Origin of the sequence: Azospirillum brasilense (assembly GCF_008365405.1) — a bacterium.
Classification (GTDB): Bacteria; Pseudomonadota; Alphaproteobacteria; order Azospirillales; family Azospirillaceae; genus Azospirillum; species Azospirillum brasilense_D.
The window spans coordinates 1-55,611 of record NZ_QOKV01000006.1; the positions used below are offsets into that span (position 1 = coordinate 1).

The 55,611-nt window shown below is 68.3% G+C and carries 55 protein-coding genes; 36 read left to right on the plus strand and 19 right to left on the minus strand.

The window, feature by feature from the left end; all coding sequences use genetic code 11:
• The first annotated feature begins 429 nt into the window (after positions 1-429).
• The 6 genes from DS837_RS11665 to DS837_RS11690 all read left to right on the plus strand — a co-directional run bounded on the left by DS837_RS11665 (position 430) and on the right by DS837_RS11690 (position 6,717).
• Complete coding sequence (locus DS837_RS11665) at positions 430-900, plus strand: GNAT family N-acetyltransferase (RefSeq protein ID WP_149164910.1); 471 nt, start codon at positions 430-432, stop codon at positions 898-900.
• Positions 901-1,036: 136 nt separating this feature from the next.
• Complete coding sequence (locus tag DS837_RS11670; protein ID WP_149164911.1) at positions 1,037-2,638, plus strand: ABC transporter substrate-binding protein; 1,602 nt, start codon at positions 1,037-1,039, stop codon at positions 2,636-2,638.
• A gap of 131 nt (positions 2,639-2,769) precedes the next feature.
• The gene (locus tag DS837_RS11675) at positions 2,770-3,780 is read left to right on the plus strand and encodes an ABC transporter permease subunit (RefSeq protein ID WP_149164912.1); all 1,011 of its coding nucleotides are present in this window, start codon (positions 2,770-2,772) and stop codon (positions 3,778-3,780) included.
• An 8-nt stretch (positions 3,781-3,788) separates the two neighbouring features.
• Positions 3,789-4,715, plus strand: a complete 927-nt coding sequence (locus DS837_RS11680) for an ABC transporter permease subunit (RefSeq protein ID WP_149164913.1) — start codon at positions 3,789-3,791, stop codon at positions 4,713-4,715.
• 8 nt (positions 4,716-4,723) lie between these two features.
• On the plus strand, positions 4,724-5,713 hold the full coding sequence (locus tag DS837_RS11685; protein WP_149164914.1) for an ABC transporter ATP-binding protein: 990 nt from the start codon (positions 4,724-4,726) through the stop codon (positions 5,711-5,713).
• Positions 5,713-6,717, plus strand: a complete 1,005-nt coding sequence (locus DS837_RS11690; protein WP_149164915.1) for a peptide ABC transporter ATP-binding protein — start codon at positions 5,713-5,715, stop codon at positions 6,715-6,717. The genes DS837_RS11685 and DS837_RS11690 overlap by 1 nt, the downstream gene beginning before the upstream one ends.
• 24 nt (positions 6,718-6,741) lie before the next feature.
• On the opposite strand, the gene DS837_RS11695 is transcribed toward DS837_RS11690, so the two are convergent.
• Positions 6,742-7,035 carry a DUF3072 domain-containing protein gene (locus DS837_RS11695; protein ID WP_149164916.1) on the minus strand — a complete coding sequence of 98 codons (294 nt, stop codon included), beginning with the start codon at positions 7,033-7,035 and terminating at the stop codon, positions 6,742-6,744.
• Positions 7,036-7,214: 179 nt separating this feature from the next.
• Here DS837_RS11695 and DS837_RS11700 point away from each other — a divergent pair, with 179 nt between their 5' ends.
• The 6 genes from DS837_RS11700 to DS837_RS11725 all read left to right on the plus strand — a co-directional run bounded on the left by DS837_RS11700 (position 7,215) and on the right by DS837_RS11725 (position 11,161).
• Positions 7,215-7,625 carry a bacteriohemerythrin gene (locus DS837_RS11700; RefSeq protein WP_149164917.1) on the plus strand — a complete coding sequence of 137 codons (411 nt, stop codon included), beginning with the start codon at positions 7,215-7,217 and terminating at the stop codon, positions 7,623-7,625.
• A 420-nt stretch (positions 7,626-8,045) separates the two neighbouring features.
• A complete protein-coding gene (locus DS837_RS11705) occupies positions 8,046-8,711 on the plus strand; it encodes a MotA/TolQ/ExbB proton channel family protein (RefSeq protein ID WP_149164918.1) in 666 nt (221 codons plus the stop codon).
• Positions 8,708-9,340, plus strand: coding sequence for a hypothetical protein (locus DS837_RS11710; RefSeq protein ID WP_149164919.1), 633 nt, complete (start codon positions 8,708-8,710; stop codon positions 9,338-9,340). Before DS837_RS11705 ends, DS837_RS11710 begins: the two co-directional genes overlap by 4 nt.
• Positions 9,341-9,362: 22 nt before the next feature.
• Positions 9,363-9,899, plus strand: coding sequence for a hypothetical protein (locus tag DS837_RS11715; protein WP_149164920.1), 537 nt, complete (start codon positions 9,363-9,365; stop codon positions 9,897-9,899).
• A gap of 127 nt (positions 9,900-10,026) precedes the next feature.
• On the plus strand, positions 10,027-10,515 hold the full coding sequence (locus DS837_RS11720; RefSeq protein ID WP_149164921.1) for a YajQ family cyclic di-GMP-binding protein: 489 nt from the start codon (positions 10,027-10,029) through the stop codon (positions 10,513-10,515).
• A gap of 190 nt (positions 10,516-10,705) precedes the next feature.
• Positions 10,706-11,161, plus strand: a complete 456-nt coding sequence (locus tag DS837_RS11725; protein WP_149164922.1) for a hypothetical protein — start codon at positions 10,706-10,708, stop codon at positions 11,159-11,161.
• A 15-nt stretch (positions 11,162-11,176) separates the two neighbouring features.
• On the opposite strand, the gene DS837_RS11730 is transcribed toward DS837_RS11725, so the two are convergent.
• Together DS837_RS11730 and DS837_RS11735 are read right to left on the minus strand one after the other, a co-directional pair.
• Positions 11,177-12,187 carry a M23 family metallopeptidase gene (locus DS837_RS11730; RefSeq protein WP_149164923.1) on the minus strand — a complete coding sequence of 337 codons (1,011 nt, stop codon included), beginning with the start codon at positions 12,185-12,187 and terminating at the stop codon, positions 11,177-11,179.
• 129 nt (positions 12,188-12,316) lie between these two features.
• Positions 12,317-12,691, minus strand: coding sequence for a response regulator (locus DS837_RS11735; RefSeq protein WP_149164924.1), 375 nt, complete (start codon positions 12,689-12,691; stop codon positions 12,317-12,319).
• 238 nt (positions 12,692-12,929) lie between these two features.
• Here DS837_RS11735 and rpoH point away from each other — a divergent pair, with 238 nt between their 5' ends.
• Positions 12,930-13,805: an RNA polymerase sigma factor RpoH gene (gene rpoH, locus DS837_RS11740; RefSeq protein ID WP_149164925.1), complete on the plus strand. Its 876-nt coding sequence runs from the start codon at positions 12,930-12,932 to the stop codon at positions 13,803-13,805.
• 343 nt (positions 13,806-14,148) lie between these two features.
• The gene (locus DS837_RS11745; RefSeq protein ID WP_149164926.1) at positions 14,149-16,227 is read left to right on the plus strand and encodes a putative bifunctional diguanylate cyclase/phosphodiesterase; all 2,079 of its coding nucleotides are present in this window, start codon (positions 14,149-14,151) and stop codon (positions 16,225-16,227) included.
• Positions 16,228-16,254: 27 nt separating this feature from the next.
• Here DS837_RS11745 and DS837_RS11750 read toward each other — a convergent pair whose 3' ends face one another.
• Positions 16,255-18,144 carry a potassium/proton antiporter gene (locus DS837_RS11750; RefSeq protein WP_149164927.1) on the minus strand — a complete coding sequence of 630 codons (1,890 nt, stop codon included), beginning with the start codon at positions 18,142-18,144 and terminating at the stop codon, positions 16,255-16,257.
• 274 nt (positions 18,145-18,418) lie between these two features.
• Here DS837_RS11750 and DS837_RS11755 point away from each other — a divergent pair, with 274 nt between their 5' ends.
• The gene (locus tag DS837_RS11755; RefSeq protein ID WP_247889881.1) at positions 18,419-19,171 is read left to right on the plus strand and encodes a porin; all 753 of its coding nucleotides are present in this window, start codon (positions 18,419-18,421) and stop codon (positions 19,169-19,171) included.
• A gap of 139 nt (positions 19,172-19,310) precedes the next feature.
• Positions 19,311-19,490 (plus strand): hypothetical protein, encoded by a 180-nt coding sequence (locus DS837_RS11760; protein ID WP_014198692.1) that lies wholly within the window; start codon positions 19,311-19,313, stop codon positions 19,488-19,490.
• A gap of 77 nt (positions 19,491-19,567) precedes the next feature.
• Here the strand turns inward: DS837_RS11760 and DS837_RS11765 are convergent, their stop codons facing one another.
• A complete protein-coding gene (locus tag DS837_RS11765; RefSeq protein WP_149164929.1) occupies positions 19,568-20,098 on the minus strand; it encodes a GNAT family N-acetyltransferase in 531 nt (176 codons plus the stop codon).
• A gap of 180 nt (positions 20,099-20,278) precedes the next feature.
• Here DS837_RS11765 and DS837_RS11770 point away from each other — a divergent pair, with 180 nt between their 5' ends.
• Complete coding sequence (locus DS837_RS11770; RefSeq protein WP_149164930.1) at positions 20,279-20,593, plus strand: hypothetical protein; 315 nt, start codon at positions 20,279-20,281, stop codon at positions 20,591-20,593.
• A gap of 6 nt (positions 20,594-20,599) precedes the next feature.
• Here the strand turns inward: DS837_RS11770 and DS837_RS11775 are convergent, their stop codons facing one another.
• Entirely contained in the window at positions 20,600-21,616 is a 1,017-nt protein-coding gene (locus tag DS837_RS11775; protein ID WP_149164931.1) for a patatin-like phospholipase family protein, read from the minus strand.
• Between the two features lie 190 nt (positions 21,617-21,806).
• On the opposite strand from DS837_RS11775, the gene DS837_RS11780 reads away from it, so the two are divergent.
• A complete protein-coding gene (locus DS837_RS11780) occupies positions 21,807-23,600 on the plus strand; it encodes an ABC transporter ATP-binding protein (protein ID WP_149164932.1) in 1,794 nt (597 codons plus the stop codon).
• 21 nt (positions 23,601-23,621) lie between these two features.
• Here DS837_RS11780 and DS837_RS11785 read toward each other — a convergent pair whose 3' ends face one another.
• A complete protein-coding gene (locus tag DS837_RS11785; protein ID WP_247889882.1) occupies positions 23,622-26,165 on the minus strand; it encodes a PAS domain S-box protein in 2,544 nt (847 codons plus the stop codon).
• Positions 26,166-26,636: 471 nt separating this feature from the next.
• Here DS837_RS11785 and DS837_RS11790 point away from each other — a divergent pair, with 471 nt between their 5' ends.
• On the plus strand, positions 26,637-28,415 hold the full coding sequence (locus DS837_RS11790) for a tetratricopeptide repeat protein (protein WP_149164934.1): 1,779 nt from the start codon (positions 26,637-26,639) through the stop codon (positions 28,413-28,415).
• Between the two features lie 13 nt (positions 28,416-28,428).
• Here DS837_RS11790 and DS837_RS11795 read toward each other — a convergent pair whose 3' ends face one another.
• From DS837_RS11795 to DS837_RS11815, 5 genes are all read right to left on the minus strand, one after another.
• Positions 28,429-29,154, minus strand: coding sequence for a protein tyrosine phosphatase family protein (locus tag DS837_RS11795; RefSeq protein ID WP_247889883.1), 726 nt, complete (start codon positions 29,152-29,154; stop codon positions 28,429-28,431).
• Between the two features lie 92 nt (positions 29,155-29,246).
• Complete coding sequence (locus DS837_RS11800; RefSeq protein WP_149164935.1) at positions 29,247-30,248, minus strand: hypothetical protein; 1,002 nt, start codon at positions 30,246-30,248, stop codon at positions 29,247-29,249.
• Positions 30,249-30,278: 30 nt separating this feature from the next.
• Positions 30,279-31,274, minus strand: coding sequence for a hypothetical protein (locus tag DS837_RS11805; protein ID WP_149164936.1), 996 nt, complete (start codon positions 31,272-31,274; stop codon positions 30,279-30,281).
• A 110-nt stretch (positions 31,275-31,384) separates the two neighbouring features.
• Positions 31,385-32,224 carry a 23S rRNA (adenine(2030)-N(6))-methyltransferase RlmJ gene (locus DS837_RS11810; RefSeq protein ID WP_149164937.1) on the minus strand — a complete coding sequence of 280 codons (840 nt, stop codon included), beginning with the start codon at positions 32,222-32,224 and terminating at the stop codon, positions 31,385-31,387.
• 57 nt (positions 32,225-32,281) lie between these two features.
• Complete coding sequence (locus DS837_RS11815; RefSeq protein ID WP_247889884.1) at positions 32,282-32,926, minus strand: transglycosylase SLT domain-containing protein; 645 nt, start codon at positions 32,924-32,926, stop codon at positions 32,282-32,284.
• 522 nt (positions 32,927-33,448) lie between these two features.
• Between DS837_RS11815 and DS837_RS11820 the strand changes: the two genes are divergently transcribed.
• The gene (locus tag DS837_RS11820; RefSeq protein WP_149164939.1) at positions 33,449-34,813 is read left to right on the plus strand and encodes a tetratricopeptide repeat protein; all 1,365 of its coding nucleotides are present in this window, start codon (positions 33,449-33,451) and stop codon (positions 34,811-34,813) included.
• Between the two features lie 31 nt (positions 34,814-34,844).
• Here the strand turns inward: DS837_RS11820 and DS837_RS11825 are convergent, their stop codons facing one another.
• Entirely contained in the window at positions 34,845-35,783 is a 939-nt protein-coding gene (locus DS837_RS11825) for a LysR family transcriptional regulator (RefSeq protein WP_145672135.1), read from the minus strand.
• Positions 35,784-35,910: 127 nt separating this feature from the next.
• Here DS837_RS11825 and wrbA point away from each other — a divergent pair, with 127 nt between their 5' ends.
• Positions 35,911-36,513 (plus strand): NAD(P)H:quinone oxidoreductase, encoded by a 603-nt coding sequence (wrbA, locus tag DS837_RS11830; protein ID WP_149164940.1) that lies wholly within the window; start codon positions 35,911-35,913, stop codon positions 36,511-36,513.
• 67 nt (positions 36,514-36,580) lie between these two features.
• On the plus strand, positions 36,581-37,528 hold the full coding sequence (locus DS837_RS11835; protein WP_149164941.1) for a glutathione S-transferase family protein: 948 nt from the start codon (positions 36,581-36,583) through the stop codon (positions 37,526-37,528).
• 7 nt (positions 37,529-37,535) lie between these two features.
• Here DS837_RS11835 and DS837_RS11840 read toward each other — a convergent pair whose 3' ends face one another.
• From DS837_RS11840 to DS837_RS11850, 3 genes are all read right to left on the minus strand, one after another.
• A complete protein-coding gene (locus DS837_RS11840; protein WP_149164942.1) occupies positions 37,536-37,916 on the minus strand; it encodes a hypothetical protein in 381 nt (126 codons plus the stop codon).
• A gap of 98 nt (positions 37,917-38,014) precedes the next feature.
• Positions 38,015-38,392 (minus strand): response regulator, encoded by a 378-nt coding sequence (locus DS837_RS11845; RefSeq protein WP_149164943.1) that lies wholly within the window; start codon positions 38,390-38,392, stop codon positions 38,015-38,017.
• A gap of 68 nt (positions 38,393-38,460) precedes the next feature.
• The gene (locus DS837_RS11850; protein WP_149164944.1) at positions 38,461-38,850 is read right to left on the minus strand and encodes an Hpt domain-containing protein; all 390 of its coding nucleotides are present in this window, start codon (positions 38,848-38,850) and stop codon (positions 38,461-38,463) included.
• A 135-nt stretch (positions 38,851-38,985) separates the two neighbouring features.
• Between DS837_RS11850 and DS837_RS11855 the strand changes: the two genes are divergently transcribed.
• Entirely contained in the window at positions 38,986-39,957 is a 972-nt protein-coding gene (locus DS837_RS11855; protein WP_247889885.1) for an NAD(P)/FAD-dependent oxidoreductase, read from the plus strand.
• 336 nt (positions 39,958-40,293) lie between these two features.
• Entirely contained in the window at positions 40,294-40,485 is a 192-nt protein-coding gene (locus tag DS837_RS11865) for a hypothetical protein (RefSeq protein ID WP_014198714.1), read from the plus strand.
• 1 nt (position 40,486) lies between these two features.
• Here DS837_RS11865 and DS837_RS11870 read toward each other — a convergent pair whose 3' ends face one another.
• Together DS837_RS11870 and DS837_RS11875 are read right to left on the minus strand one after the other, a co-directional pair.
• Positions 40,487-40,855: a chaperone modulator CbpM gene (locus tag DS837_RS11870; protein ID WP_149164946.1), complete on the minus strand. Its 369-nt coding sequence runs from the start codon at positions 40,853-40,855 to the stop codon at positions 40,487-40,489.
• Position 40,856: 1 nt separating this feature from the next.
• The gene (locus DS837_RS11875) at positions 40,857-41,765 is read right to left on the minus strand and encodes a DnaJ C-terminal domain-containing protein (RefSeq protein WP_149164947.1); all 909 of its coding nucleotides are present in this window, start codon (positions 41,763-41,765) and stop codon (positions 40,857-40,859) included.
• A 233-nt stretch (positions 41,766-41,998) separates the two neighbouring features.
• Here DS837_RS11875 and DS837_RS11885 point away from each other — a divergent pair, with 233 nt between their 5' ends.
• The 12 genes from DS837_RS11885 to DS837_RS11940 all read left to right on the plus strand — a co-directional run bounded on the left by DS837_RS11885 (position 41,999) and on the right by DS837_RS11940 (position 54,661).
• Positions 41,999-43,003 carry a zinc metalloprotease HtpX gene (locus DS837_RS11885; protein WP_149164949.1) on the plus strand — a complete coding sequence of 335 codons (1,005 nt, stop codon included), beginning with the start codon at positions 41,999-42,001 and terminating at the stop codon, positions 43,001-43,003.
• Positions 43,004-43,161: 158 nt separating this feature from the next.
• Positions 43,162-45,135: a PP2C family protein-serine/threonine phosphatase gene (locus DS837_RS11890; protein ID WP_149164950.1), complete on the plus strand. Its 1,974-nt coding sequence runs from the start codon at positions 43,162-43,164 to the stop codon at positions 45,133-45,135.
• A 202-nt stretch (positions 45,136-45,337) separates the two neighbouring features.
• Positions 45,338-45,913 (plus strand): cytochrome b, encoded by a 576-nt coding sequence (locus DS837_RS11895; RefSeq protein ID WP_149164951.1) that lies wholly within the window; start codon positions 45,338-45,340, stop codon positions 45,911-45,913.
• A 264-nt stretch (positions 45,914-46,177) separates the two neighbouring features.
• Positions 46,178-47,962: an autotransporter domain-containing protein gene (locus tag DS837_RS11900; RefSeq protein WP_170295837.1), complete on the plus strand. Its 1,785-nt coding sequence runs from the start codon at positions 46,178-46,180 to the stop codon at positions 47,960-47,962.
• A gap of 127 nt (positions 47,963-48,089) precedes the next feature.
• Positions 48,090-48,917, plus strand: a complete 828-nt coding sequence (locus DS837_RS11905; protein ID WP_149164953.1) for a universal stress protein — start codon at positions 48,090-48,092, stop codon at positions 48,915-48,917.
• 93 nt (positions 48,918-49,010) lie between these two features.
• The gene (locus tag DS837_RS11910) at positions 49,011-49,262 is read left to right on the plus strand and encodes a hypothetical protein (RefSeq protein ID WP_109069401.1); all 252 of its coding nucleotides are present in this window, start codon (positions 49,011-49,013) and stop codon (positions 49,260-49,262) included.
• Positions 49,263-49,429: 167 nt separating this feature from the next.
• Positions 49,430-49,621: a DUF2934 domain-containing protein gene (locus DS837_RS11915; RefSeq protein ID WP_149164954.1), complete on the plus strand. Its 192-nt coding sequence runs from the start codon at positions 49,430-49,432 to the stop codon at positions 49,619-49,621.
• A gap of 33 nt (positions 49,622-49,654) precedes the next feature.
• A complete protein-coding gene (locus DS837_RS11920; protein WP_149164955.1) occupies positions 49,655-50,062 on the plus strand; it encodes an Hsp20/alpha crystallin family protein in 408 nt (135 codons plus the stop codon).
• 11 nt (positions 50,063-50,073) lie between these two features.
• Complete coding sequence (lon, locus tag DS837_RS11925) at positions 50,074-52,503, plus strand: endopeptidase La (RefSeq protein ID WP_247889886.1); 2,430 nt, start codon at positions 50,074-50,076, stop codon at positions 52,501-52,503.
• 91 nt (positions 52,504-52,594) lie between these two features.
• Positions 52,595-53,470, plus strand: coding sequence for a DUF2076 domain-containing protein (locus DS837_RS11930; RefSeq protein WP_149164957.1), 876 nt, complete (start codon positions 52,595-52,597; stop codon positions 53,468-53,470).
• A 174-nt stretch (positions 53,471-53,644) separates the two neighbouring features.
• Positions 53,645-54,178, plus strand: coding sequence for a MarR family transcriptional regulator (locus DS837_RS11935; protein ID WP_149164958.1), 534 nt, complete (start codon positions 53,645-53,647; stop codon positions 54,176-54,178).
• A 78-nt stretch (positions 54,179-54,256) separates the two neighbouring features.
• Positions 54,257-54,661, plus strand: coding sequence for a NifB/NifX family molybdenum-iron cluster-binding protein (locus DS837_RS11940; RefSeq protein ID WP_149164959.1), 405 nt, complete (start codon positions 54,257-54,259; stop codon positions 54,659-54,661).
• Positions 54,662-54,683: 22 nt separating this feature from the next.
• Here DS837_RS11940 and DS837_RS11945 read toward each other — a convergent pair whose 3' ends face one another.
• Entirely contained in the window at positions 54,684-55,376 is a 693-nt protein-coding gene (locus tag DS837_RS11945; RefSeq protein WP_149164960.1) for a sensor histidine kinase, read from the minus strand.
• Positions 55,377-55,611: the final 235 nt, after the last annotated feature.

Sequence of the window (55,611 nt, forward strand, 5' to 3'; positions counted from 1 at the left end):
TCAGGTCCGTAGAATACCGCTTCGTCTTCTTCTCGATCCTGGCCATTCGGCTGCGCGTCGCTTCGGTCCACATCCGAAGCTTGAATCACATCATGCCGTTGCCGCCAACCCTTTTCAAACGGGCTCTGAGGATGTCGGGGCCTTGAGCTTGAGCCATTGCCGGAGCGACCGACAGCAACATCCAGCAAGCCAGGGCGATCATGGGGCGCATGCTGTATCCACTGATGTGCATCATTGAACTTTTATAACCGGAAATTGATAGGGTTTATAGGCCTTCTCGGTTTCGGCTTCATCTGAATTCATATCCCTCACGATTGTAGGGAGTGCGGTGAAAGGGGCAGTCGGGTCTACGGATCGAAGCAAGGTGTTTCGGATCACAAACTTCCCAAGTACGATTGCCTCGCGAAACGTGAGCGGAGGTGTCGGGACATGACCGACATTCGTGTGCGTAAGGCTGGGCTTGCCGACGCGGGTGTGGTCACCGGGTTCGTGGCGGCGCTGCTGTCGGAACTGTCCGCCGGGCAGAACGACACGCCGCGCGCCGTGATGCTGGCCGTCGCCGAATCCCTGCTGGACGGCGCCGGCGATTCGTACACGGTTTTCCTGGCGGAGGACGCGGCGGGCCGCCCGCTCGGCGTCGCGACGCTGTCGGAGGGCGTCTGCATCTCCACGTTGGGCCGGTTCGGGACGATCCGTGAATTGTACGTGAAATCGGAGTCGCGCTCCGCCGGGGTGGGGCGGGTGCTGATCCGGGCCGTTCTGGACCACGGCCGCCGCCATCGCTGGTCGCGGGTGGAGGTGGGGGCGCCGTCCGCCGCGGACTGGCCGGATTCCCTGCGGTTCTACAAGCGCGAGGGCTTCACGGAGATCGGGCCGCGCTTGAAATTCCGCTTGGCCTGACGGCTCCCGTGGAGCTTGCGTGATGCGGCTTGGTTGCGTGTTGACAGACGATTCGGCCACGCGCCAAATGAACCCGCATCACGGGCCGCCAAAGAGAATGGGCGGTCCTTCGACCGAACACGGGAGGTTGTTAGGAATGAAGCGCATCCTGCTGGGTGCCGGGCTCGGCGTTGCCGCCACCTTGGCGCTTGCTGCGCCGGCCCAGGCCGCCAAGACCCTCGTCTATTGCTCCGAGGGCAGCCCCGAAAACTTCAACCCGATGGTCAACACGACCGGAACGAGCTTCGACGTCTCGCTGCCCGTGTACAACAACCTCGTGCAGTTCGAGTACGGCGGCACCAAGGTGGTCCCCGGCCTCGCCGAGAGGTGGGAGGTGTCGGAGGACGGGCTGACCTACACGTTCCACCTGCGCAAGGGTGTGAAGTGGCACAGCAACAACGACTTCAAGCCGACCCGCGACGCCAACGCGGACGACGTTCTGTGGTCGTTCAACCGTCAGTGGAAGAAGGATCACCCCTTTCACAAGGTGTCCGGCGGCGCCTATGACTACTTCAACGACATGGCGATGCCGGACCTGCTGAAGTCGATCGAGAAGATCGACGACTACACGGTCAAGTTCACGCTGAACAAGGTCGAGGCGCCCTTCATCGCCAATCTGGCGATGCCCTTCGCGCCCATCCAGTCCGCCGAATACGCCGAGGCCCTGCAGAAGAAGAACCAGATCGACAAGATCGATCAGGCGCCGATCGGCACCGGCCCGTTCCAGTTCGTCGCCTACCAGAAGGACGCGGTCATCCGCTACAAGGCGTTCGAGCCGTATTGGGGCGGCAAGGCGCCGCTCGACAACCTCGTCTTCGCCATCACGCCCGACGCCGCCGTCCGCTACGCCAAGCTGAAGGCCGGCGAGTGCCACATCGTGCCGTACCCGAACCCGGCCGATCTGGAGGCGATGAAGAAGGACAGCGCCATCACCCTGATGGAGCAGGAAGGCCTGAACGTCGGCTATCTGGCCTTCAACGTCACCAAGAAGCCCTTCGACGACGTGCGCGTCCGCCGTGCGCTGAACATGGCCATCGACAAGAAGGCCGTGGTCGACGCGGTGTACCAGGGCGCCGGCGTCCCGGCGAAGAACCCGATCCCGCCGACCATGTGGTCGTACAACAAGGAGATCGAGGACTACCCCTACGATCCGGAGCGCGCGAAGAAGCTGCTGGCCGAGGCCAGCTTCCCGGACGGCTTCGAGACCGACCTGTGGGCCATGCCGGTGCAGCGCCCCTACAACCCCAACGCCAAGCGCATGGCCGAGATGATGCAGGCGGACCTCGCCAAGGTCGGCATCAAGGCCAAGGTCGTGCAGTACGAGTGGGGCGAGTACCGCAAGCGTCTCCAGGCCGGCGAGCACCAGATGGGCATGCTGGGCTGGACCGGCGACAACGGCGATCCCGACAACTTCCTGCACGTCCTGCTCGGCTGCGAGGCGGCGCGTCCGGGCGGGTCGAACATCGCCAAGTGGTGCTACAAGGAGTTCGACGATCTCGTCCTGCAGGCCAAGCGCACCACCGACATCGCCGCCCGCACCAAGCTGTACGAGCAGGCGCAGGTCATCTTCAAGGAAGAGGCCCCGTGGCTGACCGTCGCGCATTCGGTCGTGCACATGGCGCTGAGCAAGAATGTGGTCGATTACAAGATGGACCCGTTCGGCATCCATCGTTTCTACGGCGTCGATTTGAAACAATAAATTCGGCGTAGCAAGCGGCTTTACAAAGCGGCGGCCGGGGCATTAAACCCCCGGCTTCCCTTTGCGGATGCAGAGGTAAAAAGGGGGCTGCGGCCCCCTTGCTTTCGTTTCGAGCCCCCGGTGACGATCCGATGCTACGCTTCATCCTGACGCGGGTGAGCCTGGTGATTCCGACCTTTCTCGGCGTCACCTTCCTGACCTTCCTGTTGATCCGCCTTGTTCCCGGCGACCCCATCGAGGTGCGCGTCGGCGAGCGCGGAATCCCCCCCGAACGGCTTCTCGAACTGCGGCACGAGCTGGGGCTGGACCGCCCCCTGTGGCAGCAGTTCCTCGACTACATCGGCGGCGTCCTCCAGGGCGACCTCGGCGTGTCGCTGGTGACGCGCAATTCGGTGTTCTCCGAGTTCGTGACGCTGTTCCCGGCGACGCTGGAGCTGGCCGCGCTGGCCATGCTGTTCGCCACGGTGGTCGGCCTGCCCGCGGGGATCATCGCGGCGGTGCGGCGCGGCTCGGTCTTCGACCATGGCGTGATGGGCATCAGCCTGACCGGCTATTCCATGCCGATCTTCTGGTGGGGCCTGCTGCTGATCCTGTTCTTCTCGGTGGGGCTGGGCTGGACGCCGGTGTCCGGGCGGCTCGACCTGCTCTATTACGTGGAGCCGGTGACCGGCTTCATGCTGATCGACACGCTGATGGCCGGCGAATACGGCGCCTTCTGGTCGGCGTTGCACCACCTCATCCTGCCGATGGTCGTCCTCGGCACCGTTCCGCTGGCCGTCGTGGCGCGCATGACGCGCTCCGCCATGCTGGAGGTGCTGGGCGAGGACTATATCCGCACCGCGAAGGCCAAGGGTCTGGCGGGCAAGCGGGTGATCGGCCTGCATGCCCTGCGCAACGCGCTGATCCCCGTGGTCACCGTGATCGGCCTCCAGGTGGGCACGCTGCTCGGCGGCGCGATCCTGACCGAGACCATCTTCTCCTGGCCCGGCGTGGGCAAGTGGCTGATCGAGAGCATCAACCGGCGCGACTACCCGGCGCTCCAGGGCGGGGTGCTGCTGATCGCGACGACGGTGATGACCGTGAACCTGCTGGTGGACGTTCTGTACGGCGTCCTGAACCCGCGCATCCGCCATTCGCGGTGAGGTGAGCCATGACGACTCCTACGACGACGGGCGTCCAAGAGACCCTTCCGGCCGCCGCTCCGCCGGTTTCCCAGCCGCCGCACCCGCTGGTCGAGTTCTGGTACCATTTCCGGCAGAACAAGGGGGCCATGGCCGGCCTGGCCGTGATCCTGCTGATCGCCCTGGTGGCGCTGTTCGCCGAGCTGGTGGCGCCGCACGACCCCAACATCCAGTACCGCGACGCCATCCTGGTGCCGCCGGTCTGGCAGGAGGGCGGGCGCTGGGCCTTCCTCCTCGGCACCGACGACATCGGGCGCGACATGCTGTCCCGACTGATCTTCGGGGCGCGGCTGTCGATGATGATCGGCCTGATCGTCGTCACTCTGTCGCTGGCGGTCGGGCTGGCGCTGGGCATGGTCGCCGGCTTCTTCGGCGGCGTCACCGACGCGCTGGTCATGCGCTTCATGGACATCCTGCTGTCGCTGCCCAGCCTGCTGCTGGCCGTGGTGGTGGCGGCGATCCTCGGGCCGGGGCTGGTCAACGCCATGCTGGCCGTGTCCATCGTGGTCATCCCGCACTACGCCCGCCTGACCCGCGCCGCCGTGATGGCGGAGACGAACAAGGACTACGTCGTCGCCTCCCGCGTGGCGGGGGCCGGGCCGCTGCGGCTGATGCTGGTGGTGATCCTGCCGAACTGCGTGGCGCCGCTGATCGTCCAGGCCACGCTGGGCTTCTCCACGGCGATCCTCGACGCCGCGGCGCTGGGCTTCCTCGGCCTCGGCGCGCAGCCGCCGACGCCGGAGTGGGGCACCATGCTGGCCTCCTCCCTCCAGTTCCTCCAGCGCGCCCCCTGGGTCGTCACTTGGCCCGGCGTGGCCATCCTGGTGACGGTGCTGGCCTTCAACCTGCTGGGCGACGGGCTGCGCGACGCGCTCGACCCCAAGCTGAAACGCTGATACCCACAATGCCTCTTCTCGACATCAAGAACCTGTCCGTCGAGTTCACCACGCGCGCCGGGACCTTCCGCGCCGTGGACGGGATTGACCTCACCGTGGACGAGGGCGAGGTGGTGGGCATCGTCGGCGAGTCCGGGTCCGGCAAGTCCGTGACCTCGCTCGCCGTGATGGGCCTGCTCGGCTCCAATGGCACGGTGGTCGCCGACCGCATGCACTTCGGCGGCAAGGACCTCATGGCGATGAACCCGTCGCAGCGCCGGAGGATCACCGGCAAGGACGTGGCCATGGTCTTCCAGGAGCCGATGACCAGCCTGAACCCCTGCTTCACCGTCGGTTTCCAGATCATGGAGACGCTGAAGGTGCATGAGGGGCTGTCCGGCAAGGCGCTGCGCAACCGCGCCATCGAACTGCTGGAGCAGGTCGGCATCCCGGCCCCGGAAAGCCGCCTGTCGGCCTTCCCGCACCAGCTCTCCGGCGGCATGAACCAGCGCGTGATGATCGCCATCGCCATCGCCTGCAACCCGCGCCTGCTGGTCGCGGACGAGCCGACGACGGCGCTGGACGTGACCATCCAGAAGCAGATCCTCGACCTGCTGGTCCGCCTCCAGAAGGAGCGGGGCATGGCGCTGATCCTGATCACCCACGATATGGGCGTGGTGGCGGAGACGGCGCAGCGGGTGGTCGTCATGTACGCCGGGCAGGTCGCCGAGACGCGCCCGGTGGACGCCCTGTTCAAGGCGCCGCGCCACCCCTACACCGGGGCGCTGCTCGACGCGCTGCCGGAGCGGGCGCTCGGCAAGCGCCGGCTGCCGACGATCCCCGGCGTGGTGCCGGGCATCGGCGACCGGCCGCAGGGCTGCCTGTTCAACCCGCGCTGCCGCTTCGCCACCGACCGCTGCCGCATCGAGCGGCCGGCCCTGTTCGACGTGGACGCCGGCAAGGCGCGCTGCTTCTATCCGCTCGCCGACGCTCCGGTCGGCGCCGGGGAGGTTCTGTGATGACCGACATCCTCACCGACGTCATGCCGGCCAGCGGCCCGGTGGTGCTGGAAGCCATCCATCTGCGCAAGCACTATGCGGTGAAGCGCGGCGCCTTCAAGCCGGCGGCCACCGTCAAGGCGCTCGACGGCGTGTCCTTCCAGCTCGAAGCCGGGAAGACGCTGGCCGTGGTCGGCGAGTCCGGCTGCGGCAAGTCGACGCTGGCGCGCTCCGTCACGATGATCGAGCCGCCGTCCTCGGGCCAGCTTCTCTATGACGGGCGCGACGTGGTCGGGCGCACCGCGTCGGAGATGAAGGAGCTTCGGCGCACCGTCCAGATGGTGTTCCAGAATCCCTACGGCTCGTTGAACCCGCGCAAGACCGTGGGCTCGATCCTGTCGGAGCCGCTGGTCATCAACACCCCGATGGGTAAGCAGGAGCGGCGCGAGCGGGCCGTCGCCATGATGGCGAAGGTCGGGCTGCGCCCCGATCAGGTGGACCGCTACCCGCACATGTTCTCCGGCGGCCAGCGCCAGCGCATCGCCATCGCGCGCGCGCTGATGCTGAACCCGCGGGTGGTCGTGGCGGACGAGCCGGTGTCGGCGCTCGACGTGTCGATCCAGGCGCAGGTGCTGAACCTGATGATGGACCTTCAGGAGGAGCTGAACCTCGCCTACCTGTTCATCTCCCACGACCTCAGCGTGGTCCGGCACATCGCCGACGCGGTCATGGTGATGTATCTGGGCCGTCCGGTGGAGCACGGGCCGAAGGACGTGGTCTATTCCCGCCCGCGCCACCCCTACACGCGCATCCTGATGGCCGCCACGCCGCGGGTGAACCCGGCGCTGCGGGCGGAGCGGGTGATTCCGAAGGGCGAGTTGCCCTCGCCGCTGAACCCGCCGCCGGGCTGCCCCTTCCACAAGCGCTGCCCCCACGCCGCGGAGCGTTGCACGACCGAGGTGCCGGCGCTGCGCCCCGTGGACAAACGGTTGGTCGCCTGCCACTTCGCGGAGGAGATGGCCTGAGGTCCGAGGTCCGCGGCGCCTTTCTCAGGCGCCGCGGCCGGTCTTGTCCTGCAGGGCGTCGATGCGTTTGGAGGCTTCGGCCTTCGTCAGGTCCCCGTCGAAGCCTTCGCCGGCTTCCTCGCTGAGAGTCTTCAGATAAGAGGCCTGCGCCCCGGTCATCGGCTCGTCACCCGTGGTCCAGTCGTCGGGGTCTTTTTCGCGGTTGGAATGCTCGGCGTTGCCGGTGGGCGTGGATTTCGGATTGCTTTCCTGATTCGGCGCGTCGCCGCGATGGGACTGCGGGCGATGATCACGGCCGTTGTCACGCTTAACGTTCATGAAATGTTCCTTTCTGCTGGAAACATTTGTCGAACAGTCCGCCCGTGGGATTGGTTCCCGGCGGCGGTCCGCCGGCTGCAGAAGCGTCGTTGAAGCGCACTCCGGAAGACGTTACCCTTTGGCGGGCTGGGGTTTTCCCGGTCGAACAGGTGATGCCCAGCGCGAGGGGACGGAACGAAATGCCGCTGATGGTGTGGAACGACAAGCTGAGCGTCGGGATCGCGCAGTTCGACGAGGAGCACAAGCAACTGGTCGCCCTGGTCAACGAGCTGTTCGACGCGGTCCAGGCGGGGCGCAGCAAGGAGGCGCTGGGCGGCATCCTCGACAGCCTCGTCGCCTACACCAAATCGCACTTCACCCATGAGGAGGAGCATTTCATCCGCCTCGGCTATCCGGACCGCGACGCTCACAAGGCGGAACACGACGCGCTGGCCAATCAGGTGCTGGAGGTGCAGCGCAAGTACCACGCCGGCGCCACCGCCACGCTGAGCATGGAGGTGATGAACTTCCTGAAGAACTGGCTGATCAAGCACATCCAGGGTACCGACAAGAAGTACGGTCCCTTCCTGAAGGAAAAGGGCGTGGCGTAAAGGGCCATTTCCGTAAGGACGATTGCCGGGACAGGACGCCCCGCGTCGCTCCCTTCCACTGCCCGACCGCGGGCCTCTCCCCATGCGCGTTGCGCGTCAACCCGGCAGGTCCGTCGCCGGGCGTCGGGAACTCTTGGCCGGGGCCGGGGTTCATGACGTGACGGATGACTCCTGAATGGCTCCGTCGTCGCGCAATTCCGGCGAAGGTGCGCCGATGAACGATGGCCGACACGGAGCCGTCCCGCCACCAGCGCCCAGGCCAACTGCGCCGGCGCCGCCAGCGCGTGCCGCCGCGAATCCGTCTTCCGCTCTCCCGATCCCGCCATCGCCGCCCGGCTCTCTGCGGCGCCGCCGTTGCGCGCCATCGCCGCCTGACCATGACGATCCGGAGACACACGCAACCCTCACAGGGTCAGAACCATGGAAGAACAGTGGCTTCTCAAGGCGAAATTCGTTGCCTTCAACCTGACCATTTCGGCGTTCGTCTTCGTCCTGTATGCGCAGGGGTGGCTGGACCGGGTTCTGACCGGGCACATTGCCGTGGCGACCGCGATCATCGGGATCGTGTTCCTGGTCGGTCTGGTGATGTCGGCCTATCGGGTGTGGAAGATCGGTGGGGAACTGGACCGGGCCAAGCTCGGCGGCGGGCGGCTGATGAAGGTCGAGAGCGAGCGCGCCCTGGAAATCCGCCTGTTCTCCCGGATCTCACATCTTCAGCACATCGCCAACGCACTGGGCATGCTCGGCCTGATCGGCACGGCCTGGGGCTTCAGCCTGTTCGCCGCCAACATCACGCCGGACATGGTGGGCAACGCCGCGTCGGCCGGCGCCATGGTGACCACGCTGGCGAGCGGGCTGGGCGTCGCCATCTACGCCACGATGCTCGGCGGCGCCCTGTGCCTGTGGACCACCTGCAACCTCCAACTCCTGCGCGGGGCGACGGCGTCGTTGTGTGCGCTGATCATGGACGAGGCCCACGCCCGCTCGCGGCTTGCTCCACGGACCGGGGCGCGAACCGAAACGTCGGACTTCGCCGCGCCGCAAGCGGCCCCCTACGGCGCCCTGCGCGGTGAGGCCGCACCATGAACGATTTCCTGGGCGAGGACCAAACCGGTGTGCTCGTGGCGCGGGACCTGCTGACGCTGCTGCTGTGCGGCTTCGTGGCCTGCGCGGTTCTGGCGGTCCCCTTCATCAACGAGGCCAAGAAGACCGAGGCCAACCAGCAGAACGAGTCCTCCTCCGCTGCGGCCGGCATGGAACCGCCGGGAAACGTCATCATCGAGGCGCGCTGGGACGACAAGCTGCGCAGCGACGTCGATCTGTGGGTGCAGGCCCCCGGCGATGTGCCGGTCGGCTACTCGAACAAGTCGGGGCTGATCTTCAACCTGCTGCGCGACGATCTGGGCGCCTATGCCGATCCCACGGAGATCAATTTCGAAACCTCCTACTCCCGCGGCATTCCTCCGGGAGAGTACACGGTAAACGTGCATATGTTCCGCAATCTTGAAAATGTGTTTCCCATCTGGGTCCGGGTGGTCGCCCGCGTCAAGGCGGAGCATGAATCGGGGGCCGCCACTGTAGCCGCAACGCGCGTCCGGCTGGACCGCGAAGGGCAGGAGATCACCGCCTTCCGCTTCAACCTGAGCGAGCGAGGCGAGCTGGTGCCGGGGTCCTTGAACGCTGTGTTCAAGCCGCTGCGCTCGGCGAAAAATTGACCCGCCGGATCGAGAGTGCGCCATGGAAAGCCTGACCGTCATTTTCGGCTTTGTCGCCGTCGTCACATTGCTGCTCGTCCTGTCGGCGTTGCGCTGGGCGCGCAACCGGATGGCGCGCGTGGTGATCCTGCTGCTGTTCGCCCTGCTGCTGCCGGCGGCCTACGCCGCGCCGGCGGCGCTGCTGGGCCGGGCGAAGCCGGTCACGCTGGAATGGATGGGGTCCAACGTCCGCGAGGCGAAGGTGCTGAGCGCCACGCTGGTGGAGAACGAAGCGATCTATCTCACGCTTCTGTGGGAACAGGCGCCCAACCTCTACCGCCTGCCCTGGGATCGCCGCATGGCGGAGCAGTTGCAGGAGGCCCAGCGCGAGGCCCAGCGCAACGGCACCAACCCGATGATGCGGCTGCCGTTCGAGCGGTCCTGGGACGATCGGGAACCGCGCTTCTACGCGCAGCCGCAGCCGAAGATGCCGGACAAGCCCTATGAAAACGCCCCAGGCAACGGCGGGCCGGACGGCAATCCGGGGATCGAGTTCCAGCACCCCGGCCAGCCGACCTGAAAACCCCGAGGGGCTGATAGAGCTTGCGGACCGCTTTCCGTCACAACCCCGGTGCAGGCCCCTTGAAGGCGGGGTGTGGCCTCGTCTACGGTTCCACGCTTCCGTCCGCCTGAGCAAAGAGAGTCCCATGCCGTCCTTCGACATCGTGTCCAAGACCGACATCCACGAAATCGACAACGCGCTGAACGGCATGCGCCGCGAGATCGAGACCCGTTTCGACTTCAAGGGCTCGCGCTGCACCGTGGAGCGCACCGAGAACGACATCACCCTGCTGGCCGACGACGCCCCCAAGCTGGAGCAGATGCAGGAGCTGCTGCGGGTCTATGTCACCCGGCGGAAGCTGGACGCCGGCGCCCTGGACTATTCCAAGCCGCCGGAGCGGGCGGCGGGCGATGCGCTGCGCCAGGTCGTCACCGTCAAGCAGGGGATCGCCCAGGATCTCGGCAAGACCATCGTCAAGGCGATCAAGGACGCGAAGATGAAGGTCCAGGTCTCCATCCAGGGCGACGAACTGCGCGTCACCGGTAAGAAGCGTGACGACCTCCAGGACGCCATCGTCCTGGTGCGCGGGCTGAAGATCGAACAGCCCCTGCAGTATCTGAACTTCCGGGACTGACCGACGGCAAGGGCACCGCATGGACGGTTTTTGCCGGACGGGCGGTCATTCTTGCCGGGTGGGGCGGAAATTTTTGCCGGGTGCGCGGGCGCCGAGGGCGCTGCGCCGTCCGGTTCTCCGCCCCTTCCGGTGATGGCCCGCCCCTTGCTTGCCCTGATCCGGTAGCCGAACGCCGCAGGGTCCACGCGCCATGTCGATACCGGCCAACGCCGACGCTTCCCAGTTGATGCGCATCCGGGCCGAAGAGCTTCTGGAGCGCAAAGGCACGGGTGCGCCCCGGCAGGCGGGGGAACTCGCCGGCCAGTTCGCCGCCATGCTGGAACAGCTGAACGGCGTCGGCGGCGAGGATGGCGGCGCCGGCCTGATGGCGTCCTCCGCGGCGGGTCCGGTGACGGGAAGTTCCGCGATCGCCCACCGGCTGGGCGTCGGCGCCGTCAGCGTCTTCGCGCAGAGCGGAGCGGACGAGGCATCGGGCGGCCAGGCCGCCGAGGGTCACACGCCCGACATGCGGGCGCCCAACGCCGAGGAAGCCATGCAGGTGGTGCAGAGCGCGCTCCAGGCCGAGAGCGCGCCGAACTTCCGCTGGCTGACCACGCTGCTGACCCAGGGCGTCCCCGACCGCATGAAGGCAGGCTCCGCCCAGTGATGGGACGGCGGGGCGTCAGCGGACGTCCAACTGGCGTTCCAGCGTGACCACCGTCTTGCCGTCCCGGGCCAGCGTCACGATGCCCTTGTAGGGTCCCTTGGGCCAGCCCGACGCCGGGCGCTTCAGGCCCTGATAGGCGAACCAGACGGCCTTGTCCCCGGTGATGCCCTTGCTGTTGTCGAACAGGGTGCGGCCATCGCCGTCGAGGATGCGGATTCGCTGGGTGTCGCCGTCGCGGACGCCCATGATGTCCGACCACAGCACCAGCAGGGGCGCGTCCGGAGTCAGCACCTCCGCGGCGAATTCGCCGTGGCGGGCCGGCTCGGCCTCCGGAACGCGGCGGGTGGCGAAACCGGCGCTGAGGCCGGCGGTCGGGCGGTAGGCCAGCGCTTTGGCCGTGGCGGCGTTCCACAGCGGAGTCATGGGCTGGCCGCAGGCGGTGAAGGGCTGCTGGCCGACGAAGGGGTCGACGACGGCGCCGTTGTGGCGCACGCCGAAATGCAGATGGGGGAACTCGGTCAGTCCCGACAGCCCGACCTCGCCCAGCCGTTGCCCGGCCTCCACCCGCTGGCCGGGTGTGACCGCGACGCTGCCGCGCTTCATGTGCAGGTAGGCGGTCTGCCAGCCGTCGCCATGGTCGATGATGACGGCGTTGCCGCCCCCGACCTTCATCACCGTGTCGCGCCCGATGACGTTGACGTTCACGTCCTCCATGCCGTCGCGCACCCGCAGGACGGTGCCCGCGGCGGCGGCCAGCACGGCGACGCCCTTGTCCATCGCCGTGTAGTCGGGCAGGCGGAAGTCCGTTCCGTCATGGCCGTCGTAGCTCAGCCGGCCGCAGGCATGGTCGCGCCAGCCGGGGCCGGAGTCCTCATCGACGTAATTCTGGACGAAGCAGGTTTCCCCGATCCGGCACGCGACCGGCAACTCGAAGGCCGGCGCTTCCGCTGCCGCAGGGCCGGCGAAGCCCAGCGCCCCCATAAGGAGGCTTGCGGTGAGGGCGGTGGCGATAGCGGCGCGGATCATACGGGCTTCCCAAGGAGGAGAGGCGGGTCTGCGAGGGCAGGGTGAGCCAAGCCCCGCCCCGATGCAACCGCAAGGAAGCCATACGCCGCCCGGTCAAGGTTTCCGGCCAAGACCCTTCAGCGGGTCTCGTCAGCCGCCGATCAGCACCGCCAGCACTTCGGAGGCCAGGACCGCGGGCTTGATTGGCTTGCGGACCATCCGGGCGACTCCCAGCTTGCTCAGGGCCTGCATGGTCAGCTCCGGCGGCACCCGCTCGTCGATTCCGGACAGGACAACGATCCGCAGGCCCGGTCGGAGGTTCTTGGCCACTTGGATGACTTCGAATCCGTCATGCTCCGGCATGATGAGGTCCGTGACCAGCAGGTCGAACTCATGGAAAGTCAATGATTCGATGGCTGCCCGCGCGTCGGTGCAGCCGGTCACGGTGTTGCCTTCCTTTTCCAAAATCTTGGTGACGATGCTAAGGGATACCGGGTCGTCGTCGACGACGAGAATGTCGGCCATCGGGGTTTGCCCTCTCCTGGTTTGATGTTTTGCCGGACTGAATAAGGCCCGGCTGGTTTATGCCCCGTTTATGAGCGGGGACGGCCATGCATCCAGGGCGAGGCACCCGGCACCCGCGTTCGCACGGCGTTGACTTGGCGTTCCGTCCGCGTAAACTGGAGGGGCCTTCAAAGAGGGCGCCGGTCGCCCATCACGGGGACCGGTGGATTGGGTCATATCGCTTTCATGAGGATGTGACATGAGCACCGCATTGGCACTGACCACGCCGTTTCCCGGCGAGTCGCTGTCCCGCTACATCGAGCAGGTCCACCGCTTCCCCGTGCTGGGCGCGGAGGAGGAGTATGTGTTGGCCACCGCATGGCGCCAGCATGGCGACATGGAGGCGGCCCGCAAGCTGGTGACCAGCCACTTGCGTCTGGTCGTCAAGATCGCCACCGGCTTCCGTGGCTACGGCCTGCCGATGACCGATCTGGTCGGCGAGGGCAACATCGGCCTGATGACCGCCGTCCGAAAATTCGAACCGGACCGCGGATTTCGCCTGTCCACCTACGCGATGTGGTGGATCAAGGCATCCATCCAGGAATACATCCTGCGCTCCTGGAGCCTCGTGAAGCTGGGCACCACCGGTGCCCAGAAGAAGCTCTTCTTCGGCCTGTCCCGCCTGAAGCGCAAGCTCGGCGAATTCGGCAACGGCGACCTGAAGCCGGAAAGCGTGTCCCGGATCGCCCGGGAACTCGACGTGCCGGAGAGTGACGTGGTCGCGGTGAACCGCCGCTTCGTCCAACCGGTCGCCTCGCTCAACGCTCCGCTCTCCGCCGGGGAGGGGACGGCGGAGATGCAGGACTTTCTGCCCGACGAGCGTCCGAACGCCGAGGACAGCCTGCTGGAGCGCGACGAGGCGATGCATCGCAGCGCCATGCTGCGCGATGCTATGGCGGTGCTGAAGGAGCGCGAACGCGACATCCTGACCGCCCGCCGCCTCAGCCCGTCGCCCAAGACGCTGGAAGATCTGGCCGCCGTTTACGGCGTCAGCCGCGAACGCATCCGGCAGATCGAGGAACGCGCCTTTCAGAAGCTGTCCCAGCGGGTGCGGGAACTCGCCGCAGCGGCGTAAAGGGAGGCTTGGTGCCTCCCTCTCCTTTGCGGTGTATATCGAAAGGCGTAGATCCTGGAGGGTTGGCTTCCGTTGCCGACGCCGTTCCTTCGGATGAGACGGGACGGTGTTCTCCTGCCCATGGTTGTGGTAAGGGGGACGGTGGATGCAACAGATGTTGTGATTTCGCCGCAATTTGTTGGAAAATGCTCCGCAAGCCGTCATAATGACAACTCGGTTTCTGTGCACCCCTGGGTATCAGGCCTCGTGTCGAGCCTCGGGGGCGCCTTGGTGAGCGGGTACGGTTTTGGTCAACGTGTCTCCGGCAGAGCATCAGGGGCCTGACAGCCCGTCCGCACCGGCAATGCCGACGACATCGGCGTTTCTGGCGTCGCTGGCCGAAAGCCTGATGCACCAAGCGTCCTTCGCGTTGGTCTACGCCGACGCCGGACGGCGCTGCCTGTTCGCCAATCCGGCCTTCGCCGCCGTTTTGCTGACGACGCCCGAAGCCCTGGCAGGGCGGTGCCTTGCCGAACTCGACCATCCGCTGGCGCGCGCCGTCGTGCAGGCGCTGGACCGCTCCGGACAGACCGGGGAGGCCGCTCCGGTGGATTGCGAGGTCGAGCACGCGGACGGCGGGCGCGGCGTGCTGACCGGCTGCGTCCTTCCGCACCGCACCGGCGATGGAGGAAATGGCTTTCTCGGGCTGTTCCAGGATGTGACCGACCCGGCCCGCATCGCCGATTTCGTCCTGCGCCGCGACCCCTTCGTGACCACCCTGCTCGACGCGGCGGTGGATGGCGTGGTGGTGGCGGACCGCAACGGCATCATCCGCACGGTCAACCGGTCCTGCCGCGACCTGTTCGGCTACGACGAGGAGGAACTGATCGGGCGGAACGTCTCCGTGCTGATGCCGCCGCCCTTCTCCCGCGATCACGACAAGTACATCGGCAGCTATCTGGAGACGGAGCGCGCCAAGATCATCGGCATCGGGCGCGACGCGCTGGGGCGGCGCAAGGACGGCGCGGTGTTCCCGATCCATCTCAGCGTCGGACAAGCCCGCTTGGCGCGTGATGTCGTGTTCGTCGGCATCATCCGCGACATTTCCGAACGGCTGGCGGCGGAACAGAAAGCGACCTATCTCGCCCGGCACGACCCGCTGACCGGCGTTCTGACCCGCACCGCCTTCCTGGAGGAGTGCGAGGCGGTGCTCGCTGCGCCATTTCCCGGTCAGGAGGGCGGCCTGTTCGCGCTCTACGCGCTCGATGTGGACCAGTTCAGCGACATCAACGAGGCGTTCGGCTTCCATGTCGGCGACGCCGCGCTGAAGGCGATGGTCAGCCGGGTGACCGAGGTGCTGCCGCAGCAGACCTACGTCTGCCGCATCGCCGCCGACGAGTTCGCCGCCCTGTCCCGCGTGGAGAGCGCGGAGCAGGCGGAGACTCTGGCCGATCTGCTGCACGACCGGCTGACCGCCTCCATCTACGCCGACCGCCATTGGGTGCGGCTGCGCCTGTCCATCGGCGCCGCGGTGCAGGACGCCGACATCCGCACTCTGGAGGAGCTGAACGCCAAGGCCAAGCTGGCGCTCCAAGCCGCCCAGCACAACGGCGGGAACACCGTCTGCTTCTACACCCCGGAAATGGCCGCGGCGGCGACCCGGCGCATGTTCCTGACCATGCATCTCGCCCACGCCATCGAGCGGAACGAGCTGCACATGGCCTATCAACCCATCGTGGAGGCTCGCTCCGGCCGGATCGTGGGGGCGGAGGCGCTGCTGCGCTGGAACCAGCACACGCTGGGCCCGGTCTCCCCCGGCGAATTCATCCCGGTCGCCGAGGAAAGCGGGCTGATCGTTCCGATCACCGATTGGGTGCTGAACGCCGTCGTCGAGCAGATGGCGGTGTGGGAGCCGACGGGGACCCTGCCCAACCAGATCTTCATCAACATTTCCGGTCCGCAATTCCTGCGCGGCAATCTCAGCGCCCGTCTTGAGGAACTGCTGGGCCGCCACCCGGAACTGCGGGGGCGGTTGGGGTTGGAGATCACCGAGCAGGCGGCGGTGCGCGATCTGAAGGCCGCCGTGCAGACCCTGACGGAGCTGGAGGCCATCGACGTCCAGGTGGCCATCGACGATTTCGGATCCGGTTACTCGTCGCTCAGCTACGTGCAGCAGCTTCCTGTGTCGAAGCTGAAGATCGACCGCGCCTTCATGGCGGACATTCCGGACAATCTGAAAAACGGGGCGCTGGTCCGCGCCGCGGTCGGCATGGCGCACGGCCTCGGCCTCGTCACCGTGGCCGAAGGGGTGGAGACCGAGGAGCAGCGCGACTTCCTGGTGTCGGTGGGCTGCGACCTGCTCCAGGGCTACCTGTTCGGCCGCCCCGTCGCCCCCGATGCCTTCGCGGCAATGGTCCGCGCCCAACAGCCCGCAATGGCCTGAGCGTCCGACGAAAGCGACTGGAGGGGGTCATCCCTCCAGCCGTTCCGGTTCCTTGCCGGCCAAGGTGGGCGCCTCGATGGCGCGGGCGGGCAGGCGCTCGCGGCGGGTTTCCCGGCGCTGCCAGCGGCGGAAGGAGCGTTTCGACCACCAGGATTCGATCGTCTGCCAAAACCGTTCCGGACCCTGGAACAGCGGCACGCGGGGCTTGTCGATCGCCGAGGGCTCCAGAGCGAGGCCGACCGAGGTGATCTGCCCGTCCTGCATGTCGCGGACGATCAGCTCCACGCCGCCCATGCGCATCCGGTCGCCCAGCTCGCAACTGCCGCCGAACTCGTTGCGCAGCAGGTCGCGCAGGGACCGCTGGGCGTTGGCCAGCGACAGGGGCAGGCCGTACATCTCGGCGATCTGCTCCACCGTCGCGTCGGGATTCAGCGCCAGATCGCCATAGAAGGCGCGGTCGTCCTGATCCAGCGGCCGGCTCTCGGCGAACAGCTTGTCGATCAGCGGCAACTGGCTGGGCGGGGTGAACAGATAGACCATGTCCCCGGCCTGGAGCGTCCGCGCCTTGTGCAGCGGCACCACGCGGCCATCGCGGATGACCAGGGACGGGCGGGCGAAGCGCGGCGTGCGCTGGCCACGGGCGGCGGGGCTCTTGGGGTGGACGGTGTAGGCGACCATCTCCTGGTCGGCCCCGCCGGGCAGTTCCAGCTCGAACCGTTCGACCGGTCCGCGCCGCGGTGGGACGATCAGCTTCAGCCAGCGCGCCATCGGGCCAATGGTCCAGCCCTGCACCGCCAGCGACACGATCACCACCAGGAAGGCGGTGTTGAAGATCACCTGACCGCCCGGCAACTCGCCCAGGATCGGCACCAGCGCCAGCAGCATCGACACCGCGCCGCGCAGACCGACCCAGGCCATGAAGGTCTTCTCATTGGGCGAGAAGCGGAAGGGCAGCAGGCACAGCCACACCGCCAGCGGCCGCGCCAGCAGGATCAGCAGGACGGCCAGGGCCAGGGCGGGCAGGGCGATCGCCCTGAAATCATGCGGTGTGGCGAACAGGCCGAGCATGACGAACATGACGATCTGGCTGAGCCAGGTGAGGCCCGAATGGAATTGGCGCAGGCCCAGCGCCCCGCGCAGCTTCACATTGCCCGCGACCAGACCGGCGGCGTAGACGGCGAGGAAGCCGCTGCCCCCCAGTTCGTTCGTTCCGGCGAACAGGAACAGGGCGAAGGCCAGGGTGACCACCGGGTTCAGGCCAGGGTCGAGGCGGGCGTTGTTGATGAAGGCGGCCAGCCCGGCCCCGCCCAGGACACCCAGGATTGCCCCGCCGGCGATCTGCTTCACCAGGAAGCCGGCCAATTCCAGCGGCGTGCCCCAGCCGTGCAGCGCCGCCTCCACCAACATGGCGGTCAGCAGGATGGCCGTCGGGTCGTTGCTGCCGGACTCGATCTCCAGCGTTGAGCGCACGCGGTCGCGGATGGTGATTCCGCCGACCCGCAGCAGGAAGAACACCGCCGCGGCGTCGGTGGAGCTGACCGCCGCGCCGACCAGGAAGGATTCGATCCAGGGCAGGCCCAGCAAAAAATGCGCGGCGACGCCGATGACCCCGGAGGTGATGGCGACCCCGAAGGTGGCGAGGCTGAGCGCCGGCCACGCGGCGGCGCGGTAGCTCGACAGCTTGGTGTCCAGGCCGCTTTCGAAGAGGATCACGGCGAGCGCGATGGAGCCGATCAGAAAGGCGCTGTCCGCGTCGTTGAAGCTGATGCCCCCGACGCCGTCGATCCCGGCGAACAGCCCGACGCCCAGGAAGATCAGCAGCAACGGCGTGCCGATCCGCAGCGCCAGATAGCTGGTCAGGATGCTGACGATCAGCAGCGACGACCCGATCAGGATGATGGTGCTCGCCGTCTCCATAGTCCTCGCGCCGGAATGGGAGTGATGCCGCCTTTGCGGTCATCCGATTTTGGCAATTCTTGGGCGCGAGTGCAACGCAGCGGCCAAAATTTCCCAATGTTCCTAAAATAATACAGAAATGTCTCCCGCAACGCAGCATTGCGACGGACTACAATCCTTCCGGGTTAATGCAACAGGCGAGGGGCATTTCATGTTTCGTATACGGCGTATTCCGGCACTGCCCCTCGCAGCCCTGACGCTTGTTCTGTCTTCCTCGGCGGCGATGGCGGGGTCCTTGCCCGGCTTGGACCGGCCGGCGGCGGGCGGCGGTGCCACGCCGATCCGGTTCGACAAGAAGGCCATCGATCTCAACGGTTGGGGCGCTCTGGAGGTCGGCCAGACGGAAAGCGCGTCGCGCCGGATGGTGGCGACCACGCCGGTGCGCGACCAATGGTTCTCCGACCCGGTTTTCATGAACGACGGCGCCTTCGGCGGACCGGACGCGCGTGCGACCTACTATTCGCCGCGCCTGCACGGATTCAACATCGGCCTCGGCTACACCCCCGTCCGCACGGAGCTCGGGGCGGCCGACCCGCTCGCCCGCCATGTGGTGGAAGGCGTGGTGCGGCATGACGGACGGCTGGGCAAGGCCCGTCTGCGCATCACCGCCGGGGCGGGCAAGGCCGCCGTCGCCAAGGACCGCGGCACGCCCCGCCGGTCCTGGGTGGTCGGCGGGCAGGTGACGTTGCCCGGCGTGACGGTCGGTGCCGGCTACCGCGAGCAGCTCCCCGACGACGGCGCCGCCCGGCGGACGCTCAACGCCGGCCTCTATCTGGAACAGGGCACGCCGCTGCAGGGCTGGACGGTCATGGGGCGGCTGGCCCACACCCAGGTCGGCGCCGAGGCCCCGCAGGAGGCCTGGTCCACCGGCCTGCGGTTCCGCATGTCGCCGAAGGTCAGCGTCACCGCCGATCTGGGCACCATGACCTATGGCGGGGATCCGTCGGACAGCACGATGCTGCGGGTCGGCACCCGAGTTCTGTTCTGAACGGTGCTCCGAACGGGCCCGATATCCCTCTTTCGCCCTTATCCAAGGGTGGTTTCCCGACGGAATCGCGCTGTCGTGGAAGCAAATTGCCTTCTCGTCTGTTTATAGGGGCGAGAAGCACCACAAGGAGGGTTTGGACATGTCTCGTTTGCGCCTGATCGGGACCGCCATTGCGCTGTTGACGCTCGCGGCCTGTTCGACCGGCGGCGTGGTGGGCGGCACGGCTGGCGCCGCTGGCGGCTACGCGGTGGACGGCAAGCGTGGCGCCATCATCGGTGGCCTGGGCGGCGCCGCGCTGGGCACGGCTCTGGATCGCTGACCGGACGCGACGGACACGATCCGTTGCTGAGGACGACAAGCGCGTCGCGCCGACCGGGTGCGGCGCGCTTTCTTTTTTTAGGCGCGCCATTCCTTGCGCAGGATGGCGTACTGCATCGTGTTCTCGAAGATGGGATGTCCGCCGCCATCCGTTTCGAAGGATATGAACTCCACGAACAGCCCTTCCTTCCTCATGCCGAGCCTTTCGCACAGGCGCTGCGACGCGACGTTGGTCTCCTCGACATAGGCGTAGAGGCGGCGGGCCTGCTTCACTGTGAAAAGATGATCGAAAAGGGCCCGCGCGGCTTCCGCTGCGTATCCGGCTCCGGCAAAATCCGCGTTGAAGTTCCAGCCGACGGAATAGGTGTCCGGCGGCTCGGGCACCTGGAACAGGTCGCCGATCACCCGGCCGGTGCTGCGCAGGCACACGGCGATGTGCTCGTCGCTTTGGCTGCGCGTTTCCACCTCGGCGGCGGCCGCGTCGAGGTTGTCCAGTTTGAGCGAGAGGAAGCAGCTTGCCCGGGGGTGATGCAGATAGGCGAGCAGGTCGGGCGCGTCCCCCTCCCGGAAGGGCCTCAGGATCAGGCGGTCGGTGGTGATGGGGTCCATGCATCGTCTCGGCGGAAAGCGGCGGAACCGGAAGGCGGCAGATCATGTGCCGGTCATTTTTGCCGCCCGGCACATCCACACCATCAGAATTCCCACTTATGAGGTTGATTGCCAAGCATATTTAAGGTTGCACAAAACTTGCTTGTCGGATCTCCAACCCATCGGTCGCGAGAAACCGTCATGCAAATTTCCAACTATATCAGCAACGTCTCCCGCGTCGTCGCCAAGTTCACGGCGCAGGACGAGAAGGCCGAACCGGAGAAGGAGGCGAGCGGAGTCAGCGCTGCCGACGCCTTCCTCAAGGAGGCGCGGAAGACGCCGGCCCAACGCATCCGGGACCAGATTCTCGCCCGCATGAAGCTGGACGAGGAGTCCCTCGCGTCCATGCCGGCGGAGAAGCGCGCCGCGGTCGAGAAGCAGATCGCCGAGGAGCTGAAGCGCCAATTGTCCGGCGAGAAGGACCGGCGCGGCGCGGCGGTCGATCTGACCGCCTGACACCGCTCAGACCGGGGACGAGAAACCGAAAACCCGGAGCGCGTCCTGCAGGTCGGGGAGGACGCGCTCGACCGCTGCCTCCCCCTCGCGGATGCAGTCGTCCGCCCGGTCGAACTCCGACAGGCCGATGTGGCCCAGCCGCGGGGTGATGTGCACGTCCGGCGGTTCGCCCGCCAGACGGGACCGCGCGATGCGGTCGGTGACGATGCCCAGCGAGGACACCATGACGCCGAACAGGCTCGGCCCCTCGTAATCGCGCCGGAAGATGCGGCGGCTCAGCGCGCCGATGGGCACGCGGAAGCCGGCGCGGGATTTGGACTCGCCATCCGGCTCGTGTTCCTCGTCGATCAGCTTCAGGAGGTCGAACCCCGCCGCGGTCGGCACGGCGGCGCCGGGGCGCCGCGACTTGCCGATGATGTCGGCGGCCAGATTGACGGCGATCACCATCTGGGCGCCCAGTGCCCGGCAGGCCGACACCGGCACCGGGTTGACCAGGGCGCCGTCGACCATCCAACGCCCCTCGAAGCGCACCGGTGGAAAGACCCCCGGCAGAGAGAAGGAGGCGCGCAGCGCGTCCACCAGCGGGCCGTTGCGCATCCACACCTCGTGCCCGGTGACCAGATCGGTGGCGATGGCGGCGAAGGGGTTGGGAAGCTCCTCGATCTGGATGTCGCCCAGATGATGACGCATCTCGGCGACCAGACGGTCACCGCCGATCAGCCCACCTCCCTGGCGCAGCCGCAGGTCCAGATAACCGACGATCTTCATCCGGGTCAGGCTGCGCGTCCATTCCTCCAGCGCGTCGAGCTTGCCGGCGAGATGGAGACCGCCGACGAGCGCCCCCACCGAACTGCCGCAGACGATGTCCGCCTCGATCCCGTAGCGCGCCAGCGCCCGCAGGACGCCGATGTGCGCCCAGCCGCGGGCCACCCCGGCGCCCAGCGCCAGACCGATGCGCGGCCGGTGATGGTGCTGGCCGTAGCGATTGCCGGGACCCTGTCCGTTTCCGCCGTCCGCCGCCATGGCGCCTCCTTTGCACGGGGTGGAGCGCGTGCCGGTCGGTATCGTGCCATCCGCCCGGTTAAGGAAGCTTGATCGGTTCCGCCCCGGTGGACAAGGCCCGCAGGACAGGGCGCAGTGAGTTAAGGCCCGGTGGACAAGCACCGGCGCCATCGGCTAAGCCATCGCGATTGCGCTACAGGAAGACGTGCACGTGAGCAAAAAGAGCGGAGAACGGCTGCGCCTCGACGCGGCGACGGAACGGCTGGTCGGCCGCATGCTGCGGGAATGGGTGCGCCCCTACACCGGCAAGCTGATGGTGTCCTTCCTGCTGATGGCCGTGGTGGCGGCGGCGACCGGCGCCTATCCGCTGCTGATCGATCAGGCCTATTCGATGTTCTCCGAGCAGGACCGGGGCATGCTGCTGGTCATCCCGCTCCTGATCATCGTGATCACGGCGGTCAAGGCCCTGTCCATGTACGCCCAGACGGTGGTGACCACCGACATCGTGCAGCGGATCATCACCGATGTGCGCCTGTCGATGTTCGACCATTTGCTGAGGTCCGACACCGCCCAGCTCCACGCGGCCCCCACCGGCACACTGACGTCCCGCTTCATCAGCGATGTGGACCTGATCCGCAACGCCCTGTCGCGAACCCTGACCGGGCTGGTGCGCGACATCCTGACGGTGATCGCGCTGGTTGGGTCGATGTTCTACCTCGACTGGGTCCTGTCGCTGATCGTCTTCCTGATCTACCCGATCGCCGCCATTCCCATCGTGAACATCGGCAAGCGGCTGCGCCGCGTGTCGCGCGACACCCAGGCCCAGATGGGCGACATGACCGCCCTGCTGACGGAAAGCCTGGCCGGCGCCCGCATGGTCAAGACCTACTCGCTGGAGGATTACGAGCGCGCCCGCGCCGCCCGCGCCTTCGAGGACAACTTCGCCCTGACCATGAAGGCGACCCGCGCCCGTTCGCGCATCGACCCGATGATGGAGGTTCTGGGCGGCGCCGCGGTGGCCGGGGTGATCGCCTTCGCCGGCTACCGCATGGCGATGGGCGAGGGCTCGGTCGGCGCCTTTTCCGGTTTCGTCGGCGCGCTTCTGATGGCGGCGCAGCCGGTGCGGGCCATCGGCACGTTGAACGCCGTGCTTCAGGAAGGTCTGGCCGCCGCCCAGCGCATCTTCGAACTGGTGGACGAGAAGCCGACCATCACCGAGCAGCCCGGCGCCAAGCCCCTGGCGGTGGAGCGCGCCGCCGTGTCCTTGCGCGACGTCCGCTTCGCCTACGAAGAGGGAACGGAGACGCTGAAGGGCATCGACCTGGAGGTTCCGGCGGGGGCGACGGTGGCCCTGGTCGGGCGCAGCGGGGCCGGCAAGTCCACCGTCTTCAACCTGATCCCGCGACTCTACGACGCGACCGGCGGGCAGGTGCTGATCGACGGGCAGGACGTGCGGGCGGTGACGCTGAAGAGCCTGCGCGGCGTCATCTCGCTGGTCAGCCAGGACACGGTCCTGTTCAACGACACGGTGCGGGCCAACATCGCCTTCGGGCGGCTGGACGCCCCGTTCGACGACATCGTGGCCGCCGCGAAGGCCGCCGCCGCGCACGACTTCGTCGCCCGGCTGCCGGAGGGCTACGACACGGTGATCGGCGACCGCGGCGTGAAGCTGTCGGGCGGCGAGCGGCAGCGTCTCGCGCTCGCCCGCGCCTTCCTGAAGGACGCGCCGATCCTGCTGCTGGACGAGGCGACGAGCGCGCTGGACAGCGAGTCCGAGCGGCTGGTGCAGGGGGCGCTGGAGCGGCTGACCCAGGGGCGCACGACGCTGGTCATCGCCCACCGGCTGGCCACCGTGCGCAACGCCGACCGGATCGTCGTGATGGAGGGCGGGCGCATCCTGGAGCAGGGCACCCACGACGCCCTGATCGCGCAGAACGGCACCTACGCCCGCCTGTGCAAGCTCCAGTTCGGCGAGGACGGCGAGGCCGCCCTGCTGGCGCCCTGATCCGGCAAACCCGAACCGGGTTCAATCCGCCGCGGGCACCATCTCCACCACGGCGTTGCGCAACTCGTGGGCGGCGATGGGTTTGTGCAGCAGGGTGTGGCCGCCCGCGCGGGCTTCCGCCAGCCGCTCCGGGGCGGTGTCGCCGGTGATGATCGTCGCCGGAACCGGCGTCCTCAACCGCTCGCACACCGCCCGGATGGCGTCCAGTCCGGTCTTCCCATCGCGCAGGCGGTAATCGGCCAGAATCGCGCTCGGCCATTCCCCGCTCTCGACATGCTGAACCGCGTCCTCGATGGAGCCCGCCGTCAGCACCCGATAGCCCCAGCCCTCCAGCATCGCCTGCAGGCCGAGGCGGATCAGCGGTTCGTCGTCGATCACCAGGATCATCCCCCGCCCATCGCTCGGCGCCAGCCGGGCCGCCATCGGTTCGGAAGGGGTGGCATGGCGGGCGATCAACGGCACATCGACGCAGAAGGCGGACCCGGCTCCCAACCTTGAGCGCAGGTGAACCTGGTGGCCGAGCAGGCGGGCGAGGCGGCGCACCACCGCCAGCCCGAGGCCCAGCCCCCTGCTGCGGTCCCGCTCCTGGTTGCCGACCTGGAAGAATTCCTCGAAAATCTCGTCGTGTTTGTTGGATGGGATGCCGATGCCGGAGTCCATCACCTCGATGCGCAGACGGTCCCCCCTCCGCCGGCAGCCGATCAGCAGGCCGCCACTTTCGGTGTAGCGCAGCGCGTTTTCCACGAGGTTGCGCAGGATGCGCATCAGCAGGGCCGGATCGCTGCGGATCGTCAGGGTGCAGGGAACCACGCGCAGCCGCAGGCTCTTGGCCTCCGCCTGGGGATGGTATTCGGCACCAAGCTGTTCGATGATCGGACCGATCGGGAGATCCTGCAGTTGCGGCACGATCAGACCGGCATCCAGCTTGGACACGTCGAGCAGGCTGTCGAGAAGCATGCGCAGCCCGTCCATGGCCTGCCCCATGGAGTCGAGAAGCGGGGCCGCGGGGTGCCCATCCAGCCGCTCCGCCAGGGCGGATTGGAACAGCATCATCGCCTGGACCGGCTGCCGCAGGTCATGGCTCGCGGCGGCGAGGAATTTGGATTTCGCGACGTTGGCGCGGTCGGCCTCGGCCTTGGAGGCGCGCAGGGCGTCCTCGGCACGGCGGCGTTCGGTGATGTTGCGGACGATGCCCGTGAAGTAGCGGCGCTCCCCCGCGGTCCATTCGGTGACCGCCAGTTCGATCGGGAAGATCGAACCGTCCTTGTGCCGTCCTTCGACCTCGCGCCCGATACCGATGATCTTCCTCTCACCCGTGCGTCGATAGGTCTGCAAATAGCCGTCATGGGCCGAATGGAACGGCTCCGGCATCAGGATGCGGATGTTCCGACCGACCGCTTCGCCGGCCTGGTAGCCGAAGATGCGCTCCGCCGCCGGGTTGAAGCTCTGGATCGTGCCGGTCTCGTCGATGACCAGCATGGCGTCCACCGCGGTCTGAACGATGGCCCGGTGGCGGGCCTCGCTTTCCGCGAGCGCCGCCTCGCGCCGCCGGATGAGGTCCGCGGCGTTGCGGATGGCGAGGTCCACCGCCTCGATCTCGGCCACGCCGCCGTCGGGCGGCGGCACGGGATATCCGGCGCCCAGCGATTCCGCCGCTCCGGCCAGTTGGGAGACGGAGCGCGTGAGGCGCCGTCCGAGCAGAATCGCCGCCCCGATGCCGATCAGCAGAAGAACAAGGCCGCCGCCGGTGAAGAGCAGCAGGGCATGGCGCGCCGGGGAGGCCACCAGGGTCGTGGGGACGCTCGTCGCGACCACCCACCCGAAAGTCCGGGACCGGCTGTAGGCCTGGATCGCCTCCACACTCTCCAGATTGACGGCGCGATGGATTCCGTCCGGCATGTCCTGCATCCCGCTCCACAGTGCGGCGGGAAGCGGTTTGCCGACGAACTGCTCGCTCAAATGCGACCGGGCAATGACGACACCCTCCTGGTCGATCACCCCGGCCCGCCAACCCGCCGGGATGCGCTCCGGCGACACGATGGCCTGAAGCCGCTCCCAGGGGATGTTCAGGCTCAGCAGGTAACGGATCCGGCCGTCGCGGATCACCGGGGCGATCACCGCCAGGGTCGGGGCATGGCTCACGTCGCCGACGAAAAGGCCGGTGACCTGCGGCCTGCCCGTGTCGATCACACGCTGGTCGGCTTCGAGCGTGGTCTTGTCCGGCAGAGCGGCACCCCAGGGCATCCGGCTGTTGACGTGTTGTCGGCCTTCCAAATCGCGGAGAACCACGTTGGTGTCCAGCCGGTCGCGCACGCCGGAGGCCTGCCGATAGAAGGCGCCCAGATCATCCGTCGTCAGGCTTTCCGACGTGGACAGCACCTCTGCGGCGGCGATCAGGCGGCCAACCTCACGCTCGACGTCCTCGGCCAGCAGCCGCGTCCGATCGAGCACGAGTTGTTCCGTTTGCTGAGCCTGCGCATCGATGTTGCGGATGAGAAGGGACACCGAGAAGAGGACCAGAGGCACCGCAACCGCCATGACCAGCAGGACGAGCCAGCCCCGCACCCGTTGCGGTCGCATCCGCCAAGTTAGACGGCAAGTCGGACGCCGCGGTGTCTCCTGGTCGGGGATCATCGAATCGGCCGGAGTGCAAACACAACCTTGCGCCGGATCGCCGGACGACAGCGGCCGATTCGGTTGGCGGCCCGGATCCGTCCAGACCGTGCCGGAGCGTGCGCCTGCACTCTTTGAAACGGCGGAAGGTGCATGGCTTTGGCGGGGCGGTCGATCCGGGGAATGTATCCGGTCCGAACGTACCGAGGCATTTCGCTGACCATTCCTGAGGTAACCGGTTGCGGGCATCTCTGAACCAGACTGTATCATACCGCGCAATAATTGGCTGATATTCCATCCACCCGCTCATGAAAGAGCATTTTGGGGCGGCCCGATCACACGAAGTGTTTCTCCAGGTTGCTTCGGCGCGCGTCCGATGGCAGCGATTGGCGCCAGGGACGATCCGGTCTATGGTCCCGTCTCATGGAACCTGCCCTCGCCGACGCGATTCGCCTGCACAATTCCGGCAACCATGCGGGGGCGGAGCCGCTCTATCGTGCTGTCCTGGAGCGCGAGCCGGCGAATCGCGGTGCGCTGCAGATGCTGGCGATGCTTCTGGTGCAGACGGGGCGCCCGACCGAGGCCGTCGGCCACTTCCGGACCATCCTGCGGCTGGAGCCCGGCGGCGTCGCCGGCTACAGCAACCTTGCCGCTGCCCTGCGCCTGGCCGGGCAGGGGGCGGAGGCCATCGCCTGCCTGCAACGGGCATTGTCCCTCGACCCGGCGAACGCGGCCTCCTGGTTCAACCTCGGCAACGGGTTGAAGCAGCAGGAGAAGGCTGCGGGTGCGGCGCGAAGCTACCGGCGGACCCTGGCGCTGGAGCCCGGCCACGCGGGAGCGGCGGTCAACCTGACGGCGCTGCGTGACAAGTGGGACGCGCGGCTGGACAAGGCGGAGCGGCGGACCGTCGCGGCGCGCCACCCGGCGGCGGACGCCGATACCCGCGCGGCGGCGGTTGAGGCACTGGTGGCGGTCGGGGACGCGGCGGCGGCGGAAGCGATGGCACGGGCCGCCCTGGAGCAGGATGAGCATCATCACCGCGCCAACCGCCTGCTGGGGCGGCTGCTGCTGGAGCGCAGCGGGGCGATGGGCGTACAGGATGGAAAGCCTTTCGCGGTCGACCGGGCGCTGGTCGAGGAGGCCATCGGCGCGCTGCGCCGGGCCGTTGCCGCCCGGCCGGACGACGATGAGGCCGACTGGCTGCACGTCGCCGCGGTGGCGACGCTGGTGCAGGTGGGCATGGCGTCCGACGCGGTGCTGCGTGACGGGGCACGGGCCGCCTGGCTCCGCCTGCGGCGCCATCCCAAGGACACGGTCGCGGCGTCGGTCATCGGCTTCCACGTCTACCGCCGGGACCGGCTCGTCCTCGCCTCCTGGCTGAGCCGGCGCTTCCGGCGGCGCTTTACTGTGGCGGAGGTCGCGGGGGAGCATGAACTGGGTCTGTGGACCATGCTGCGCGCCGACGATGCCTTCTTCCGCGCTCTGCCGCCGGTCGAAGCGGTTCTGGAGCGCATGGCCCCTATGGAGTGGCGCACCGCGCCGGCGCCGGGTCCAACCGGGGAACCGGCGGTCTTCTTCTGCTGCGACGACGTCTATTTCCGCCGTTTCGCCCCGGCGCTTCTGGAGTCGCTGGCGGAGCGGATGCCGGGCGCCGCGGTCACCGTCCATGTCGTGGCGCCGTCGTCGGAGACGGAGCGGGCCATGGTCCGCTGGCAAACGGACGGACGGTTGAAAATCGGCTTCTCGCTGGACCGGCCGGACATGGCGGGTTGGACCGACATCAAGCGCGTCACCTATTACGCCTCCGCCCGCTTCCTTCGCGCTTTGCAGTGGATGCGCCGGATGGACCGCCCGCTGATGGTGGTCGACACCGACGCCTGGATCACCGGAGATCCGCAGGCTCTCCGGGCGGACATGGCGGGATGCGATGTCGGTCTCATGTTCGACGGTCGCCGCCGTGGTCCGTCACGGGAAATTCCGGTCGGGTTCGCCGTTTATGAGAACACGCCGGGCGGCGACCGCTTCCTGTCGCTGCTCGGCTCCTACATCGGGCATTTCCTGGCGGGGGTGGAGGTCTATTGGATGCTGGACCAGATGGCCCATTACGCGGTGCTCGACTGGCTGAACCGGCACGAGCCGGTCCGCGTGCGCCGCTTCGACTTCCTGAGCTTCCCCTATTGCCATTTCGTCGGGGCGAAGTGACGCACCGTCGGTATCACTCCCGCCCGAGAACCCGGTCGACCACCGTGTCGGCCCACTCGCGGGAGCGGAAGCTGGCCTTGGCCTCCACCGGGTCGTAGACGCGCTCCACCCAGTCCCAGAAGGCAATCGGGCGCTTCTCGTTGTAGGCGGCGTACAGCTCGAAGAAATAGTCGAGGATGCCCGTCTTCGCCTGCTTGAAGTGGCCGTATTTCCAGTGAAGCTGCTTGGTCGCTCGCTCCAGCGGCACGCCCTCGTGGATGAAGAGGTAGAGCGCCGACATGAAGCCGGCGCGATCCGCCCCCGACTTGCAGTGCAGCAGCGCCGGATACTGCATGGTCGCGAACAGGTCGCGGGCCTTCAGCAGCGTCTCCTTCTTCGGCATGTCGCGGGAGTTGACGGGAAAGTCCACCAGCGTCAGCCCGGCCGCCCGGCAGGCCTCGGCCTCCAGGATGTAGGAGGCGCAGTCGCGGCTGCCGCGCAGGTTCAGGATGGTCTTCACGCCGCGCCGCGCCGCCTCCCGGATGTGCGAGGGGGAGGGCTGGCTCGCCCGGTACATGTTGGGAGAGATGCGGTATGTGTTCGAATAGACCAGCCGGAAGCAGGCGTGGTCGATGAACACGCTTTCGACATGCCCGAGCGCCCGTTGCAGCGGGGAGATCATGCGCCCGCGCGCGCGCTTGATCCCGTCGGCCAGCGCGGTGGTCGTGTAACGGCGCAACATCTTCCTGGTGGTGGCCACGCAAGCAGTCTCCAAATCGACAAGGCCGCCAAGATAGGCACACTTCGCGTGGCGTCAAGGCCGCCGCGCCGCTGGGCAGTGCGGCGCATTGCTCATCCGGCCCGCAGGACCCGCCCGTAGATGTCGTACCGCGCGGCTAGCGACAGCACGATCTCCATATAGAGATTGATCAAGCCGTTGGCGTAGAAGGCCGGGCAGCCGGTGTAATGGCGCTCGCCCGCCTGCGCGGTCGGCTCGATCAGGTCGGCGTTCAGGACGATCATGCCGCCCGGCGTCTCCGCGTCGTAGACGAAGGCGGTCTGGTGGCGGGGCAGGGGGTGGATGGCCTGATGGTCGTCGGCCTCGATGTGGCCGGCCCCCATGAACTGGCAGAGCATGCCGAGGCTGCCCATGGCGAGCGGCAGCACCTGCTTCAGGCTGCGGCGCGACAGGTCGTCGTATTCGGCCGGGGTCAGGCCGGGCTTGAGCATGGGCGCCGCCTCGCACAGGTTCCAGCAGACGTGGAGCGCGGTGTGGCTGCCGGTCTTGGTGATCGACAGCATGTCGTAGCCGGACGGCGCGTGCAGCACCGACGCCTCCAGCGTGTTGGCGAGGACGAAGCCGGCCGCGGCGAGCGGGGTGATGGCGCCCTCCGCCCGGCAGCGCTCCTCCTCCAGCGTCACCTTGATCGCCCAATCCTTGATGATGGCGTCGAGCAGGTGGCACACGCTGTCGCGCAGGAAGCCGATCAGCGTCTCCGCCGGGGCGGCGTCCAGCCCGGCGGCGTCGGCGACGTCCAGCCCGTGCGGCGAGTCCGGCGGGTTGCACAGCAGAAGATGGCCGTCGGCATCGAGCGGCATGCGGTTGGTGATGTGGTCGCGCAGATCGTTGTAGAGGAAGGCCAGCAGCGTGTTGATGGCGACCTTCTCGTAATCCTCCTTGCGGGTGTCCGCGTGTGCCGGGCACTGGCCGGCGAGGCGCTGAAGCTCCTCGGTGAAGAGGTAGTTCGGGTCCTCGGCGATGCGGTGCAGGATCGGCACGAGGCTGATGCGGGTCATCCCGGCCTCCTCATGCGCGGCGAAATAGGTCAGGGCGAAATCGTTGGAGCGGGCCATGATGGGCGTCAATCTCGTGAATGAGGACGGTCAGCGGTCGCGAAGCCGGTCGTAGACGCCGTAGTCCATGGCGATGCTGGCCACGATGTCGAGATACAGTTTGATGAAGCCGGGCGTGTAGAAGGCCGGGCAGCCGGTGTAATGCCGCTCCTCGGGCTTGGCGAAGCGGGTGATCGGCTCCGGGTTCAGGCAGATCAGCCCGGCCTCGTCGAGGACGAAGGCCGTCTGGTCCTTGGGCAGCAGGTGGATGGCGAGGCCGTCGTGGGGTTCGATCCCCGACGCCTCCATGTAATGGACCAGCATGCCCAGGCTGGCCATCGACAGCGGCACCACCTGCTTCAGGCTGCGCCGGACGAGGTCGTCGTAAGCCGCGGCATCCCTGTCCGGGAGCAGCAGGGGGGCTGCCTCCACCATGGCCCAACAGATGTGGATGGCGGTGTGGCTGCCGGTCTTGGTGATCGACAGCATGTCGTAGCCGGCGCGCTGGTAGAGGGCTGAGTCCTCCAGCGTCGTGCGCAGGATGAAGGTCGCGGCGGCGGCGGCGGAGATTTCGCCCGTGCCCTGGGCGCGGTAGTGCTCCTCCTCCGTCAGCAGGTCGGCGGCCCAGCCGGTGATGAGGCCGTCCAGCAGATGGCAGGTGGCGTCGCGCAGGACCGAGGCCATCACGTTGAGCGGGGCCGCGGCCATCGCCGCCCGGTCGGCCGGATCGATGCCGTGGGGGGAGCGCGGCGGGATCGGCAGCATCACCTGCCCGCGCTCGTCCAGCGGCAGCTTGGACGCCACATGGTCGCGCAGCCGGTCGAACAGATAGGCCAGCAGCGTGTTGACCGTCACCTTGTCCGCGTCGTCGGCGTTGGGGGCGGCGTGCATGGGGCACTGGCCGCCGCCGCGGCGCAACTCCTCGCTGAACAGGAAGGCCGGGTCCTTCTGGATGGTCTGGAGGATGTGGGCGATCGAGACGCGCTCCAGCCCGGCATCGGCGTGAGCCTTGATGAAGTTGCTGGCGAAATCGTTGGAACGGGACATCGTGGCCTTGCCGGAACGGAGTAATCCCGTTCAGCCTAGGGCGAGTGGTGGGGCCGTTGCAACGGCAACCTCTGTGACCGGTTGCCGCTTCTCCGTTGAAATGTGCGGTTTTACCCCTCGGGAACCAGCCAGTCGACCGTGCAGCCGCCGCCGGTGGAGGGCAGGGCGGCGTGCAGCGCCGGCAACATGGCGCGCAGCGTGTCGTCCAGGGTCCAGGGCGGGTTGACGATCAGCAGGCCGGAGCCGTTCAGCCGCAGATGCGTGTCCTCCGGGTGCCAGGTCAGCTCGACGGTCAGGATCTTGCGTATGCCGGTGTTCTCCACCGCCTCCTGGAAGCGCCAGACGGCGGCACGTTCCTTGATCGGGTACCACAGGGCGTAGACGCCGGTGGACCAGCGCTTGTGCGCCGCCTTCAGCCCCTCGGCCATGCGGGCGAACTCGTCCGGCTGCTCGAAGGGCGGGTCGATCAGCACGAGTCCGCGCTTCTCGCGCGGCGGCAGATGGGATTTCAGCGCCTGATAGGCGTCGGTCCTGAAGGCCGAGACCTGACGGTCCCCGGCGAATTCCGCCTTCAGGGTCTGCCAGTCGTCGGGGTGAAGCTCGTTGAGGAGCAGCCGGTCCTGCTCGCGCAGCAGCGCCCGGGCCAGCCGGGGCGATCCGGGGTACCAGCGCAGCCGCCCGTCCGGGTTCAGAGCCGACACCGCGTCGAGATAGGGCCGCAGCGCCGGGTGTGGCGCCGGCCGGCCGAACAGCCGTCCGATTCCGTCCTGGAACTCCAGCGTCTTGCGCGCCGGTTCGGAGTCCAGGTCGTAGCGCCCGATGCCGGCGTGGGCGTCGAGCACGCAGAAGGGCGCCGGCTTGGCGCGCAGGTGATCGATGATTAGCGCCAGGACGGCGTGCTTCATCACATCGGCGGGGTTGCCGGCGTGGAATATATGACGGTAGTTCATGGGGCAGGGATTTAGCCCATCGGGGCGTTCCGCGCCATCCCCCGCGAGGCAGGGTGATCAGTCGAGAGAGGCGACCTGCTGGGCGTTGCGGAAGGTCCGGCGGGTGCTCGGCGCGATGCTGGCGGGCTCGGACTCGCCACAGCGGGCGGATTCCAGCAGCTTGGCGCTCTTCGGGTCCAGCTCGTTCAGGTGCTGCCAGATCTTGCAGACGTAGTTCTGGGCCTGACGGGTGGAGCCGCCGTTGTAGCGGGCGACGGCGGTCTTCCAGCTGCCCTGCTCGCCGTGAAGGCGAAGGAGCAGGCGGCCGGCGTAGTTGACGTTCTCGCGGGGATCGACGATCCGCTCCACCGGCTGGAACTCGCCGCGGTGGGTGCCCAGCGAGATCTGCATGCAGCCGACATAGACGTTCTGCCGGATCTGGCCGCGCTTGTCGCGGAGATGCCGGGCGGCGTCGTTGGCGTTGCGGGCGTACACGGGACGGCCTTCCACGCTCATCGCGAAGGGGGTCGGAGCGCCGTCCTGACCGCTTTCCACCAGGGCGATGGCGACGAGAAGGCCGGAGGGGATGTTGAACTTGCGCTCGGCTTCGACGGCGTGGGAGACGCAGCTGCTGTCCTGGGCGGCGGCGGGCTTGGCGGGGAGGACCGGAGCGGCGGCTAAGCCCAGTGCAAGAGCGATCCAGCCGCCATACGTGCGTCGCACGCGCTGAGTTCGGTCCTGCATATCCTCGGTCCCCTCTTCGTTGCCGGGTTCATCCGGCTTCGTTTTGGCCCCCCGCGCGGGGCCGCCATTACCGGTCACCGAGTCGCTTACGGTGACCGCCTCCTACCCGAAAGTTCAGCGCCCACCATCGGGCGCCGAAGCCACACTTCCAAAAATTTTATACAGCGTCAATCTATTTGCTGCCCGGTAATACCACGCCTTTCGATCGAACGATGTCACAAGGCCGCGGGAAAAACCCACGCAAGGCCTCGGTCTTAGCCATCAAGGCACTGATTCCGAAGCGCTTTGAAAAACCGAAAGGGGTGGATTGTGCGAAGGGCGTACAAGTTGATCCAATCGGCATAATGCGACGGTCTGAAGCTCGATTCGCTGCCGAACGACCTCCTTCGGATGCCTCTTGCGCACGCGCGAAAGCTGGTGCAGGAGTTCGTGTCTTCCCACGCCTTCCGGAGTCTCCCGGAGCAGGGACGGCGACAGCGCATCTCCCATAGCGAAGTGATCGTGGATCGCGATTCGACGGCTCAAGCCGACCGGGAGGGGGCAGGCCCCCTCGTCCAGCCCGGAGACGTTCCGGGCATTCTCTTCCAGACTGGCTATGACCGACTCTACGCCGCCGACGCGGCGGGGGCGGCGCGTGCCTTCCGGCTCGCCTGCGCCGCCGATCCGGGGTCGGGCGAGGCCTGGGGGGCCCTTGCCGACAGCGCGCGGGACGCGGGCGAGGCCGCCGGGGCGCTGGCCGCCTGCGGACGGGCGGTGGCGCTCGACCCCGGGGTGTGGCCCTGGCGGGTCGCTCTGGCCGAGGCCTTGCACACCGCCGGCCGGTTCGAGGAGGCCGTGACCACCGGGCAGGTGTTGACGGCGGAACGGCCCGATTCCGCGACGGCCCGGCTCGGTCTCGCCCGCGCCCTGGCGGCGGCGGGCCGGCGGGACGCGGCGCTGGAGGAATATCGCGAGGCCGTGGCCCTGCGTCCCGGCGACCGCGAAGCGGCTCTGGAACTGGCGGCCCTGCTGGTCGAGACCGGCGATGCACTGGGCGCGGTCGAACTGCTTCAGCCCCTGTCCCGCCGGGATCCGGAGGATGCGGACCTGCACGCCGCCATCGGGCGGGCCTGGATCGCGCTGCAGGATCCGGCGAAGGCCCTGACGGCGCTGCGCCGGGCTCAAGGGCTCGACCCGGACGGGCGACTCGGCTGCGCGGCGCTGATCACCGCGCTGGACAGCGGCGCGGGGGAGCACCTGTCGGCGGCCTATGTGCGCGCCCTGTTCGACCGCTACGCCGACCGCTTCGATCAGGATCTGGTGGGCAAGCTGGACTATTCCGCGCCGGCTCTGCTGCGCGAGGCGGTCGACCGGCTTGGGCCGGTGTCAGGGCTGCGCGTGCTGGACCTCGGTTGCGGCACCGGGTTGGCGGGCGTGGCGTTCCGCCCCTTGGCCGGACATCTCGCCGGGGTCGATCTGGCCCCGCGCATGGTCGAGAAAGCGCGCGCCCGCGCTCTGTATGATGAGTTGTCGGTCGGCGACGTGGCCGCGGCGGTGGAGGCGGCGCCCGGCGCCTGGGACCTGCTGGTCGCCGCTGACGTGCTGGTCTATCTCGGCAACCTGACCGCCCTGTTCGAGGGCGCCGCCAAGGCCCTGCGTCCGGCGGGCCGCTTCGCCGCGACGGTGGAGCGCCTGGACGGCGAGGCGGCGGCCTCCGGCTACGCGCTCGGCCCGTCGCGGCGCTACGCCCACAGCGAAGCCTACCTGCGCGAGATGGCGGCGGCGGCGGGTCTGACGGTGCTTCTGATGGAACCCTGCTCCCCCCGCCGGGAGAAGGGCGTGGGCGTGCCGGGTCTTCTCTTTATAGTGGAGAAGCCGGCGGCCTGACGAAAACGGCTTTTCGGGATGGGGGCGTCCGTCACGCCTCCGCCCGGAAGGGCTGCAAGCTCAGCAGGGCGCAGTCCCAATAGGGGCGCGGGCCGAAACGCTCGGCCAGGAAATCGACGAAGACGCGGACCTTCGGCGACAGGTGCCGGTTCTGCGGGTAGACCGCGAAGACGTTCGATTCCGCCATGTAATAGTCCAGCAGCAGGCATTGGAGCTGCCCCTTGGACAGCGCCTCGCCGCACAGGAAGGTGGGCAGAACGATGATGCCGACGCCGGCAATGGCGGACTCGCGCAGCAGGTCGCCGTTGTTGGTGCGCAGCGACCCCGACACGCGGACCGAGCGCATGGCGTCACCGACGCGGAACTGCCACTGCTCGGCGGTCGGAACGTTGGTGTAGATCAGGCAGTTGTGGTTGGACAGCTCATCCGGCGTCTGAGGTATCCCGTGCTTCTCCAGATACGCCGGGCTGGCGCAGACCACCTGCCGGTTGGGGGCCAGACGCTTGGCGATCAGCGAACTGTCGCGCAGCCGCCCGATGCGCACCGCCAGATCGTAGCCCTCGTCGATCAGATCGACGTAGCGGTCGTTCAGATCCATCTCGATCTCGATGGACGGGTAGCGCTCCAGGAACTCGGCCACCGCCTTCGCCAGATGCAGCAGCCCGAAGGACACCGGCGCGTTCACCTTCAGCCGACCGCGCGGCGCCGCGTGCAGGTCGGCGACGGCCTGCTCCGCCTCTTCCAGGTCGGCGATGATGCGGGTGCAGCGCTCGTAATAGGCCTGCCCGACCTCGGTCAGGCTGAGCTTGCGCGTGGTGCGGTTCAGCAGCCGCGCGCCCAGCCGGTTCTCCAGCTCCGCGATGCGTCGGGAAACCACGGACTTGGACAGGTTCAGCCGCTCCGCCGCGGTGGTGAAGCTCTTGGTGTCCACGACCTTGATAAAGGCCATCATGTCGTCGAGGCGATCCATCCCATTGTTCTACACCCGGGAACAATGAAGTTCCAGCACCCTGGATTTGCTGGGACGCGGCAACGCGCTATCTCTTTGGGACGCCGCAGCCTCCAGCGCGGCCGCAACGACAGAGGGGAGACGAGACATGGCGAAAGTCCTGGTGCTCTACTACAGCAGCTACGGCCACATCTCCACCATGGCGCAGGCGATGGCCGAGGGGGCGCGCTCCGTTCCCGGCACCGAGGTGACGATCAAGCGCGTGCCGGAGCTGGTCCCCGAAGAGGTGCGGCAGAAGGCGCACTTCAAGGAAGAGCCGGACGTTCCCATCGCCACGCCAAATGAACTCGCCGACTACGACGCCATCATCCTCGGGGTGCCGACGCGCTACGGCAACATGCCGGGCCAGATGAAGAATTTCCTCGACCAGACGGGCGGCCTGTGGGCGAAGGGCGCGCTGGTCGGCAAGGTGGGCGCGGCCTTCTCCTCCTCCGCCACCCAGCACGGCGGGCAGGAGAGCACGATCCTGACCACCCACACCGTGCTTCTGCACCTCGGCATGGTGATCGTCGGCCTGCCCTACAGCTTCCAGGGCCAGATGGGCGTGGACGAGGTGATGGGCAACAGCCCCTACGGCGCCAGCACCATCGCGGGCGGCGACGGCTCCCGCCAGCCGAGCGCGGTCGAACTGGACGGTGCCCGCTACCAGGGCCGGCACGTCGCGGAGATCACCAAGAAGCTGCACGGTTAAAGGCGGAGCGTCCCTCTCCCGCCGTCCGGGCGGGAGAGGTGGCACCGGATAGAGGGGAGTTCAGGGCATGGGCCTGTTGATCGACGGCCGCTGGCACGACCAGTGGTACGACACCAAGACCAGCGGCGGCGCCTTCGTCCGTCCGGAAACCCAGTTCCGCAACTGGGTGCGGGCCGACGGTTCGACGCCGTTCCAGCCCGAGGCCGGGCGCTATCACCTGTTCGTGTCGCTGGCCTGCCCCTGGGCGCACCGCACGCTGATCCTGCGCAAGCTGAAGGGGCTGGAGGATGCCATCGGCGTCACCGTGGTCGATCCGCTGATGCGCGAGGAGGGCTGGACCTTCCCCGAGCCCGATCCGATCACCGGCTCCACCCGTCTGCACGAGGTCTACACCAAGGCCGATCCCACCTACTCGGGGCGCGTCACCGTCCCGGTGCTGTGGGACAAGAGGACCAGGACCATCGTCAGCAACGAGTCCGCGGAGATCGTCCGCATGCTGAACCGGGAGTTCGACGCCTTCGGCGACGCCTCGCTGGATTTCTACCCTGCGGAGTTGGCGGAGGAGATCGACCGGCTCAACGCCTTCGTCTACGACCGCGTCAACAACGGCGTCTACAAGGCCGGCTTCGCGACCAGCCAGGAGAAGTACGAGCAGGCGTTCGACGCCCTCTTCTCGGCGCTCGACGAGTTGGACGAACGGCTGGCCAAGCAGCGTTATCTGCTGGGGAGCCGGCAGACCGAGGCCGACTGGCGCCTGTTCACCACGCTGGTGCGCTTCGACGCGGTCTATGTCGGCCACTTCAAGTGCAACCTGCGCCGCATCGCCGACTACCCGAACCTGTCGGGCTACCTGCGCGACCTCTATCAGGTGCCCGGCGTCGCGGAGACGGTCGATTTCCACCACATCAAGCGGCACTATTACGCCAGCCACACCATGATCAACCCGACCGGCGTCGTGCCGAAGGGACCGGCGCTGGATCTCGACGCGGCGCATGGCCGGGAGGCAGTGGGGTGACCGGGCCTCAGGGCTTGTAGCAGCGGGCCATGTCCTGCTTTTGGCCGATCATCTCGCACTGGAAGCTATTGGAGAACTTGAAGCGGAACGGCCCGGTCTTGCGCACGCTGACCAGGGTCTGCCCGCCGGGATTCTTGAAGGCCACCCAGGCCGAGGAATCGAAATGGGTGGTGATTCCGTTGCTCAGCCGCACGCGGCCCTGGTTGTCCTTGATGACCTGAACACCGGTGTTGAAGGCCATGACGCCGTTCGGCGATTCGGACGCCACGGCGAGGCCGTTCGTGCAGTTCACTCCCTCCGGTTGCACCGCGACGCACTCATAGGGACGCGGCTGCGACGCGGTGAGCACCATGGCGTAGATCGCCACTTCCAGAACGTTCATGGGCATGCGGAATCTCCCGGCAATCCGCACAAGGGTGCAGCGATGCACCGTGTACAGAATAATTCCGCCGTGGTTACGAAAACTATAATGTCGCGGTCAAGGTTCTACCCTTTGGCGGCCAGCGCTTTTTCCAGCTTCTCGCGCAGCCCGGGCGGGGTCAGCGGCTTGACCAGATAGCCGGTGGCCCCGGAGCGCAGGGCCGACAGGACGACGTCGGACCCGTCGTGCTTGGTCAGCATGATGACCGGCGCCCGCCCATCCAGCGCCTCCAGGAAGGCCAGACCGCCCATTGGCGTCATGTCCACGTCGCAGAAGATCGCGTCGAAATCGACCCGGTTGCAACGGGCCAGCGCCTCCGCCCCGTCGGCGGCCTCGATCACCGTGCCGACGCCCAGCTGCTTCAGCAGCCGCACCGAAACGCTGCGGGTCACCACCTCGTCCTCGACGACCAGCACCGCGCACGAATTGAACGACACGGCCATCCTCGCGCTTCGCCCCGGGAGTCACCCATTTGGGTTACACCCGCATGATATATCAGCGCGAAAAAAACTCAAATGCGTGCGATCAGATTTTTCACGTCGGCCAGGGCGCGGTCGAGGGCCGCCGCATCCCGACGCGCCACCGCCGCATCGCCGCACAGGGCTGCCTCCTCCACCGAGCCGAAGAGGTCGGCAACCCGCCCGGCCCCGGCGGTTCGGGCGGCGCCCGCCGCCGAATGGGCGGCCAGCCGGACGCCGTCCAGGTCGCCCGCGGCCAGCCGTTCCTTCAGAGCGCGTGACAACTCGTCGGCGTTTTCCAGGAACAGGGCATAGAGCATCATGACGGTGGGGCCGGGGCCACCGAAATTGCGCAGCATCGGCTCCACGTCGAGGATCTCCCGATCACACGGCGTTGGGTTGGCCCGTTGCGGTTCGGATGGGCTGGATGGCGGCTGGGGCACGGCGGCGGCTCCCGGCAGGACACGGCATGGCCGTACAGTGCGTATGGTAATTCAACTCGGTCAAGCATAGGCCGGCGCGGCGAATGGACGCTTTGGCGTTGCAGCATCCGGTTACGGAACCGGGGGACGCGCCGCTTGTTCCCCAACGTCGTCAACGACCGCTGGAACGCCCGAGCGATGACCGCCGCAAGTGAAGAACAGCGTCTCGACACCCTGATCGTCGGCGGCGGCCCTGCCGGGCTGACCGCGGCGATCTATCTGGCGCGCTACCGCCGTCGGTTCCTGGTGGTGGATTCGGGGGCGAGCCGGGCCTCCTGGATTCCGCTGTCCCACAATCATGCGGGCTTTCCGGACGGAGTGACCGGCGACGAGTTGCTGGCCCGCATGCGCGCCCAGGCGGAGCGCTACGGCGCCCGGATCCTGCCGGGAACGGTGACGGCGGTGGAGCGGGGCGACGATGGCTACCGCGTGCGGACGGAGGACGGGCGACTGTTCCACGCCCGCACCGTGCTGACCGCGACCGGCGTGATCGACCGTGAGCCGCAACTGCCCAACCTCTATCTGGCGGTGCAGCGGGGGCTGGTCCGCCATTGCCCGATCTGCGACGGGTTCGAGGTGACCGGCCACCGCATCGGCGTCCTCGGCCATGGCACCGGGGCTTTGGGGGAGGCGCTGTTCCTGCGCACCTATTCCCGCGACATCACCGTCCTGACGCTGGGCGAGCCGATGAATCTGGAGGAGGCGGAGGAGCGCCGCATGGCCGAGGCCGGCCTGCGCGCCGTCGAGGACCCGGTGGTGGAAATCCACACCGAGGGCGGGCGGATCGCCGCCCTGACCACGGCAGCCGGCGAGCGGCTGACCTTCGACACTCTGTACTCCGCCCTGGGCTGCCATCCGCGGATCGAGACGGTAAAGGGGTTGGGCGTGCGCATCGGCCCGGACGGGCGGCTGGTCACCGACGGGCACCAGCAGACGGGAATCGAGGGGCTCTACGCCGCGGGCGACATCGTGGAGGGCCTGAACCAGATCTCGGTCGCCATGGGACAGGCCGCGATCGCGGCCACGGCCATCCATCGCCGACTCCTGGCGGAGGACGGGGATATTTGACGGCCCTTGCGGTCCCGTCCGACGCCTCGCCACGCCGGGCAAAATGTCGCATTTGACATTAATGAATGGTAATACCAAACCAATGGCTTGAGCTATGCTCTTGGTTTGATGGGCCTTCCAGGAAAAGCATAAAGGGTTATGCCTTTTGGGCTCGGCCGGACGTTTACACCTGATTAAGAATTTGGGCTTTAGGACTTTCGCCATTGCGAAAGGCGGTCCGTGCGGCGGGGTGTGGCCCGGTGCACAGCGGGGCGAGCGAAGGGGCGTCATGATGACGCCATCAACCAACCCGCCGATCAACCCGGGCAGCCTGCCAGAACGAACGGAACCTGCTCCATGGCCCAATCCGTGACCCGCGCGCTTCAAGCCATCAAACGCCACAACGCCAAGCCGGAGCAGATCGACCACGCCATCCTCAGCGCCATCAACGTGACGCTGTGCATGCAGTCCGGCGGCAACGACCGGGTCGCGGAAGGCTTCAACCAGGACATCGCGCTGAGCGGACGGGCCTTCGGCGTCCGGAGCTGACCTACTCCTCCTTTTCCTCCCGCTTCCGCAGCTCGTCCTGCAGGAGATAGCGGGCCTCCGGCGGCAGATCGCCGATGGCTTCGGCCAACACGCGCAGGCGCCGCCGCAGCCCATAGACGGTGTCCAGCAGCGACAGCACGACCGGCATCGCCTCGTCGTCGAGCGCCAGATCCTCCCGCAGATCGCAGATCAGTTCCAGCCGGGCCATGTCGGCCGCGCTGAAGACGAAACCGGTCCCCTCGTGCCGCGGCCGCAACCAGTGCCGCTCCACCCACACCGTCAGCTGGGCGGAGGAGACGCGCCGGCAGGTGGCCAGCACCTCCTCGGTCCGCCATCCCACGCTGCCCTGGTCCATGCCGTTCCGGTCCATCTCACGCGGCCTCCATGTCCCGCCTCGGGTTGTGGTCGGTCTTCCAGTCCCGGACGAACGCCTCCAGCGCCGGGTCGGGCGCGTCTGGCAGGGCGATGCGCAGCGTCACATACTGGTCGCCGCGCGCCCCGTTCGCTCCGGGTAGTCCCTTGCCCTTCAACCGCAGGCGCGTGCCGTTGTTCGCCCCCTTCGGAACGGTCAGCATCACCGGCCCGTCGATGGTCGGCACACGCACCTTGCCGCCCAGCACCGCCTCGGCCAGAGTCACCGGCAGATCGAGTTGGACATCGTCGCCATCACGCCGGAACCAGGGATGGGGGGTGACCTTGACCGTCACCAGCGCATCGCCGGGCGGACCGCCGTTGCTGCCGGGCAGGCCCTGGCCCTTCAGGCGGATGGTGCCGCCGTCCTCCAACCCGGCGGGCAGGTCGATGTCCAGTGTCTTTCCGTCCGGCATGGTGACGCGGCGCTTGCCGCCCTTGGCCGCCGCCAGGAAATCGACCGTCAGCGCCATGCTGAGGTTGCCGCCCTTCATCGGCATGGCGCCGCCGCGGGCGAAGCCGCGTCCGCCGAACAGGTCGGAGAAGATGTGTTCCAGATCGTCCGACGCGAAGCCCTCGGCGTGGGCGTAACGGGCGCCCGCCGGGCCTTCCGCGAAGTCGCGGTAATACTGGCGCTGCGGCCGTTCCTGACCGGAGTCGTCGATCTCCCCACGGTCGAAGCGGGCGCGCTTGTCGGGATCGGACAGCAGGCTGTAGGCGGCGCTGATATCCTTGAAGCGCTGCTCGGCTTCCGCCTTGCCGGGGTTGAGGTCGGGATGGTGCTTCTTGGCCAGCTTCCGGTAGGCCTTGCGGATCTCGTCGTCCGAAGCGGAAGGTGAAACGCCCAGAATCTCGTAAGGATTGCTCATGGCGATGACCGTGATTGAAAAGCGTGGGTCAGCGGCTAAGGGGTGAGCACGTTCGACGTGTATGTGTTCAACGCTCCCCCGCAAATCAAGAGGGTTGCCCTTCCGTCCGGCGCACGGCGCCTGTGCTTGCGGCCGGGATGACGACGGGGTGGAGCGCGCCAATATGAGACGGGCCGGACTTGGTTCCGGTTGAACGGTTCCAAAGGGAGATGGTTAGGGAGGGAGCCCCCGTCATGCCGCACACGCACCGGTCCTTCATGCCCACGGATCAGGCGGCCGCCGACCTGCGGCGGCGCCACAAGATCGCGAACGTGCTGCAATCCCTCCTCCTGCTCGGCGGGATGGTGCTGCTGCTGGCGCTGTGCGGGATGATCCTGGCGGGGGTGGAGGGGGTGCTGTGGGCGCTGCTCGGCGGCGCCATCAGCCTGCTGTTCAGCCCGCGCCTGTCGCCGCGCATGGTGCTCGGCATGTTCGGCGCCCGTCGCCTGACCCACGCGGAAGCCCCGGTCCTGTTCGACGCGCTGGCCGCCATCGCCCGCCGGGCGGAACTGCCCGCGGTGCCGGAATTGTGGTATGTCGCCAGCCCGGCGCTGAACGCCTTCGCCGTGGGCAGCCGCCGCCGGTCGGCCATCGCGGTCACCGACGGGCTGCTGCGCGCGCTCAGCCTGCGCGAGCTGGCCGGCGTGCTGGCCCACGAGGTCAGCCACGTGCGCAACAACGACCTGACCGTGATGGGGTTGGCCGACACGGTGACCAGCCTGACCCGGCTGATGTCGGTCTTCGGCATGGCCCTGCTGATTCTCAACCTGCCCCTGTTGATGATGCGGCAGGAGGGGGTTCCCTGGCTGCTGGTGCTGCTGCTTATCGCCGCACCCTGGATCGGCGTGCTTCTGCAACTCGCCCTGTCGCGCACCCGGGAATTCGACGCCGACCTCGACGCAGCCCACCTGACCGGCGACCCGGAGGGCGTGGCCTCGGCGCTCGCACGGATCGAGCGGCTTCAGCACAGCCCGTGGGAAGGCCTGCGCTTTCCCGGCCGCCGCCGGGCGCAGAACATCCCGTCCCTGCTGCGCACCCACCCGGACACCGAGGAGCGGGTGCGCCGCCTGATGGCGCTGCGCACCCCGCCGCCGGTCCTGCCGGGGCTCGATGCCCACCCCCTTCATGCCCGGCCGCACCTCGCCATGCCGGCGGCGCTGCGGCGCCCGCGCTACCGGATCGGCGGTTACTGGTATTGAAGGTTACAGAGGGCTGGTGTCCGCCTCTCCTGGACTCGGGGTGCCCGGCTGGGTAGAACCGACGGGCGCGGTCGGGCAATTTTCCCAAATCCCAGGCTTGTCCGGGGAAAGCGGAGCGCCCGCAGCGGTCGGTTGGCTACAGAAGGCGGGTCCCCTCCATGACCTTTCAAGGGCGTTTGGTCCTCCTGATCTCCGGGCTGGTGACGCTGGCGGTGGCGCTGGTCACGATTCTGCTGGCCTGGACGACCCATTCGGCGATCCAGTCGCGGGTCGAAGCGGACGGCCGCATGGCAGCGACCCTGCTGGCCCGCACCGCCACGCTGGCGCGCGAGGTCCCGCGCGACGTCGAGGCCCTGCTGGGCGACCGGCTGCTGTCGGAGGCGACGCTCGCCGCCCACCTCGTCGCGGTGATGGAGGCGGGCAAGGCGCCGGTCAAGGCGGTGACCGACCGGCTGAAGGCCGTCGCGGACGGCGGCGGGCCGGACGAGATCTGGGTCACCGACAACCGGGGCCGCGCCTATCTGCACAACATCCCCGGCCCCGACATCACTTTCGGCCCCGACGCGCGGGCGCAGCCGCGCCAGGCGCCCTATTACGGCCTGCTGAACCGCGCGCCGGAGAAGGTGGTGACCGACGCCGCCACCGAAGGCGGCAAGCTGATGAAGTTCGCCGGCGTGGCCGGCGTCGACAAGCCGCGCATCGTCCAGGTCGGCGCCGATGTGCGCCGGCTGGGCGATATCGCGCGCAAGGCCGGGGTGGACGGGGTGATGGCCTCGCTGCTGGCTGGCGGCACGGTGGAAGGCGCGTGGTTGCTGGAGCGCGACGGGCGTCTTGCCGTGCACGCCACCGGCCCCAGCGCCGGGCCGCTGTCGGAACGGGCGGTCGAGGCGGCGAAGGCCGCGGCGGCGTCCGGCGAGACCGGTCTGCTGCGTGAGGGAGACCGGCTGACCGCCTTCGCCCCGGTGTCGGCGGTGGCCGGGCAGGGGGCGGGCATCGCGGTGGTCCGCCTGCCGGCGGAGGACCTGTCCTCGGTGATCGGCCGCCATGTGAAGATCGGCGTGCTGGTCGGGCTGCTCGTCCTGGCGGCGGGCGTCTACGGCGCCGTCCGCTTCGCGCGCAGCCAGATGGCCCCGATCGAGCGGCTGGGCGAGGCCGTCGCCGCGGTGGAGGCCGGGCGCTTCAACCCCTTCACCCTGAACGAGGCGATGGAGCGCAACGACGAGATGGGCCGCCTCGCCCGCGTCTTCCGCAGCATGGCGCTGGAGGCGTCCTACCGCGAGGAGACGCTGGACGCCCAGCTTCTGATGCGCACCGCCGAGCTGGAGACCCGCACGGAGAAGCTGGCCGCCGCCGAACACTTGATCGAGGAGGAGCAGCGCGCCGCCCGCGATGTGCAGACGAACCTGCTGCCGCAGCAGCTTCCCGCCGGGCGCGACAGCCAGTTCTTCGGCCTGCTGGTCCCCGGTCCGGCGGTCAGCGGCGACTTCTACGACGTGATCGAGTTGGACGAGCGTCGTTGCCTGCTGGTGGTGGCCGGGGTGTCCGGCTGGGGCGTGCCGGCGGCCTTCCTGATGCTGCTGGTGCGCGGCGCGATCCGCGAGGCGGCGGCCCGGCCCGGCATGACCCCCGCGGCCATCCTGGCGGCGGCCAACGACCGGCTGTGCGGGCAGAGCCCCTTCGACGGCTTCGCCACCGCCTTCGTCGCCCTCTACGACCGCGAAACCGGGATGCTCGGCCATTCCAGCGCCGGCAACCGCGCCCCCTGCCGCATCCGGGCGGACGGCAGCGTCCTGACCCTGGCCGACGCGGGCGGCCCGGCGCTGGGCGTGCGCAAGGGCATTCCCTACGGCGAGGCGGTGACCCGGCTGGAGCAGGAGGACACGCTGTTCCTGTGCACCGAGGGCGTGCTGCGCGCGGTGAACGCCCAGCGCGAGCCGTTCGGCGAGGAGCGTCTGGCGGCCGTCCTGCACCAGGGCCGCGGCCTGTCGGCGCGCGACCGCTCCGAATTGCTGCTGCGCGCGGTGGAGGCCCATGTGGGTCCGGGCGGGCAGACCGGCGACATCGTCTGCCTGACCGTCCGCCGCCTGCTGCCTGCCTCCGAGCTGGCGCCGGAGTCCGAAGCGGCGGTGTGACGCCTTTCGGCGACGACCGGCGGCGAGTGAATTTCCTCTGATCGGAGTGACCCGGCTGGCGCGCGGGTCATCCGTGCGACCACGGCGCGGAGCCGTGCGGCACCCCCATCTCAGTCCTGGGTTCCGCCGTTCAGCTTCGGTTCAGTCGCCCCCGGACAGGATGGGCAGGACTTGCCTGTTTCCGCCGATGAGGGGACTTCCGATGTCCAACGCTTATACCGAGGCCGCCGCCCGGCCGCCCGTCAAGACTCGCTACGACGGGGTAATGCTGTTCCTGCACTGGAGCGTCGCCCTGCTGATCCTGGTGGCCTTCGCCATCGCCCAGGGGCGCGGTCTGGTGCCACGCGGGCCGGAGCGGACCGCGCTGATGGACCTCCACCGCTCGCTCGGCGTCCTCGTGCTGGCCCTGGTGGCGTTGCGTATGGTCTGGCGCGCCGTCAGCCCGCCGCCGCCGATGCCCGCCGACACCGCGCCGCTGCTCCTGCTGGCGGCCAAGGCCGGGCATCTGGCGCTTTACGCCCTGATGATCGCGGTGCCTCTGGCCGGTGTGCTGATGACCCAGGCCAACGGCCATCCCGTCTCCGTCTTCGGCCTGTTCACGCTGCCCGCGCTGGTCGGTGAGGACAAGGCCTTCGGCCACACGCTGGAGGAGGCCCACGAGTTGCTCGGCACCGCCATCATCGTGCTGGCCGGCCTGCACGCGGCGGCGGCCCTGGTCCACCAGTATGTGCTGAAGGACGGGACGCTGAACCGGATGCTGCCCTGGGGAAACCGCTGAGCTGTGAAAAGGGCGGGCGGCGCCGGCACCGGACTGCCGGTGGGCGCCACCCGCCGAGTGGCGAGGTCCTGCCTCCTCCATGGATGGACCCATGCTCGGGTCCCCCATGGTCTGATGAACCCGCCCAAGCGGCTTCTCTTCCCGACGCAATGGCGGTACCGCCCCCCGCTTTGACGCACCACTCCTGTTTTCCGGCTGTCCAGCGGGGGAGGTGACGCGGTGACGGGTAAGGCGATTCGTATGGCAGCGGGAGCTGCGTTGCTGATGTCGGCGCCCGCCGGGGCGGTGCCGTTCGACCGGGTGGTCGTCTTCGGCGACAGCCTGTCCGACACCGGCCGCGTCTATGAGCTGACGCGCGGCGGCATTCCGCAGAGTCCGCCCTATTACGACGGGCGTTTCTCCAACGGCCCCGTCTGGGTCGAGCGGCTGGCCCCGCTGATCGGCAGCCAGCCCGACCAGAAGACCAACTTCGCCTATGGCGGTGCGGAGACCGGGACCCTGTCGCAGACCGGCGTTCCCGGCATCCAAGGGCAGGTCGGGCAGTTCCTGCTCAGCCGCCCGAGCGGTACCGGCGGCGGACTGTTCGCGGTGTGGGCGGGCGGCAACGACTATTTCAACCGCGTCGCTGCCGGGTCGGACCCCGCGGGCCTCGTCACCCAGACGGTCGGCAACATCGTCACCACGGTGGAGCGTCTGGCGGCGCTCGGCGGGAAGACCTTCCTGGTGCCGAACCTGCCGGACCTCGGCACCATCCCGGACACCCGCAATTCCGATCGCGCCGCCCTGCTGAACGCGGTCACCGCCTCCCACAACAGCTTGCTGTCGCAGGCGATGGCCGATGTGGAGAAGCGGCTGGGAGTCACCGTCGTGGTGGCCGACGTCAACGCGCTCTACCGCGCGGTGGCGGCCAACCCGACGGCCTACGGCTTCGCCAACACCGTCACGCCCTGCCTGACGAACAACGCGCCCACCGGCGCCTGCGGGACCGAGGCGCAGGCCGACCAGACCGTCTATTGGGACGAGATCCACCCGACCCGCGCCGCCCACCTGTTGATCGCGCAGTACATGCAGGGCGCCCTGCTCGCGCTGAACGACGCGGCGGAGACGGTGGCGATGCAGCCGGAGCTGGCCTTCGAGGCGACGCGGAGCTGGCACCGCGCGCTGCTCGGCTCCATCGTCGGCCCCGCCGCGACGCGGGTGGAGGCGCCGCTCGGCAGTGGCGAGCTGAGGGCCTTCCTGATCGGCGACGCCGCCTGGGGCCGCCTCGGCGGCACGGCCGAGAGGCAGGGGTTCCGCTTCAACACCCAGTCGGGCGGCGTCGGCGCCGAACTGCCGGTCGGGCCGGCGTCGCGCGTCGGGCTGTCGGTCGGCGGGTCGCGCGGCCACGCCAAGCTGGACGAGGGGGCGGGCACGCTGGACATGACCAGCACCATCATCGGCCTGCACGCGGTGACCGAGGCGCAAGGCTTCCTGCTGGCCGTGGCGGGCAGCGTCTCCTTCGACCGCTACGGCGACATCGACCGGACCACCGGATTCGCGCCGTTCCCCAACGCCTCGGCGGAGACGGACGGGCGCACCTATGCCCTGTCGGTCGCCGGGGGCTACACGGCGCAGCTCGGGCCGGTGGCGCTGGGGCCGCGGCTGGGACTGCGCTACATCCACACGCGCATCGACGGTTATCAGGAAAGCGGCGCCGGCCTGTTGTCGCTCGGCGTCGAGCGGCAGAGCGCCGAATCGCTGGAGAGCAGCGTGGGCGCCGAAGCTTCCACCATCGTGGAGATCGGGCGGACGGTGTTTCAGCCCAGCCTGGGCATCGCCTGGGAGCACCAATTCGCGGAGGACGCGCGCACCGTCACCGTCCGCCTGCCCGGCGGAGCGGCCAACAGCGTGAGCCCCAGCGGCAATGGCCGCGACTCCCTGGTGATCGGCGCCGGCCTGTCGGCCCAGCTCTGGCAGGCGGTCGGCGCCACGGTCGGCTACCGCGGCGAACTGTCGGGGGCGGACAGCCACAACCACGCCTTCACCGCCCGCTTGCGAATGAGCTTCTGAGGAAACGTCTATTCCATCCTTCCGGAAGGCTTTTTCCTGCTGGCGTTGCGGCGCCGCAAGAGGAACAATCGGTGCCGGCGCGTCGCCCCCGGGCACGCCCGCCCGAAAGAATAAAGGGAGGATTTTCATGGCCTATAAGCACATCCTCGTGCATCTCGATTCCGGCCCGCAGGTGGAAACCCGCCTCGACGCGGCCATCGCGCTGGCGAAGACCAGCGGCGCCTTCCTGCGCGGCCTGTTCGCCCAGCCGGACCGCAGCGCCACCAGCATCATCGCCCGCCGCTCCAGCGACCATCTGGAGCAGGCCGCCGCCCGCAGCGAGGCGATGTTCCGCGACAAGCTCCAGGCGTCGGGCCTGCAGGGGCAATGGCACGGTCTGACCCACGGCGAGCACAACCACGTCATCCGCGAGGTGATCATCTGGTCGCGCTTCGCCGACCTGACGGTGCTGGGCCAGTTCGACCGCAGCGCCCCCGCCGACGGCGTGGCGCCGGAGGAGCTGAACGAGCAGGTGGTGCTGAACTCCGGCCGCCCGGTGCTGGTGCTGCCCTTCGCCGGCACCTTCCCGGTGATCGGCAAGCGCGTCGCCGTCGCCTGGAACGCCGAGCGCGAAGCCGCCCGCGCCCTGTCCGACGCCATGCCCTTCCTCCAGGCCGCCGACGAAGTCACCGTCATCACCGTTCTGACCCAGGCCGCCCCGCCCGCCGGGTCGGAGCCGCAGCGCATCGGCCTGCTCGACCATCTGGCGCTCCACGGCGTGACGGCCGACCAGACGCATTTCACGGTGACCGACATCGGCGCCATGGACGCGCTTCTGGCTCGCAGCATCGATTCCGGGGCCGATCTCCTGGTGATGGGCGCGCACGGCCATTACGGCTTCCCCTTCCTGCACCGCGGTGGCGGGACGCGCCATGTCCTGCGCACCTGCCCGGTGCCGCTGCTGCTGTCCCACTGACGTCGGCGAGTTCACGGAAACAGGCGGCGGGCTTTCCTCCGCCGGGCCGGGCGGCCATGTAAAGGCTGACCCGGTACCGGCTGGAGAGCGTGCATGTCCTGGCTCCGCGTCTTCCTGATCGCCTGTCCCGTCATCGTCTTGGCGGCGCTGCTCGCCGCCTGGGCGGCGACGGGCTTCGACCTGTTCGGCCTCAGCCTGCCGGGTCTGCTTGCCCTGGTCGGCGGCGCCGTGCTGACCAGCGCCGTCGCCATCGGGCTGATGGCTCTGGTCTTTCTCAGCAACCGCAGCGGCCACGACGAGGCGGCGGGCCGCCCCGATCCCACGGACGGGCCGGACCGGCTCTGAAGCCCAGATCCCGATTGGGGCCATCGGGCCTTTCTTCCGTCTGATGTCCGCAAGGTCAGCGGAACGCCTGCGACTCCCCACCGTTGCTCAATAGACGAAAAAGCCCCGGCTCTTGCGGCCGGACAGGCCATGCCTGCGGCCGGGGCGGGAAGGAGGGAAACGCCACGATGGACGAACACCGCATCCGCCACCGTGCCTACGAGATCTGGGAGCAGGAGGGGCGCCCCGAAGGCCGTCGCGCTGAGCATTGGGAGCGGGCCTGCCGCGAACTCCAGGAAGAGGACGAGCGGGCGAAGGAGAAGGGTCCCGAACCGCGCGATCCCGCCCGCGCCTCCGCGGATTCGGGCGCCGGGATCTGACGTCCATCACACCCATTCCTCCAAGGAGACGCCATGCCGCCCCGTCGTGATCCCGCTTCCTTCATGTGGTCGGAGGCCGTCGAGCTGCTGGACCGTGCCGAGCGGCTGCACCGCCAGTTCTTCCGCCCGGCCCCGCCGGGCCCGCGCAGCGCCTGCTGGACCCCGCCCATCGACGTCTACGAGACGGAGGACGCGGTGACCATCGTCGTCGCCCTTCCCGGCGTCGGCGCGGATCAGCTTCACGTCGCCGTCGAGGACGGCGTTCTGGTGGTCGCTGGAGAGCGCACCCTGCCGATGGGCTGCGACGGGATCATCCACCGGCTTGAGATTCCCCACGGCCGCTTCGAGCGGCGGATCGAACTGCCCGCCGGGGCCTTCCGCATGGGACGGCGCGAGCTGTCCGCGGGCTGCCTCGTGCTGACGCTCGACAAGACGGGATGAAGGACGTTCGAATGACTGCCTCAACGATTGGCGAGCACGCTGCCGAAGCGACGCCGACTCCCCAGATGCCGCCCACCTCACCGCCCGTCTCCGGGCTGCCGGAGGATGTGATCCCGGTCATCCCGGTGCGGAACCTTGTGCAGTTTCCGGGGGTGGTTCTGCCGGTGACGGTCGGGCGGGCGCGCTCGGTCGCCGCGGCGCAGGAGGCGGCCCGCACCGAGCGGCCGGTCGGCATTCTGCTCCAGCGCGACGAGGCGGTGGAGGATCCGACCGGCGCCGACATGCACCGCGTCGGCACGACCGCCAGCATCCTTCGCTACGTCACCACGCCCGACGGCTCGCACCATCTGGTGTGCCAGGGGCAGCAGCGCTTCCGCATCGTCGAGTGGGTGCCGGGCCATCCCTTCATGGCCGCCCGCGTGGAGATGGTGGAGGAAAGCGACACTGCGACGCCGGAAGTCATGGCCCGCTTCCTGAACCTGCGCAACGAGGCGGTGGAGGCGCTGCAACTGCTGCCCCAGGCCCCGCAGGAGCTTCTGGCCGCCGTCCAGGCCATCGAAAGCCCCGGCGAGCTGGCTGACATGACCGCCAGCTACATGGACCTGAAGCCCGCCGAGAAGCAGGAGGTGCTGGAGACGTTCGACCTGCCGGAGCGGCTCGACAAGGTCGGCGCTCTGCTGGCCCGGCGGATTGAGGTGCTGCGGCTGTCCCGCGACCTCCGCGAGCGCACCCGCGAGGCGATGGACGAGCGGCAGCGCGAATACCTGCTGCGCGAGCAGCTGCGCGCAATCCAGAAGGAGCTGGGCGAGGCCGACGAGGGTCGTCAGGCCGAGATCGGCGAGCTTCAGGACGCCATCGCCAAGGCCGGCATGCCCCCCGACGTCCGCGAGCACGCCGAGAAGGAACTGCGCCGGCTGGAGCGCATGCCGGAGGCGGCGGCGGAGTACTCGATGGTGCGCAGTTACCTGGACTGGCTGATCGAAATGCCGTGGGACCGCCGGTCGGAATCCCGCATCGACATCGCCGAGGCGCGCCGCATCCTGGACGAGGACCATTACGGGCTGGAGAAGGTCAAGCGCCGCATCCTGGAGTTCCTGGCGGTCCTCAAGCTGAACCCGGAGGGGCGCAGCCCCATCCTGTGCTTCGTCGGTCCGCCGGGGGTGGGCAAGACCTCGCTCGGCCAGAGCATCGCGCGGGCGACCGGGCGGGCGTTCGCCCGCGTCTCGCTGGGCGGCGTCCATGACGAGAGCGAGATCCGCGGCCACCGTCGCACCTATGTCGGAGCGCTGCCGGGGAACATCGTCCAGGCCATCCGCAAGGCCGGGACGCGCGACTGCGTGCTGATGCTGGACGAGATGGACAAGCTGGGGCAGGGGTTCCACGGCGACCCGTCGGCCGCCCTGCTGGAGGTGCTGGACCCGGAGCAGAACGCGACCTTCCGCGACCATTACCTGGGCGTGCCCTTCGACCTGTCGAAGGTGATGTTCATCGCCACTGCCAACATGCTGGACACCATCCCCGGCCCGCTGCGCGACCGCATGGAGGTGATCGAGCTGTCCGGCTACACCGAGGACGAGAAGCTGGAGATCGCCAAGCGCTACCTGCTGGCCCGCCAGCTCGCCGCCAACGGGCTGACGGCGGAGCAGCTTGAGATCCCCGACGATACGCTGCGGGCGATCATCCGCGACCACACGCGGGAGGCCGGGAACCGCCAACTGGAACGGCTGATCGGCGCGGTCGGGCGCTACGCCGCCGTGCGCATCGCCGAGGGCGAGGTCGAGCGGATGCGGGTCGAGCCGGCGGACCTGACGGCGATCCTGGGGCCGCCGCGATTCGAGAACGACGTGGCGATGCGCACCAGCGTGCCCGGCGTGGCGACCGGTCTCGCCTGGACCCCGGTCGGTGGCGACATCCTGTTCATCGAGGCCAGCCGTTTCTCCGGCTCTGGCCGGCTGATCCTGACCGGCCAGCTGGGCGAGGTGATGAAGGAGAGCGCGCAGGCCGCCCTCAGCCTCGTCAAGTCGCGGGTGAAGGATCTCGGCCTCGACCCGGAGGGGCTGGACCGTTTCGACATCCACATCCACGTCCCGGCGGGGGCCATCCCGAAGGACGGGCCGTCCGCCGGGGTGGCGATCTTCACGGCCCTGGTGTCGCTGCTGTCCGGGCGCTGCATCCGCTCCGACACGGCGATGACCGGGGAGATCAGCCTGCGCGGGCTGGTCCTGCCGGTTGGCGGCATCCGCGAGAAGGTGGTGGCCGCCCAGCGCGCCGGCTTGAAGACGGTGATGCTGCCCGCGCGCAACCGCAAGGATTTCGACGACATTCCCGCGGCGGTGCGCGAACGGCTGAGCTTCGTCTGGCTGGAGCGGGTGGACGACGCCGTCCGTGCCGCCCTGGTGTCCGACACCGCTGCGGAGGCGGTGGAGCGCAAGGCCGGGTAGCGTCTCCGCCGGGGCCGGGACCCTTGCGCACCGGGGGTGCGGTGCGCCACATGAAAGGCGCGCCCGCGTTGAGCGCGCACAGGAGACGATCATGACGCCCGAGGAACGCACCCTCCTTTCCGATCTGTTCACGCACCTGCGCGAGGTGGAGAACCAGCCCCGCGATCCGGAGGCGGAACGCTTCATCCAGCAGATGATCCAGGGCCAGCCCGCCGCCGCCTACTACATGGCGCAGTCGGTCCTGGTGCAGCAGCAGGCGCTGACCGCCGCCCAGCAGCGCATCGACGATCTGGAGCGGCAGGTGAGGGAGGCGCAGTCCCGCGCCCAGCAGAGCCAGACCCAGGCCCCGCCGTCCGGCGGCAGCTTCCTGTCCAACGCTCTGGGGCTGGGGCGCAGCCCGTGGGCCGGCGGGGGCAACCATCCGGCGGAACAGCGGCCCGCTCCGGTTCCCCAAGCTCCCCAGGGGCCGGCCTACAACCCCATGCAGCCGCCAATGCAGTCGCCCGGGGCGCCGTCGCGCAGCCCGTGGGGCGCCGCTCCGCAAGGCGGCGGGCAACCCGGTTACGGTCAGCCCGCCTATCCGCCCCAGCCCGGTTACGCACCGCAGCCCGGCTTCGGCCCGCAGGGCTACGCGCCGCGCGGCGGCGGGTTCCTGAGCGGTGCCGCCCAGACCGCGGCCGGTGTGGCCGGCGGCATGCTGGCGGCCAGCGCCATCTCCTCGATGCTCAGCCATTCGCCGGGACCGTTCGGCGAGGCCGCCGCGGCTGCGGGCCAGACGGCCAGCCATGGCGAGACGGTCATCAACAATTACTACGGCGACTCCGCCGACCAGGGCGCGGACCAGGGGGGCGCGGACCAGGGCTTCCCGCCGGAGGACAACAACCTCCAGAACGTCGACTATCAAACCGACGATTCCTCGTTCGACGACGGCGGCGGCGATGGCGGTGGAGACGACAGCTGGATCTGACCTTATCCAGCCCTTGCCTTATCCAATCTTTGGCGAAGGCGCGCCAACCTTTGGGAAAGGTCCGGTGCGCCTTCACGTCGCCATCACAGTTAATATAAATTAAACAGTTAGGTCCCTACGGTGCGTTGGGCAAGGAAGGCCATTTCCCCCGATCCTCACGCAGACCCGAGGCCCATGACGACGCTCGTTCAGCCCCAGCCGACCGAAGACGCCGAGCGCAACGACGCTGAGCGCAAGGCCTCCGCCACCCAGATGTACCATGAGGTGGCGCGGATCATCGAACGGATGCACCGCCGCTTCCTCGACGTTCTGCGAATCGAGCTGTCCCGCATCGGCATCGACGACATCAGCCCGGTGCAGGTCATGATGCTGCTGAACATCTCCAACGGAGAGATCAGCGTGCGCGACCTGATTGAGCGCGGCTACTACCTCGGCTCCAACGCCTCCTACAACTTGAAGCAGCTGGTGGACAGCGGCTATGTGGACCGCTCCGCCTCGCCGCGCGACAAGCGGGCCGCCCGGCTGAAGCTGTCGGCCAGGGGCCTGGAACTGTGCGAGCGGCTGCGCCACATGGCGTCGGTCCATTCCGACGGCCTGATCCGCAGCAATGGCGACAGCCAGGATTTCGAAGTCACCTACCGTACGCTGCGCCGTCTGGAGCGCAAGTGGACGGACGTCATCCGCTCCGACGAAACGGAAATCCTGTAACGCGCATTGACCTTCCTCAGTGTGCGCGGCGGTAGGCCGTGCCACGGTAAGGCCGCTGGGCCTTATGGGGGAAATGGGATGAAGTTCGCCGTCGGCACGCAGGATTACCGCAGCATCGCCACCCATGGCGGCCGCACCCGCCGTTTCCTGGTCTTCGAGGCCGAAGCGGGCGGCGATCCCGCCGAGGTCGGGCGGATCGATCTGGCGGAGGACGAGGTGCTCCACCTCGCCGGCGACGGGCGCCCGCATCCCATCGACGCGGTGAGGGTGGTCATCACCGGCTCCTCCGGCCAGGGATTCATCGACCACATGAAGCGCCGCGGCATCGAGCCGGTGACCACGCTGGAAACCGACCCGGTGCGGGCGATCCGCGATTATTTCGCGGGCACCGTCAAGACGGCCCCTCCGCCCGAGCATCCGCACGATCATCACGATCACGGCCCCGAGGACGCCCCGCAAGAGTGTCACAAGGCGCCGGCCTGATCGTCAAACAGGGCCTGATTCGTCAAACAGGGAAGGACACGCTGGCGGTGGTGCCGGCGGCGTCGCTTTCCGTGTTCAGCGTGTCGCCGAGCTGGGCGGCCAGCGCTTCGGCCAGCATCAGCCCGTCCTCCGCCGTCGAGTCGAAGCCGGCGGGCAGCGCGCGCCCGTTGTCCTCGACGATCAGGCGGGCGCGACCATTGTTCTCCTGCGTCACCGAGACGCGAATCCAGCCCTGCTCCGGAAAGGCGTGGTGCAGGCTGTTGGTGATCAGTTCCGCGGTGATCAGGCCCAGCGGCATGGCCTCGTACAGGCCGATCTGGATGGGATCGCTCTTCACTTCGATGGGTACGTTGGCGAGCCCGCCAGGGGTACCATGCTTCACCGCGTCGGCGAGCGATTCGATGTAGCGGCCCAGATTCACATGGGTGCCGGTCCCCGACTCGTGGAGCTGGCGGTAGAGGATCGCCAGCGCTTCGATGCGGACCAGCGTCTGCTCGTAGGCGGCGCGGGCGTCCGGGTCGCGGATGCGGCCCGTCTGCAGCTTCAGCAGGCTGATGACGAGCTGAAGGCTGTTCTTGGCCCGGTGCTGAAGCTCGCGCAGTTCGGCCTCCAGCTCGCGGATGCGCTCCGCGATTGGGTCCTCCGGCGCTCCCGAACCGGTGGCGGGGCGATCAGCAGGCAGGGCGACCGGCCGGGACCGGAGGGGATTGGGCATCACGCGATTCTCGGCTGAAGCTGGGCAATGTTTTCCTTAGGTACAGAACAATTTATGCGCTTGAACCCACTCCCGAATTGGTTCTGAGGAAGTAACCCTCTGCGCATATCCAATTCGTTCGTTCACGTTCGGACGGAGGGGCAGGGCCTATGAGTCCGGCGGACGAAGGGTCGGATTCGCGGGCAGGCGGGGCAAGCCGGAAAAAGCGTTTCCCCGGTCGTCCCGTCGTGGCATG

Excerpts from the sequence above, each read along its gene's own strand:
- DS837_RS11665 (WP_149164910.1), top strand. The coding sequence starts at position 430 with ATGACCGACATTCGTGTGCGTAAGGCTGGGCTTGCCGACGCGGGTGTG.
- DS837_RS11670 (WP_149164911.1), top strand. The coding sequence starts at position 1,037 with ATGAAGCGCATCCTGCTGGGTGCCGGGCTCGGCGTTGCCGCCACCTTG.
- DS837_RS11675 (WP_149164912.1), top strand. The coding sequence starts at position 2,770 with ATGCTACGCTTCATCCTGACGCGGGTGAGCCTGGTGATTCCGACCTTT.
- DS837_RS11680 (WP_149164913.1), top strand. The coding sequence starts at position 3,789 with ATGACGACTCCTACGACGACGGGCGTCCAAGAGACCCTTCCGGCCGCC.
- DS837_RS11685 (WP_149164914.1), top strand. The coding sequence starts at position 4,724 with ATGCCTCTTCTCGACATCAAGAACCTGTCCGTCGAGTTCACCACGCGC.
- DS837_RS11690 (WP_149164915.1), top strand. The coding sequence starts at position 5,713 with ATGACCGACATCCTCACCGACGTCATGCCGGCCAGCGGCCCGGTGGTG.
- DS837_RS11695 (WP_149164916.1), bottom strand. The coding sequence starts at position 7,035 with ATGAACGTTAAGCGTGACAACGGCCGTGATCATCGCCCGCAGTCCCAT.
- DS837_RS11700 (WP_149164917.1), top strand. The coding sequence starts at position 7,215 with ATGCCGCTGATGGTGTGGAACGACAAGCTGAGCGTCGGGATCGCGCAG.
- DS837_RS11705 (WP_149164918.1), top strand. The coding sequence starts at position 8,046 with ATGGAAGAACAGTGGCTTCTCAAGGCGAAATTCGTTGCCTTCAACCTG.
- DS837_RS11710 (WP_149164919.1), top strand. The coding sequence starts at position 8,708 with ATGAACGATTTCCTGGGCGAGGACCAAACCGGTGTGCTCGTGGCGCGG.
- DS837_RS11715 (WP_149164920.1), top strand. The coding sequence starts at position 9,363 with ATGGAAAGCCTGACCGTCATTTTCGGCTTTGTCGCCGTCGTCACATTG.
- DS837_RS11720 (WP_149164921.1), top strand. The coding sequence starts at position 10,027 with ATGCCGTCCTTCGACATCGTGTCCAAGACCGACATCCACGAAATCGAC.
- DS837_RS11725 (WP_149164922.1), top strand. The coding sequence starts at position 10,706 with ATGTCGATACCGGCCAACGCCGACGCTTCCCAGTTGATGCGCATCCGG.
- DS837_RS11730 (WP_149164923.1), bottom strand. The coding sequence starts at position 12,187 with ATGATCCGCGCCGCTATCGCCACCGCCCTCACCGCAAGCCTCCTTATG.
- DS837_RS11735 (WP_149164924.1), bottom strand. The coding sequence starts at position 12,691 with ATGGCCGACATTCTCGTCGTCGACGACGACCCGGTATCCCTTAGCATC.
- rpoH (WP_149164925.1), top strand. The coding sequence starts at position 12,930 with ATGAGCACCGCATTGGCACTGACCACGCCGTTTCCCGGCGAGTCGCTG.
- DS837_RS11745 (WP_149164926.1), top strand. The coding sequence starts at position 14,149 with ATGCCGACGACATCGGCGTTTCTGGCGTCGCTGGCCGAAAGCCTGATG.
- DS837_RS11750 (WP_149164927.1), bottom strand. The coding sequence starts at position 18,144 with ATGGAGACGGCGAGCACCATCATCCTGATCGGGTCGTCGCTGCTGATC.
- DS837_RS11760 (WP_014198692.1), top strand. The coding sequence starts at position 19,311 with ATGTCTCGTTTGCGCCTGATCGGGACCGCCATTGCGCTGTTGACGCTC.
- DS837_RS11765 (WP_149164929.1), bottom strand. The coding sequence starts at position 20,098 with ATGGACCCCATCACCACCGACCGCCTGATCCTGAGGCCCTTCCGGGAG.
- DS837_RS11770 (WP_149164930.1), top strand. The coding sequence starts at position 20,279 with ATGCAAATTTCCAACTATATCAGCAACGTCTCCCGCGTCGTCGCCAAG.
- DS837_RS11775 (WP_149164931.1), bottom strand. The coding sequence starts at position 21,616 with ATGGCGGCGGACGGCGGAAACGGACAGGGTCCCGGCAATCGCTACGGC.
- DS837_RS11790 (WP_149164934.1), top strand. The coding sequence starts at position 26,637 with ATGGAACCTGCCCTCGCCGACGCGATTCGCCTGCACAATTCCGGCAAC.
- DS837_RS11800 (WP_149164935.1), bottom strand. The coding sequence starts at position 30,248 with ATGGCCCGCTCCAACGATTTCGCCCTGACCTATTTCGCCGCGCATGAG.
- DS837_RS11805 (WP_149164936.1), bottom strand. The coding sequence starts at position 31,274 with ATGTCCCGTTCCAACGATTTCGCCAGCAACTTCATCAAGGCTCACGCC.
- DS837_RS11810 (WP_149164937.1), bottom strand. The coding sequence starts at position 32,224 with ATGAACTACCGTCATATATTCCACGCCGGCAACCCCGCCGATGTGATG.
- DS837_RS11825 (WP_145672135.1), bottom strand. The coding sequence starts at position 35,783 with ATGGATCGCCTCGACGACATGATGGCCTTTATCAAGGTCGTGGACACC.
- wrbA (WP_149164940.1), top strand. The coding sequence starts at position 35,911 with ATGGCGAAAGTCCTGGTGCTCTACTACAGCAGCTACGGCCACATCTCC.
- DS837_RS11835 (WP_149164941.1), top strand. The coding sequence starts at position 36,581 with ATGGGCCTGTTGATCGACGGCCGCTGGCACGACCAGTGGTACGACACC.
- DS837_RS11840 (WP_149164942.1), bottom strand. The coding sequence starts at position 37,916 with ATGCCCATGAACGTTCTGGAAGTGGCGATCTACGCCATGGTGCTCACC.
- DS837_RS11845 (WP_149164943.1), bottom strand. The coding sequence starts at position 38,392 with ATGGCCGTGTCGTTCAATTCGTGCGCGGTGCTGGTCGTCGAGGACGAG.
- DS837_RS11865 (WP_014198714.1), top strand. The coding sequence starts at position 40,294 with ATGGCCCAATCCGTGACCCGCGCGCTTCAAGCCATCAAACGCCACAAC.
- DS837_RS11870 (WP_149164946.1), bottom strand. The coding sequence starts at position 40,855 with ATGGACCGGAACGGCATGGACCAGGGCAGCGTGGGATGGCGGACCGAG.
- DS837_RS11875 (WP_149164947.1), bottom strand. The coding sequence starts at position 41,765 with ATGAGCAATCCTTACGAGATTCTGGGCGTTTCACCTTCCGCTTCGGAC.
- DS837_RS11885 (WP_149164949.1), top strand. The coding sequence starts at position 41,999 with ATGCCGCACACGCACCGGTCCTTCATGCCCACGGATCAGGCGGCCGCC.
- DS837_RS11890 (WP_149164950.1), top strand. The coding sequence starts at position 43,162 with ATGACCTTTCAAGGGCGTTTGGTCCTCCTGATCTCCGGGCTGGTGACG.
- DS837_RS11895 (WP_149164951.1), top strand. The coding sequence starts at position 45,338 with ATGTCCAACGCTTATACCGAGGCCGCCGCCCGGCCGCCCGTCAAGACT.
- DS837_RS11900 (WP_170295837.1), top strand. The coding sequence starts at position 46,178 with ATGTCGGCGCCCGCCGGGGCGGTGCCGTTCGACCGGGTGGTCGTCTTC.
- DS837_RS11905 (WP_149164953.1), top strand. The coding sequence starts at position 48,090 with ATGGCCTATAAGCACATCCTCGTGCATCTCGATTCCGGCCCGCAGGTG.
- DS837_RS11910 (WP_109069401.1), top strand. The coding sequence starts at position 49,011 with ATGTCCTGGCTCCGCGTCTTCCTGATCGCCTGTCCCGTCATCGTCTTG.
- DS837_RS11915 (WP_149164954.1), top strand. The coding sequence starts at position 49,430 with ATGGACGAACACCGCATCCGCCACCGTGCCTACGAGATCTGGGAGCAG.
- DS837_RS11920 (WP_149164955.1), top strand. The coding sequence starts at position 49,655 with ATGCCGCCCCGTCGTGATCCCGCTTCCTTCATGTGGTCGGAGGCCGTC.
- lon (WP_247889886.1), top strand. The coding sequence starts at position 50,074 with ATGACTGCCTCAACGATTGGCGAGCACGCTGCCGAAGCGACGCCGACT.
- DS837_RS11930 (WP_149164957.1), top strand. The coding sequence starts at position 52,595 with ATGACGCCCGAGGAACGCACCCTCCTTTCCGATCTGTTCACGCACCTG.
- DS837_RS11935 (WP_149164958.1), top strand. The coding sequence starts at position 53,645 with ATGACGACGCTCGTTCAGCCCCAGCCGACCGAAGACGCCGAGCGCAAC.
- DS837_RS11940 (WP_149164959.1), top strand. The coding sequence starts at position 54,257 with ATGAAGTTCGCCGTCGGCACGCAGGATTACCGCAGCATCGCCACCCAT.
- DS837_RS11945 (WP_149164960.1), bottom strand. The coding sequence starts at position 55,376 with ATGCCCAATCCCCTCCGGTCCCGGCCGGTCGCCCTGCCTGCTGATCGC.